At 63.5% G+C, this 53,700-nt stretch carries 57 protein-coding genes, 1 tRNA gene and 3 pseudogenes; 36 read left to right on the forward strand and 25 right to left on the reverse strand.

Going from position 1 to position 53,700, the window contains the following annotated elements:
* The coding region (locus tag AC629_RS04115) for a PepSY-associated transmembrane domain-containing protein (protein ID WP_084803555.1) at positions 1-371 on the reverse strand (371 nt) is incomplete at its 3' end.
* A gap of 300 nt (positions 372-671) precedes the next feature.
* Between AC629_RS04115 and AC629_RS04120 the strand changes: the two genes are divergently transcribed.
* From AC629_RS04120 to AC629_RS44875, 12 genes are all read left to right on the forward strand, one after another.
* Positions 672-1,775 (forward strand): tyrosine-type recombinase/integrase, encoded by a 1,104-nt coding sequence (locus AC629_RS04120; RefSeq protein ID WP_084803506.1) that lies wholly within the window; start codon positions 672-674, stop codon positions 1,773-1,775.
* A gap of 267 nt (positions 1,776-2,042) precedes the next feature.
* The gene (locus tag AC629_RS04125) at positions 2,043-2,273 is read left to right on the forward strand and encodes a hypothetical protein (protein WP_084803507.1); all 231 of its coding nucleotides are present in this window, start codon (positions 2,043-2,045) and stop codon (positions 2,271-2,273) included.
* Positions 2,270-2,563: a hypothetical protein gene (locus AC629_RS04130; protein WP_084803508.1), complete on the forward strand. Its 294-nt coding sequence runs from the start codon at positions 2,270-2,272 to the stop codon at positions 2,561-2,563. Before AC629_RS04125 ends, AC629_RS04130 begins: the two co-directional genes overlap by 4 nt.
* 17 nt (positions 2,564-2,580) lie before the next feature.
* Positions 2,581-4,134 (forward strand): DNA primase family protein, encoded by a 1,554-nt coding sequence (locus AC629_RS04135; protein WP_168195391.1) that lies wholly within the window; start codon positions 2,581-2,583, stop codon positions 4,132-4,134.
* Between the two features lie 811 nt (positions 4,135-4,945).
* Entirely contained in the window at positions 4,946-5,923 is a 978-nt protein-coding gene (locus tag AC629_RS04140; RefSeq protein ID WP_084803510.1) for a hypothetical protein, read from the forward strand.
* Positions 5,920-6,099 (forward strand): ribbon-helix-helix domain-containing protein, encoded by a 180-nt coding sequence (locus AC629_RS04145; RefSeq protein ID WP_084803511.1) that lies wholly within the window; start codon positions 5,920-5,922, stop codon positions 6,097-6,099. The genes AC629_RS04140 and AC629_RS04145 overlap by 4 nt, the downstream gene beginning before the upstream one ends.
* Positions 6,096-6,263, forward strand: a complete 168-nt coding sequence (locus AC629_RS46520) for a hypothetical protein (protein WP_168195392.1) — start codon at positions 6,096-6,098, stop codon at positions 6,261-6,263. Before AC629_RS04145 ends, AC629_RS46520 begins: the two co-directional genes overlap by 4 nt.
* Positions 6,260-6,598 carry a hypothetical protein gene (locus AC629_RS04150; RefSeq protein WP_084803512.1) on the forward strand — a complete coding sequence of 113 codons (339 nt, stop codon included), beginning with the start codon at positions 6,260-6,262 and terminating at the stop codon, positions 6,596-6,598. The genes AC629_RS46520 and AC629_RS04150 overlap by 4 nt, the downstream gene beginning before the upstream one ends.
* 119 nt (positions 6,599-6,717) lie before the next feature.
* Entirely contained in the window at positions 6,718-6,882 is a 165-nt protein-coding gene (locus tag AC629_RS46525) for a hypothetical protein (protein WP_168195393.1), read from the forward strand.
* Positions 6,873-7,361: a terminase small subunit gene (locus tag AC629_RS04155; RefSeq protein WP_143198895.1), complete on the forward strand. Its 489-nt coding sequence runs from the start codon at positions 6,873-6,875 to the stop codon at positions 7,359-7,361. The genes AC629_RS46525 and AC629_RS04155 overlap by 10 nt, the downstream gene beginning before the upstream one ends.
* Positions 7,354-7,557 (forward strand): hypothetical protein, encoded by a 204-nt coding sequence (locus AC629_RS04160; RefSeq protein WP_143198896.1) that lies wholly within the window; start codon positions 7,354-7,356, stop codon positions 7,555-7,557. The genes AC629_RS04155 and AC629_RS04160 overlap by 8 nt, the downstream gene beginning before the upstream one ends.
* Positions 7,554-7,778, forward strand: coding sequence for a hypothetical protein (locus AC629_RS44875; protein WP_143198897.1), 225 nt, complete (start codon positions 7,554-7,556; stop codon positions 7,776-7,778). The genes AC629_RS04160 and AC629_RS44875 overlap by 4 nt, the downstream gene beginning before the upstream one ends.
* Here the strand turns inward: AC629_RS44875 and AC629_RS04165 are convergent.
* The 9 genes from AC629_RS04165 to AC629_RS04210 all read right to left on the reverse strand — a co-directional run bounded on the left by AC629_RS04165 (position 7,767) and on the right by AC629_RS04210 (position 16,134).
* Entirely contained in the window at positions 7,767-8,276 is a 510-nt protein-coding gene (locus AC629_RS04165; protein ID WP_084803515.1) for a HEPN domain-containing protein, read from the reverse strand. The genes AC629_RS44875 and AC629_RS04165 overlap by 12 nt on opposite strands.
* 23 nt (positions 8,277-8,299) lie before the next feature.
* On the reverse strand, positions 8,300-8,683 hold the full coding sequence (locus AC629_RS04170) for a hypothetical protein (RefSeq protein WP_084803516.1): 384 nt from the start codon (positions 8,681-8,683) through the stop codon (positions 8,300-8,302).
* An 8-nt stretch (positions 8,684-8,691) separates the two neighbouring features.
* On the reverse strand, positions 8,692-9,537 hold the full coding sequence (locus AC629_RS04175; RefSeq protein WP_084803517.1) for a TIGR02391 family protein: 846 nt from the start codon (positions 9,535-9,537) through the stop codon (positions 8,692-8,694).
* Between the two features lie 9 nt (positions 9,538-9,546).
* Positions 9,547-9,915 carry a helix-turn-helix domain-containing protein gene (locus AC629_RS04180; protein ID WP_168195394.1) on the reverse strand — a complete coding sequence of 123 codons (369 nt, stop codon included), beginning with the start codon at positions 9,913-9,915 and terminating at the stop codon, positions 9,547-9,549.
* Positions 9,916-9,930: 15 nt separating this feature from the next.
* Positions 9,931-10,016, reverse strand: a tRNA-Leu gene (locus tag AC629_RS04185).
* Between the two features lie 293 nt (positions 10,017-10,309).
* Entirely contained in the window at positions 10,310-11,839 is a 1,530-nt protein-coding gene (locus tag AC629_RS04190; protein ID WP_084803519.1) for a glycosyltransferase family protein, read from the reverse strand.
* Positions 11,836-13,353, reverse strand: coding sequence for a hypothetical protein (locus AC629_RS04195; RefSeq protein WP_084803520.1), 1,518 nt, complete (start codon positions 13,351-13,353; stop codon positions 11,836-11,838). The genes AC629_RS04190 and AC629_RS04195 overlap by 4 nt, the downstream gene beginning before the upstream one ends.
* A gap of 477 nt (positions 13,354-13,830) precedes the next feature.
* Positions 13,831-15,165, reverse strand: a complete 1,335-nt coding sequence (locus AC629_RS04205; RefSeq protein ID WP_245331710.1) for a hypothetical protein — start codon at positions 15,163-15,165, stop codon at positions 13,831-13,833.
* A 189-nt stretch (positions 15,166-15,354) separates the two neighbouring features.
* Positions 15,355-16,134 carry a crotonase/enoyl-CoA hydratase family protein gene (locus tag AC629_RS04210; protein WP_084803522.1) on the reverse strand — a complete coding sequence of 260 codons (780 nt, stop codon included), beginning with the start codon at positions 16,132-16,134 and terminating at the stop codon, positions 15,355-15,357.
* A gap of 86 nt (positions 16,135-16,220) precedes the next feature.
* Here AC629_RS04210 and AC629_RS04215 point away from each other — a divergent pair, with 86 nt between their 5' ends.
* The 3 genes from AC629_RS04215 (at position 16,221) to AC629_RS46530 (ending at position 18,396) form a co-directional block, all read left to right on the forward strand.
* A complete protein-coding gene (locus tag AC629_RS04215; protein WP_084803523.1) occupies positions 16,221-16,802 on the forward strand; it encodes a TetR/AcrR family transcriptional regulator in 582 nt (193 codons plus the stop codon).
* Positions 16,803-16,945: 143 nt separating this feature from the next.
* The gene (locus AC629_RS04220) at positions 16,946-18,196 is read left to right on the forward strand and encodes a multidrug effflux MFS transporter (RefSeq protein WP_084803524.1); all 1,251 of its coding nucleotides are present in this window, start codon (positions 16,946-16,948) and stop codon (positions 18,194-18,196) included.
* A gap of 59 nt (positions 18,197-18,255) precedes the next feature.
* Positions 18,256-18,396, forward strand: coding sequence for a hypothetical protein (locus tag AC629_RS46530; protein WP_168195395.1), 141 nt, complete (start codon positions 18,256-18,258; stop codon positions 18,394-18,396).
* A gap of 58 nt (positions 18,397-18,454) precedes the next feature.
* Here the strand turns inward: AC629_RS46530 and AC629_RS04225 are convergent, their stop codons facing one another.
* The 6 genes and pseudogenes from AC629_RS04225 to AC629_RS04250 form a co-directional block, all read right to left on the reverse strand.
* Entirely contained in the window at positions 18,455-19,114 is a 660-nt protein-coding gene (locus AC629_RS04225) for a glutathione S-transferase family protein (RefSeq protein ID WP_084803525.1), read from the reverse strand.
* 79 nt (positions 19,115-19,193) lie between these two features.
* On the reverse strand, positions 19,194-19,679 hold the full coding sequence (locus AC629_RS04230; RefSeq protein WP_084803526.1) for an SRPBCC family protein: 486 nt from the start codon (positions 19,677-19,679) through the stop codon (positions 19,194-19,196).
* The gene (locus tag AC629_RS04235) at positions 19,676-19,999 is read right to left on the reverse strand and encodes an ArsR/SmtB family transcription factor (protein ID WP_084803527.1); all 324 of its coding nucleotides are present in this window, start codon (positions 19,997-19,999) and stop codon (positions 19,676-19,678) included. Before AC629_RS04235 ends, AC629_RS04230 begins: the two co-directional genes overlap by 4 nt.
* Before the next feature lie 117 nt (positions 20,000-20,116).
* Positions 20,117-20,652, reverse strand: a pseudogene (locus AC629_RS04240) (ABC transporter substrate-binding protein); the annotation flags it as partial.
* Between the two features lie 35 nt (positions 20,653-20,687).
* Positions 20,688-22,283, reverse strand: a complete 1,596-nt coding sequence (locus AC629_RS04245; protein WP_084803556.1) for a glycosyltransferase family 39 protein — start codon at positions 22,281-22,283, stop codon at positions 20,688-20,690.
* 247 nt (positions 22,284-22,530) lie between these two features.
* Positions 22,531-24,139 (reverse strand): annotated as a pseudogene (locus AC629_RS04250) (ABC transporter substrate-binding protein).
* A gap of 267 nt (positions 24,140-24,406) precedes the next feature.
* Here AC629_RS04250 and AC629_RS04255 point away from each other — a divergent pair.
* The 10 genes from AC629_RS04255 (at position 24,407) to AC629_RS04290 (ending at position 35,200) form a co-directional block, all read left to right on the forward strand.
* Positions 24,407-25,537, forward strand: coding sequence for a M20/M25/M40 family metallo-hydrolase (locus AC629_RS04255; protein WP_084803529.1), 1,131 nt, complete (start codon positions 24,407-24,409; stop codon positions 25,535-25,537).
* Positions 25,538-25,775: 238 nt separating this feature from the next.
* Positions 25,776-25,904 carry a hypothetical protein gene (locus AC629_RS49730; protein ID WP_283845491.1) on the forward strand — a complete coding sequence of 43 codons (129 nt, stop codon included), beginning with the start codon at positions 25,776-25,778 and terminating at the stop codon, positions 25,902-25,904.
* Positions 25,905-26,087: 183 nt separating this feature from the next.
* Positions 26,088-27,029 carry an ABC transporter permease gene (locus tag AC629_RS04260; protein ID WP_084803530.1) on the forward strand — a complete coding sequence of 314 codons (942 nt, stop codon included), beginning with the start codon at positions 26,088-26,090 and terminating at the stop codon, positions 27,027-27,029.
* Positions 27,030-27,048: 19 nt separating this feature from the next.
* The gene (locus tag AC629_RS04265; RefSeq protein WP_084803531.1) at positions 27,049-27,936 is read left to right on the forward strand and encodes an ABC transporter permease; all 888 of its coding nucleotides are present in this window, start codon (positions 27,049-27,051) and stop codon (positions 27,934-27,936) included.
* Complete coding sequence (locus AC629_RS46535) at positions 27,933-28,073, forward strand: hypothetical protein (protein WP_168195396.1); 141 nt, start codon at positions 27,933-27,935, stop codon at positions 28,071-28,073. The genes AC629_RS04265 and AC629_RS46535 overlap by 4 nt, the downstream gene beginning before the upstream one ends.
* Before the next feature lie 13 nt (positions 28,074-28,086).
* Positions 28,087-29,736, forward strand: a complete 1,650-nt coding sequence (locus tag AC629_RS04270) for an ABC transporter ATP-binding protein (protein ID WP_084803532.1) — start codon at positions 28,087-28,089, stop codon at positions 29,734-29,736.
* 308 nt (positions 29,737-30,044) lie between these two features.
* Positions 30,045-31,550: a M81 family metallopeptidase gene (locus tag AC629_RS04275; protein ID WP_084803533.1), complete on the forward strand. Its 1,506-nt coding sequence runs from the start codon at positions 30,045-30,047 to the stop codon at positions 31,548-31,550.
* Between the two features lie 13 nt (positions 31,551-31,563).
* Positions 31,564-32,736: a M20 aminoacylase family protein gene (locus AC629_RS04280; RefSeq protein ID WP_084803534.1), complete on the forward strand. Its 1,173-nt coding sequence runs from the start codon at positions 31,564-31,566 to the stop codon at positions 32,734-32,736.
* Positions 32,729-34,150 (forward strand): amidase, encoded by a 1,422-nt coding sequence (locus tag AC629_RS04285; protein ID WP_084803535.1) that lies wholly within the window; start codon positions 32,729-32,731, stop codon positions 34,148-34,150. The genes AC629_RS04280 and AC629_RS04285 overlap by 8 nt, the downstream gene beginning before the upstream one ends.
* Positions 34,151-34,309: 159 nt before the next feature.
* The gene (locus AC629_RS04290; RefSeq protein WP_084803536.1) at positions 34,310-35,200 is read left to right on the forward strand and encodes a crotonase/enoyl-CoA hydratase family protein; all 891 of its coding nucleotides are present in this window, start codon (positions 34,310-34,312) and stop codon (positions 35,198-35,200) included.
* Positions 35,201-35,313: 113 nt separating this feature from the next.
* Here AC629_RS04290 and AC629_RS04295 read toward each other — a convergent pair whose 3' ends face one another.
* The 3 genes from AC629_RS04295 to AC629_RS04305 form a co-directional block, all read right to left on the reverse strand.
* The gene (locus tag AC629_RS04295) at positions 35,314-36,291 is read right to left on the reverse strand and encodes an NADPH:quinone oxidoreductase family protein (protein WP_084803537.1); all 978 of its coding nucleotides are present in this window, start codon (positions 36,289-36,291) and stop codon (positions 35,314-35,316) included.
* Positions 36,291-36,899, reverse strand: coding sequence for a 2-hydroxychromene-2-carboxylate isomerase (locus tag AC629_RS04300; RefSeq protein WP_084803538.1), 609 nt, complete (start codon positions 36,897-36,899; stop codon positions 36,291-36,293). Before AC629_RS04300 ends, AC629_RS04295 begins: the two co-directional genes overlap by 1 nt.
* 139 nt (positions 36,900-37,038) lie before the next feature.
* A complete protein-coding gene (locus AC629_RS04305; RefSeq protein ID WP_084803539.1) occupies positions 37,039-37,740 on the reverse strand; it encodes a glutathione S-transferase N-terminal domain-containing protein in 702 nt (233 codons plus the stop codon).
* 108 nt (positions 37,741-37,848) lie between these two features.
* Between AC629_RS04305 and AC629_RS04310 the strand changes: the two genes are divergently transcribed.
* Complete coding sequence (locus AC629_RS04310) at positions 37,849-38,871, forward strand: methionine synthase (protein WP_084803540.1); 1,023 nt, start codon at positions 37,849-37,851, stop codon at positions 38,869-38,871.
* Positions 38,871-39,104 (forward strand): hypothetical protein, encoded by a 234-nt coding sequence (locus AC629_RS04315; RefSeq protein WP_084803541.1) that lies wholly within the window; start codon positions 38,871-38,873, stop codon positions 39,102-39,104. Before AC629_RS04310 ends, AC629_RS04315 begins: the two co-directional genes overlap by 1 nt.
* Positions 39,105-39,127: 23 nt before the next feature.
* Here AC629_RS04315 and AC629_RS04320 read toward each other — a convergent pair whose 3' ends face one another.
* The 3 genes from AC629_RS04320 to AC629_RS04330 form a co-directional block, all read right to left on the reverse strand.
* Positions 39,128-39,784, reverse strand: a complete 657-nt coding sequence (locus AC629_RS04320) for a hypothetical protein (RefSeq protein WP_084803542.1) — start codon at positions 39,782-39,784, stop codon at positions 39,128-39,130.
* A gap of 155 nt (positions 39,785-39,939) precedes the next feature.
* On the reverse strand, positions 39,940-40,467 hold the full coding sequence (gene gpt / locus AC629_RS04325) for a xanthine phosphoribosyltransferase (RefSeq protein ID WP_084803543.1): 528 nt from the start codon (positions 40,465-40,467) through the stop codon (positions 39,940-39,942).
* A gap of 36 nt (positions 40,468-40,503) precedes the next feature.
* Positions 40,504-41,241 (reverse strand): competence/damage-inducible protein A, encoded by a 738-nt coding sequence (locus AC629_RS04330; protein WP_084803544.1) that lies wholly within the window; start codon positions 41,239-41,241, stop codon positions 40,504-40,506.
* 224 nt (positions 41,242-41,465) lie between these two features.
* On the opposite strand from AC629_RS04330, the gene AC629_RS04335 reads away from it, so the two are divergent.
* The 6 genes from AC629_RS04335 (at position 41,466) to AC629_RS04360 (ending at position 47,059) form a co-directional block, all read left to right on the forward strand.
* A complete protein-coding gene (locus tag AC629_RS04335) occupies positions 41,466-42,884 on the forward strand; it encodes a circularly permuted type 2 ATP-grasp protein (protein ID WP_084803545.1) in 1,419 nt (472 codons plus the stop codon).
* A 4-nt stretch (positions 42,885-42,888) separates the two neighbouring features.
* Positions 42,889-43,833: an alpha-E domain-containing protein gene (locus AC629_RS04340; RefSeq protein ID WP_084803546.1), complete on the forward strand. Its 945-nt coding sequence runs from the start codon at positions 42,889-42,891 to the stop codon at positions 43,831-43,833.
* Positions 43,834-43,933: 100 nt separating this feature from the next.
* A complete protein-coding gene (locus tag AC629_RS04345; protein ID WP_084803547.1) occupies positions 43,934-44,776 on the forward strand; it encodes a transglutaminase family protein in 843 nt (280 codons plus the stop codon).
* An 86-nt stretch (positions 44,777-44,862) separates the two neighbouring features.
* A complete protein-coding gene (locus AC629_RS04350; protein ID WP_084803548.1) occupies positions 44,863-45,270 on the forward strand; it encodes a carboxymuconolactone decarboxylase family protein in 408 nt (135 codons plus the stop codon).
* Positions 45,271-45,517: 247 nt separating this feature from the next.
* The gene (locus AC629_RS04355; protein ID WP_084803549.1) at positions 45,518-46,276 is read left to right on the forward strand and encodes a proteasome-type protease; all 759 of its coding nucleotides are present in this window, start codon (positions 45,518-45,520) and stop codon (positions 46,274-46,276) included.
* A gap of 24 nt (positions 46,277-46,300) precedes the next feature.
* A complete protein-coding gene (locus tag AC629_RS04360) occupies positions 46,301-47,059 on the forward strand; it encodes an SDR family oxidoreductase (protein ID WP_084803550.1) in 759 nt (252 codons plus the stop codon).
* Between the two features lie 314 nt (positions 47,060-47,373).
* Here the strand turns inward: AC629_RS04360 and AC629_RS04365 are convergent, their stop codons facing one another.
* On the reverse strand, positions 47,374-48,663 hold the full coding sequence (locus AC629_RS04365) for an MFS transporter (RefSeq protein WP_084803551.1): 1,290 nt from the start codon (positions 48,661-48,663) through the stop codon (positions 47,374-47,376).
* A gap of 133 nt (positions 48,664-48,796) precedes the next feature.
* Between AC629_RS04365 and AC629_RS04370 the strand changes: the two are divergent.
* Positions 48,797-50,035 (forward strand): annotated as a pseudogene (locus AC629_RS04370) (NupC/NupG family nucleoside CNT transporter); the annotation flags it as partial.
* Positions 50,036-50,199: 164 nt separating this feature from the next.
* Here the strand turns inward: AC629_RS04370 and AC629_RS04375 are convergent.
* Complete coding sequence (locus AC629_RS04375) at positions 50,200-50,739, reverse strand: cupin domain-containing protein (RefSeq protein ID WP_084803552.1); 540 nt, start codon at positions 50,737-50,739, stop codon at positions 50,200-50,202.
* Between the two features lie 152 nt (positions 50,740-50,891).
* On the reverse strand, positions 50,892-51,179 hold the full coding sequence (locus AC629_RS04380) for an usg protein (protein WP_084803553.1): 288 nt from the start codon (positions 51,177-51,179) through the stop codon (positions 50,892-50,894).
* A gap of 374 nt (positions 51,180-51,553) precedes the next feature.
* Between AC629_RS04380 and AC629_RS04385 the strand changes: the two genes are divergently transcribed.
* Positions 51,554-51,868 carry a co-chaperone GroES gene (locus AC629_RS04385; RefSeq protein ID WP_014494241.1) on the forward strand — a complete coding sequence of 105 codons (315 nt, stop codon included), beginning with the start codon at positions 51,554-51,556 and terminating at the stop codon, positions 51,866-51,868.
* A gap of 45 nt (positions 51,869-51,913) precedes the next feature.
* Positions 51,914-53,554, forward strand: coding sequence for a chaperonin GroEL (gene groL, locus AC629_RS04390; RefSeq protein ID WP_084803554.1), 1,641 nt, complete (start codon positions 51,914-51,916; stop codon positions 53,552-53,554).
* Positions 53,555-53,700 lie beyond the last annotated feature (146 nt).

A 53,700-nucleotide genomic window follows, 5' to 3' on the forward strand; every position in this document is an offset into this window, starting at 1 on the left:
GGCGCGGCGGGCGGTGCCGCCTCCGGCGGCGTTTCCCGACACCTGTTGCGGCGCCAGGCGTCGTCGACGAGCTGCGACTGCCCGCGCACCGCGATGTAGTCATTGCGATAGGCGAGCTCGGCCACGACAGCGCCCCCCGCCCCGGTCTCCGCCTTGTCCATCAGCCTCTGCAAATCCGCAGTGCGGGCGGTGAGCGCCTTGCGCTCGGCCTCGAGCTGCTTGCAGTCGTACAGTTCGTATTTGCCGGGATCGGCGAAGGCCGGAGCGATCGTTTCGCTCATGCCGGCGCAGCCGGACAGCGCGACTCCAGCCGCAAACGGCGCGAGCAGCGCGCCAAAGACGCGCAGGCGGTGGGAAAGCGAAGCAGCCATGCCGGATGAATAGTCCCCGTGGATTGAGAATGCCTAAAGCAACAACAGATGTCCGGATTGAGGCTTTGCCTTATGCGGCCGGCTCACTTAAGGAAGAACCACCCATCCGGCCCGCGAGGCCCCCAGCCCAGACGGTCGGACAGGGACTTAAGTGTTTGATCTCGTTGGATCAAGCGGGCATGGCGGAATTGGTAGACGCAAGGGACTTAAAATCTCCTGTGGGTGTAGTATTTGCAACGGGTTACAAGGCACAGTGTGTAAATGTGCGTAACCCGGCCAAACTGCACACCTGGGGGCACCATGGGTTCGATCACGACGCGCAAAACACCTGAAGGCAAGACGACATACCGCGCCTTCATCCGCCGGAAAATCAATGGCAAGTCGGTAGGTCAGTCGAAGGTGTTTGCCACCAAGACGGCGGCCAGAGATTGGATACGCAACAACGAATCCGAGGCGGCGCTGGCGGCGATGGGCGCGGCCACCGGCCCCACGTTTTCGGCCCTGCTTGACACGTTCGTCCTTGCACCACCGATCAAGGGCACCAGGTACTGGACCCCTGCCCATATCGACTTTTGGCGGGCTGAGCTTGGCGCCATGAAAACGGGCGAGGTTACGCGCGGCGCCATTAACGCATGCAAGGCCAAGCTAGTGACACAGCAGGCTCGGCGTCACGCATTTGGCGGCGCGAAGGAAACCGGCAAGACGCTGACCCCTGCGGCGGTGAACAGGTATCTCGCCAGCCTGTCCAGCGTGATGAACTTCGCCGTCGCGCGAGGCATCATCGACCACCACCCGATGAAGGCCGGCCAGGTTCGCAAAGAGAAGGAATCGAAGGGCCGTCGCCGCATCCTTACGGCAGACGAAGAACAGCGCCTGTACGCCGCCGCCGAGGCTTCATCCTGGCGGATGATGCGGCTGTTCCTGCGTATGTGCCTGACCACGGGCGCGCGGAAAAGCGAGGTGTTGGGCTTGCGCTGGCAGGACATTGACCTGGCGCGCTCCGTGGGTTGGCTCCACGACACCAAGAACGACGAATCGCGTGCGCTGCCACTGGTGAGCGACGTGAAGGCAGCGCTGGCTGATGCGAGCAAGGTTCGCCAGCTTGCGAGCAGTTACGTGTTCTATGACCCTCTACACCCGGAGAAGCCGAAGAACATCGCCAGCCTGTGGAAGGCCGTCCGCCAGCGCGCGGGGCTCTGGCAGGATCGCGAAGACCCGCTCGACCAGGTTGTGCTTCACACCACGCGCCACACCACCGCGACGCGCCTAATCCGCGCGGAGAAGAACATCGCGAAGGTTCGCAACGTCACCGGCCACAAGACGCTGGCAGCATTGCAGAAGTATGTGCACCTGGACACCGACGACGCCGTTGACCTGGCCGAGCGAACGCTTGGAAAAGGGTGAAGCGTAGTTGACCCATCACGCCATAGATAACGCAGCGCCGCCCGTCAGGCGGCGTTTTTGTTTGTCTCGGCGCGATAAGTTTGGACGTCTATTTATAAAACGTTCAGCCGGCTGACATAACCGACATTCACGATGATTCATCGCCGCGAACGTTCGCTCAATCGCGCTCATGTACGCGCGTAACCCATTCACATAAGCGGTACTGGGCAGCGGAAATTGCATTCGCATAATTCGATCCATCACAACAAACCTTGATGGATTCGAGACGTGGACACTAATCAAATCGAACTGTCGGACCTGTTCACCGTTGAGCAAATGGCAGCGCGGTGGCCCAAGATTCTTTCCCAGATGACGTTGCGGTATCAACTCCGCAACCGTGACAGCAACGGGCTTTCGATGGCCGTTGTTCGGATCGGCAAGCGGGTGCTCATCAGCGAAAAGCGTTATCAGCAGTGGCTCGCTGAAAATGCCGGTGCCGCTGCGGAGATTGTGCGATGAGCCGCCGCCTTCTTACGGCCAGGGACTTCCTCGCATGGGAGCGCGCTAACGTGGACTTTCTCCATGACGTGCTGGAAGAAAATCAAAAGCGCGTCGACCACGAAGTGCTCAGCATGCTTCAGCGCATGATGGATTCCCGCGTCACCAAAGAACAGGCCGGCGACATGGTCCTGAAAACCATGCTTGGGACGCGCGAGGGTATCGTTTTCACGCGCGAAGGCATCACCCAAACGCTGCTGTCTATCGGCTGGGTTCCACCGTCCAAGCGTAAGGCCGGCGCAACCGAATGACGCGACGGCTGCTTACCATGGATGAGGTCTGGGCGCTTCAGGCTGCGGAGCGTGCCATTGGCGGCAAGCCGCTGCCAGTCGCGCGTGTTGAGCGCCAGGCAGCACAGCCTGTCGAGGCTATGGCGAAGCCGAAGCCGCTCCGCCAAAATCCTGATCCGAAGCCTGCTGACGAACATGCGCGCGACGAAGACGCGGCGCTTGACGATGAAACCGTTGATTCCGACGTTCGCATTTCGATGCTGCTGGCGGATCGCATGGCTGGCTCATTCTTGCACGAGCACGGCGGCAAGGGCTGGCGCGTCTACATCGACGGTAGGTGGGAAGCATGCGCCACTGGCGAGGAAACCGAAATCGCGAAAGTAATCGGGCCTGCAATCCTTAGGGATGCGCTTGGCAGCGCCGCGAGCGACGCAGACGCAGCCGGACGTATGATCCGGCTGGCGAAACGTGCCATGTCAGCCGCTGGCGTTAGCGCTGCTCTTCAGTTGGCACGCTCGGACCGGAGGCTGGCAGCTAGGCCGTCCGAATTCGATCAGGACCCTGACCTGCTGAATGTGGCTAATGGCGTCATCCACTTGCCTAGCGGCGAGCTGCGCCCGCATAACCCTGACCTGCGGATGGTTAGGCAGTCACCCGTTGAGTACAAGCCCGACGCGCAGGCTCCGCAGTGGCTTAGGTTCCTGGACGAAATCAGTTGTCACGACGCCGATTGGGTTGACTACCTGCGCCGCGCGCTCGCGTACACGCTTAGCGGGCGCGTAAACGAAGAAAAGATTTTCTTCATGCTGGGACGCGGCGCGAACGGCAAGAGCGTGCTGGTGAACGTGCTGCGTTCCGTGCTGGGGCCGTTCGTTGGCAGTGTGCCTACCAGCTTTCTGGCTACGTCGAAGAACGACGACAAGGAAGGCGCATCCCCGGTAAAAGCCAGCCTCCAGGGTTTGCGGATGGCGCTGGCTAACGAGGTTGAGGCAGGATCGAAACTCAGTGCACAGACGGTGAAGGAAGTGACCTCCACCGAAGCGATTGCGGCGCGCCACCTGTACAAAGACCTGTTCAATTTCACGCCAACGCACAAGCTATGGGTTCGCGGCAATCACAAACCCATCATCACAGACAACGACGAAGGCATCTGGCGCCGTATCGCGTTGATACCGTTCGAACGCAATTTCTCACCTGACGAGCAAGACAAGCGACTGGAAGAACGTCTTCTTTCAGAGCGCGAAGGAATTTTGGCGTGGTTGGTGGCCGGTTACGCGGAGTACCAGCGGAACGGGCTGCGTCCCGCCAGGCGCGTTGAGGCTGCCAGCGCAGCGTACCGTGCTGAGTCCGACCTTGTCGGCCAGTGGCTGGACGAGGAAGCGGAAATCGCCCCAGGTACAACGTGCACAAAGGACGCCGCCTATGCGTCCTATGTCGATTGGTGCCGTCGCGACGGTCTGGACCCGAAGACAAAGACCACGCTAACGCGAATGCTGGATGAGCGTGGGATAACGTCTGGACAGGCAAACACTGCTGGCCGCCCGCGCATTTACAAAGGCATGCGCCTCAAAAGCGATAGCTGCCCATTCTAATCAGTATGCCAGGCTTACGCAGACCAGTCACCAGGTGGCAAGCACTGCGACCACGGTTGAATTGTCCTGTTCGCTGCAAGTGCTGTTGAAGCAAAACAGCACCGGCAGCTTTAACACCACCCGATGCACGTTCGACACCTTTGCTCAAGGCCAGCAGTAAACTGCTGAGCTGCGAGCAACAAGAAACCCGCCATCGAGGCGGGTTTTTTGTGGGCAAGTAGGTCTGCACGACTTGCACGGGTTTGAAGCCGTTTTTGGCAAAGTTTCTTCAAATTCATTTCATGGGAAGACTTCCCGTAAAACGGCTCTGAAGTCGTGCAAGTCGTGCAGACCGGTTTTGCTCGTGTATTGATGCCACGCCATGCTTCTACCTGGGGCGCTCTCGCTCTAACCACCACGACCATGACCGACCACCCACGCGGCAGTGGTGGCTTGGCGGGGCGATGATCGTGGGTCCTTCCTGATGGGGTAGGTGCCTGCGGCCGGGCACGACCCCGAGCTTTCAAATGTGGATGCGCCGAAATTTTCACTTCCACGCTGCCAGGCGCGGCCACACGGCGCTCGCGCTGTGCATTCGATCAACGCATAGCCGAAAGCGCGGAGGCGCTTGTAGCGCGTTCTGCGCGGCCTTGCGGTGCTTCACACGCGTGATGCGGGGCGCGGACATCCAGCACGAGGAACTTTCTCCGTGGCTTGCCGAAACTTCAGCAAGGCGAGCGGAAAAGCAGCACGAGGAAATTGCGCCGCGAGCCAAGGACAATTCCTCACAAAGACGCGCATACCGCGCGAATCCGCAAAGACCACTGAGCACATGACCAAGCCCCGCATCCCGCAGCAGAACCCTCTCGCCGTCGTCGACGAACAGGCCCGTAACGCCTCGCCCTTCCAAGAGAAGTGGACGCCTGGCTTCGACGAACCGCGCCTCATCCCCCAGAACGCCGCTGCATCGACCATGCTCGACTTGGGGCGCTCTCTCGTGATCGACAGCGAGACGGCCTACCTGCTTGGCCTGGTCACCCCCGAGGTTGACCACGGCCATACGTTCGATGTCCCGCACGTAACCGTTCCGGCTGCCGACACGGTAGAGCTGGACCCGATGGCAATCCTGCGCGCCAATTCGTCCGTCGTTCGCGCTGGCGCTCGCATCCTGGTCGCGCAGGTGGCACCGGCAGAAGTCCGCGACGGCATCCAGGTGATGTTCCACCAGGACGCGCTGCTGCGCAGTGTCGATCCGGCCCCGTTCGCCCTGGTGGCCGATGGCGCTGATGCGACCACTTCGCCGCACCCGACGCATGACGCCCTGTTCAACTGGACGAACTGCCCAAGCTACGCATTCAGGACGAAAATCACCCGTGCCGACCGACGCTCCATCGGTGGCGACGGCCTGCGCGCCGCGATCATGATCGGCGTGCTGAAGGGCCTGGGCGAGCTGGCCGATAACCTGGTGCTCCAGGCCATCCTGGCGGCAACCCCCGCTGCGTTTTCTCTCGGCGCCGCCTCGGCACGATTCGCGAAATTCGACGAACTGCGCGCCCTGGTCGGCGCCGCCGGCACTGGCGCCGTAGTCGGCCAGGACGGCGTTCTGCGCGCGAACGGCATCATGGCCGAGCTGACCGCAGCCGCAACCCAGACGGTCATCGGCCGATTCACGCGCACCGCCGTCGCGATCCGCCCCGAGCTGGCCGTGCATGCCCACCGCATCAACAACAACGGCGACACCGAGATTTCCGTTTTCTGCAACGCGCAGGCGGTGGTGTCCACGCCGACTGACTTTTGGGTGGCAGCATGAGCAAGCAACCCCGCGAAAAGGTGAACGGCACGCTGCCCTCCGAGCTGCTGGAGCGTCTTGACAACGCAGTGCTTCAGATGAGCGAACGCGCTGGCTGCCAGCTTAGCCGCTCGCAAGTGATGGAGGCGGCCATTCAGCGCGGCCTCCCCACGCTGGAAGCTGAGGTGAACAAGTGAGCGCGCGCCGGAAAGTGTACGTTTCGCTGCCAGGCCACATCCTTGATCGGATCGAGCGCGAACGCGCCGCCGCTGAAGTGCGCGAGGACACGCCGGTAACCACCAGCGATGTGATCGAGGTGCTGCTAACGCTGGGCCTGGAGTTCGGTGGGGAGGACGCATGATCCGTCGCCTGTTCCAGCGTAAGAAAGCTGTCACGACGCCAGAGGCGGTGCTGCCTGATGAGGTGGCGACCGCGATTGAGATGTGCGGGGTGATTTTCCGAGACGACGCCGAAAAGACGCTCGTCAACCTGTGGGGGTTCACGCCCTTCTACTACTCGAAGCAGGGCAGCATCGACGCCATCCGCGCCGCGTTCCCTGGGCTGACCGATAACCAGTATGCGCGGGCCGCGCGCTACCTGGACAGCACCGTCGCAAAGCGGGCCATGATGCAGGGTAGTGCGCGCGCAGATCGGCCGAAGTGGCGCGACTGGAAGCCGCTTCGAGTGACCGAATAGAACATGAGCCCGGCGCGTGGGGTTAATCACGCGACACGCGGCAGCAACGTGGGTCCACTGCCCGGCGAATCCCCCGCTGAAAATAGGGGCATATCTCCCGAAGGTTCAAACACGACCCCATGAACATCATTCGAAAGCTGCTTTCAAACAAGGCAACCCCCGCCGACGCGCCACCTACAAGCAAAAAGCGCCGCAAGCTTGCCAAGCGCTGCAAGAAACCGCTCGGCGCGGTTCGCCTGGACGCTAACGCGCCCATCATGGATCAGCTCCGCTCGTGCCTGTGACCATCGACAAGGATATGACCGTCAGCGACGCAGTGCTTGCATCGCTGGCCGGCGTGAGTGCGCGTCGCATCCGACAGCTCGCCGAGGACGGTCGCCTGGAGCGCATCGGCCAGAACAAGTATCCGCTCGGCGCATCGATTCGCGCGCTCCTGGAGGATGCCGCTGGCTCTGGCTCCGAACTCCAGCGCCAGCGTACGCGAAAGGTCGCCGCCGATGCCGAGCGTGCCGAGCTGGAGGTGGCAAAGGCGAAGGGCGAGGTAGCACCAATCGCTGAGATAGAGCGCGTGTGGGAGACCAAATTCGCCATGATCCGCCAGGTTATGACCACCATCCCCGCGCGCGTGGCTAACCGGATCGTGGGTGAGAAGGACGAACGCCGCATTAAAGACTTGCTGCGGGATGAGATTTACGACGGCCTGATGCGCGGTGCTGCGGCCGAAATCAACATCGGCGATGAAGACAACGACGACCATGAATAAACAATTGAAAGCCGCCGCCAAGCAATCACTGGTATTCCTCAAGGCTCCGCATGAAACCATGCGCGAGCGCGCCGACAGTCTGGAGAGCGGTGCCGTCCTCGCGCGCCAGGTGATCGAGCTGGCCGTGCGCGGTGGCCGAGACGACCTGGCAATGCGTGCGCTGGAGCTGGCGCAAGACCTGGAGCGCCAGGCGTGATTGATCCTCGCGACAGGAACCGTTCGCTGCACGTGGAGCGATGGATTCCCAATAACGACGCCGAGTCGTGGGCTGGGTGCGTGGACATGCTGCTGCCGCGCGTCGGCATCGAGCATCGCGACCGCGACCTGGTGGAGCGCCGTCGCCATGCGCGCCTGCTCGCCATAGCGGCGTTGCGTGCCGCTGGCGAAGGCGACCTGGCGGATAGCCTAGCGGCCTAGCGGCGCATGCGCGGCATCCAAATGCTGCTGCAAGGCAAATGTGAGCCCGAACAGTTCCTCAGGGTGATATCGATAATCAGCGCTCGCAACTTCTGCGCCGCTTTCGACCCATGCCGCTCCCGCTTGCTCGTATTCGGATCGGGTCATGTGCCCGTACTTTTCGTATGGATACCGCAGCGCGATGAAGTTTGAGCCGAGGTCTTTCAGCACACCGGAAGGATCGGACGTGAGCGCTGAAGGTCCAATTCGCTCGCTGGCAACGCTCAGCAAGCGTTCTTGCACGGTTGAAGGTAGCTGCGCGAAAAGATCGTGATATCTATGATGCGTGCCCGATTTTCCAGTGGCTTTCTCTAAAGCGGCCTTCAACAGCAACTCAAAGGCAAGCAGCCGCAGTAGATAGGCAGAGTCTGACTCGTCCCCGGCCTGTCGAAGCTTGTCGGCGGCTTGGAGGCGTGTGTCGGCCTCCTGGAGCATCAGTTCGTGGCGAAGTGGCGTCATAAAGTCCCCTTGTCTCTGCCAGCCTAGTACTCGCCAGGCTTCCAGTCAGTCACGGTGGCAGGCACGTGCGTGTAACCGAGTGCGGCGAACAAATGGAAGCGGTGGAATCCCTCCCGCAATTCGTAGCGCTGCTCGCCAGCACGCTGGAACAGAAGAACTGGCGGCAGTGGCGTGCCATCGCAAATCGCTGCCAGGATGCTGGCGCTACGTATCACGCCGGGCCTGTCGGGGTCGGGCTTGTCGAAGTTCGGCGTGCCGGGGCTGCGCACTACCGGGTCAATCAGGGCAATCGCTATCGGTTCGCCGCCGGTACTCGAAGGCGCTGCACCGGCTGGCACGAAGTCCGCCATGCCGGCATTGGCTACCAACGCCCGCGCCTCTGCCAAAGTGTTCGGGTCAATGGGCATCGCCAGCCTTAAGGGTTTGCGCTGGCCGCGGCAGTTGGCTTTGGCGAAGCATCATCAATGCGCCGACAGAAAAGCGAAGCCATGCAAAGGTACTCGAACGCTTTTTGTGCTTCCTCTAGCTTGCCGTGAGTATGCGCGAGCGGGTTGCGGACACCCTTTGCGTATGCGGCAAGCATTTCCATGAACCCAAGCTGCTCGTTCCGTTTGGTTTCATCGGACAGGTCGCTGAAGGCCAAAATTGGTGCCTTCAGGCTGAACGCCTGCTGCCCAAGCTTTGCGCCGTCCAACGTCAAGCCAGAGGCTTCTCGGAGATACTGGAAAACTGCTTTCGCTGATTCCTCCACGGCCTGGGCATAGTGCTCGTCCACAAACAGCTTCGTGCAGCCCTTGGCGATGTATGGGTGAAGATGGCTTAAGTACGCCAGCACGATACGGTCAGCCGGCATGCCGGATTTCATCGGCACTGCGCGATCCGCCGGAATAACGTCGTCCTGGTCCAGCGCCTCCAGCCTGCCGGCAACGGCGTTCAGCCTATCCACCACTGCCCGAAGAGATGGCCCCTTGATCTGCGACACTTGGCTAAGCCCAACAGCCGCATCAAGAGCGTCCCAAACACTGCCGGTGGCCTGGTGCCCCATCGTCCATCCAGTTTCGAAACGCTCGATGTAGGGCCTCAATGCTCCGAGCCGCCGCGTTAGCCACTGACTCTGCTTTTCCAACGCGTCAACGTTGCGGACCGGATAGCTTGGGATGGGTTGACTTAGCGAGTCGCCCCACAGCTTACGGTGTGCAATCAGATTTTCACGGAACTCCTCCAGTGCCTGGAGAAATTGCCCTACGCGCATCGAGTCCATTGGGTCCCCCTATAGAGCAGCAGCGGCACGGCGGATTCGCTTCCGTGCCTCGGTCGCCGCACGCATCGCTGGCGCGCTGTTCGCGACGCTTGCTGGCAGCACGTAGCGCCGACCAATCTTCTCCACGACACCACGCTTCGCCAGCCTGTCCAGCTTCCTGACCGCACTGGGGCGCGGCACGCCCGCATGTTCGGCGATCTTGCTCGCTGTCATCGGACGCGCTTCAGCCGTGCCAATGAACACCGCCATGAGCAGCGCGATTTCATCCGCGTGAGTGCCGAATCGTGCCGTGCGAAGGTAGGCCTCCCCTAGCTCGCGGATTACGTCCAGCATGGCGGCGGCGACTATCGCGCGCTCGCGGGCGTGGCGGTTGGACATCAGGCGCGTGATTGATGGTGCCCGGGACGGGGCTCGAACCCGTACGGCTTGTGGCCGAGGCATTTTAAGTGCCTTGCGTCTACCAATTTCGCCACCCAGGCAGCGCCGCGAGTATAGCGGCGTGTGTAATTCGTGCGTAACCCGGATCGCAAACGACCACAAGCCAGCGACACGAGCGTGAACCTGCGTGAAGATAGATTAATGAAATCAACGCGTTGCTATGCGTTACATGTTGATGCTTTGTGCTGGGCCTAGACTTAAAATCCCTCGGTGCGCAAGCGCTGTGCCGGTTCGACCCCGGCTGCCCGCACCACGAGAGCTGACACCGACCCGCTGCGACGGGCTCCAAGACGCAGGCCTGCGCCCACGGCTAGTAGCAGGCCTGCGCCCACGGCTAGTAATTGAGGCGCACGAGTACGGCGTTGATTCCAAAGGGGCTGGCCGCAGCCACATCGCAAACGCCGTGTCGCACGAAGACACAGGCCGTTATTTCATGGCTCGTCAGTGCACAGTTTCGTTGCGAAAAATTGGCCGGCAATTCGCTCGCCAGGCTCAAAGGGCCGATGATGCGGTTGAAGCCGCGTTCGTGCTGTTTCACCAGAGCCGGCAGCTGCCCCTTGGCCAGAGGGTCGGCCGGATAAAAGGAATAGACGGGACGGCCGACGGCAAGTTGCCCGCGCCCGGATAAGAAGGGGTCGTGCATGCCGTACAGGGCCAGGCCGCAGAGGTCCGGATCGGCGTCGAGTTCCGCCGCCAACCGGGCCTCGCCCGTGCCCCGCATCCAATTGTCGCGCATGATGTAGGTTGCGCCTGACAATCCGAGCGACAGCAGCACCCAGCCCGCGCAAACAACAGGAAGCGCCGAGACGCGCCAAGCGCGTTGCCGGCGCATCATCTGGACCCAATCGCCGGAGCCAAGCCCCGCAGCGATGATCAGCAACACGATCGACAGGAAGATGAAGCGGTATTCCTTGTGCACGATCATGCTGTGAAACGCGACATTCACGACCGCCGCGACGATCAGCAGAGGGGCATGCCGCCAGCCACGCCAGAGCGCCAGAAACATCAGCAGCGTCGCGCCCGACCACAGAATTGAAGTCAGAAGGACGTAAGCGAACGCCGGCGCGACACCGAATTCCGATGCGCGGTCATGTAAGAGATTCTGCTGAATGTTTTGGACGAGCCACGCGAACGGCGTCGAGCCGTGCGCAACGTCGATGCCAGCCGCGATCGCCAGAGCGACGCATCCTCCGCCAATCAGCGGAAGCGCGTTTCGCAAATCCCTCCAGCACGCGCCGAGCACGAACACCGCACAGGCCGGCGCATATTGAAAGCGCCAGACAAAAGCGAGCGCGAGCAGTGCGCCGCCGATGAATAGGCGGTTTCGCGAGAGTTCCCCCGTCAGCAGCAATGCCGCTGGCAAAATGATCGCCGTCGCCAGCGGTTCGCTCAGCGTGTGAGGCGCGAAATAGACCAGCTCGAACCAGACAGCGGCAGCCAGCGCTGTGACGATAGCGTGCGCCCGCGAGATTCGTGCGCCGAAATGCCAGGCCGTCACCACGATCGACAGCGAGGCAAGTCCGACTAACAGGCGCGGCACGACGAAGGCGCCCCACCCGCCCGGCGCAAGCCAGTCTCCCAGCGCGACCGGCCCCGCGAACAGGGTCGGCAAAAACCAGCTCCGGATGCCGTCGCGCCATTCCCAGGTGACGACTCCCTCATGGCCGAGCAGGCGCCAGGCGGGCTCCAGATACTGATAGATCTCGTCGGCATGGTTGATGTTCGGCCAGAAGGCGAGCGGCAGCCGCACGGCCGCAGCCAGCAACAGCACTCCACAGAGGATGCCGTACCGCGCCGCAAAGCTCTTGGCCTTGACGGCTGGGGCGGTGACGGCGGCGGACAGAACTGCGGCGCTGGCTGTCATGGTTTTTTGGCTTCGCCGGCAAAATCGGGCCTGACGTAAACAGTCTCGTAAGCGCCGGTGTACTGCTCGCGCCAGCCGCGCTGCTCGACGAGAAAGTGCCGCAGCTGGTCGTGCGCCTTGACCCACAGCACGGCGTCGATCCGGTACTTGTCGAGCACCGTGTCCCACGCCGCCTCGTCGACCTCCCAGCTAACCAGCGTGAAATAATCGCGCAGCAGATCGTCTGGATAAGACGTCGCGGCGCGGCCGTCGACGAACAGGGGGACCGTGCCGTGAGTGCGGAAAATCAGGTATCCGCCGACATTCCAGTTGTTCAGGACCCGCGCGCCGGCAAAATGCTTTTGCAGGTAGCCGGCGTCTTCGCTCGACAGCATCTCCGGAAGCGCGAGATCAGGCGCAACGCGCAGGTAACCCATCGGCAGGGTGCACAGACCGACGATGCCGGCGGCGAGCAGCGGTCCACGAACATCGCGATTGGTGAACCGCGCAGGCAGCAACCGGTCGATGTGAAGCGCCAACGGTCCGGTCGAGAATATGAAGAAGAACGCGATGTACCTGAACTGATAGAGCCCCACGACCAGGAACAGCCAGGACATCAAGCGTGGTTCGAGCGGGATGGGCTTCGAGTTTCGAAAGTGCAGCTCGAGCGCGACGAAGGCGAGCATGTACAGAATGCCGGGAAGGCTGCCCGGCATTTCCATGTTGTGGTAGTAGGACAGCCACTCGCCAATATTGCCCTGGACGAAGTGCCCCATCGTCGCGGCTGCACCGGTGTAGATGTTCCAGCCGAGCGGATTGACGAATGTCGCAGCGAGACATCCGATTCCGGCGAGCGCATAGATCCTGAGATCGGCCCAGGCGCCTCGGAGCAAGGCTGCGCAGAAGAACACGCCGATCACGAAAAACCCGAGCAGGAAGCCGCCGTGCAGATTGGCCCAAAGCACCATCAGTAGAGGAAGCACGAACCACCGCGTTCGCCTCAGGCATTCACGGTAGAAGACGACGCAGAACAACATTGTGCATGTGTTCGGCGACACCGCGAGATAGGTATTCGGCGACGCTTCGTAAGCGGGATAGAGCAGGCACGCCAGGAAAACGGTGATGCAAACCGCGATCGGCGACGCGCCGAAGCCGAGACAGATGGACGTGAGGGTGCCGACGATCGCCGCGCCACATACTACCGCAAACAAGACGAGGCCGCCAAAGCCCGCATATTGAAACGTTGCACTGGCGAGCGCGTCCCAGAGCCAGGACAGATTGAACCATGTCTTGTCGCCGTGGGTGAATGACCAGGGGTCGTGGAGAGGGATACTGTTCCGTTCACGGATGAGATCGCCGGCGCCGAGGTGCCAACCCAGGTCGTAGTGACCAAGCAGAACCGGCGCGTTCAAAACGTAGAACAGGCCAATGAACGAGATCAGGAACAGATAGATTGCCGAGCTGAGGAAGAACGGGCCGATTGCGTTCGCAACCTTGTCGAATGTCGGCTCGTGCCAGACCTGGTGCTGATCCATCGCTTCCCTCACGACAAAGCGAGCCTGACGGCTCTGCGCGCCCGCTGGTCGCCGGATGCGAGCTTTGTCGCTGACTTAGGGGCAAGTTATCTAAAGTAGAGTAAATTAGGACGATGCAATCGGTGGGGGTTGGCCGGAGGAGACCGTCCCTAATGCGGCTTAACCGGGCCGGCAAGGCTAGGACGGAGGTGTTCGAACGCACACAAGCTTTTGTTTACACTTGAAAAATTGTCGCCCAATGTTTGTTGGAGATCTGGCAGTGAGTGCTGATGATGCACCGCCAGCCGCAGCATTGATCGAGGGGATTACCCGCCGAGATCGTTATGGCCGATACGGCCTACGACGCCGATCATTTACGTCAAAGCCATTGCCGACGTGCGCTCAAATATCCGCTCGACAAGCATCTTTATGCCCAGCGCCATCTCGTCGAATGCTGCCTCTCAACCCAAAGCGCCACCTCGAAAAAGGCGACACGCGTCATGGATTCAGGCCTTCCGGCTCGAGGCGCGTCGGCGCGGCACGAAAATCGAGCAGCAGGATCCAGAAGCATGTCATCGCGACAATGAGGAGGCCAAAACCGCCCTCGAAAGTACGCCCCGTAATCGAGATCAGCGCGGGAACGAGCAGGCCGACGGTGAGGACGGCGGCGAGTGCCAGGGCCGGAAGATCGACGATGAGAATGGCGGCATAGAGCGCGAGCTCGAAGAAGGCATATTCCTTGAGGCGCGGCGAGCTGAGATAAAGCGCGAACATCGCGAGCACCGTGACGCGCGTGGCCGCGAAGGGATGGTTCATCAGCCAGCGATCCAGTCGCACCAGTAGCGATCCCTCTCCCCGCGCCGGTCCGCTCCCGACCGCGCGCAGGACGAACATTGCGAATGGCACGAGCACGAGCGCGGACGCGCCGAGCGCATAGGTCGCGAACACGGCCGGCTTGCTGTCGCCGAGCCCGGCATGATCCATGAGGCTGTGCGCCAGCAGCAGCAGCGACGGATTGATCTCCACGAGATCGACGGAGTGCTGGTTCGGGATCTTCCCCGCAATCGCAAGCAGCCAGCTCGAGAACAGGTCGGCGTAAAATACCCTCGATATCACGATCGGCAATGCGAAGCTGAACATCGCCACCGCGATCAGCACCAGCTTGCGACCGCGCGGCAGCGGCAGGAAGTAGAGCGCGGCAAGGACCGGGAAGAACACCAGCTTGAACGAGGTCACGATGCCGAGCAGCGCAGCGCCCGCGAGGCGAAAGGAGAAGCTCTGGTCCTTCCATGCTCCAGATGTCGCCGGACGAAACAGGAGCTTCAGCGCGATCACGGTCAGCACGCCGCTCAGAATCGCGAAATTCCCCGACGCCAAGACCCATTCGAAGCCGACGAACGCGCCAAGGGCACAGAGCACCCTGAGCCCCACATCGCGCGAGCTCGCTCGCGTTCGGCCGAGACCGGGAAGCAGCAGGCCGCAGAGCACGGCGAGGACGAGATGGACGACTCTGTGGTGGTCGACGAGAAAGCCACCCGCGCATAACGGGCGGAAGACGTCGAGCGTCACCGGCAAGTAGGGATAGGAGAGCTTTGTGCCCTTCAGATTTTTGACGAAGTAGGGATCAAGCCCGTCAGCATGGGCATCGACCGCTGCGCAATTTACGCGAACGTCCCAGCCATAATGATAGGTGTCGAGCGTGGTGTCGTTGGCGAGATTGCCGAGCACCAGCAGCGCCGTCAGCGCGATCAGGCAGGCAAGCCAGATGTTCCGCCTCGCGGTCATGTCGACCGAGGGTCCCTGCCATCGTGCTGTACCGGTCACGTCGGACACCGCGAAATACCTGTCCCTCTGTGTTCCCTCGGCGCCTTGCGCGGCGCCTCATCAGGCCACAATGGACAGGATGAGTTGCGGATTCATCTCTCCGGTGCGCTGTCCCCCATCTTATGGTGAACAGCCGGTTGCCGCTTCGCCGCGCGCACGGGCAGCGGAACCGGCCGCCCAAACAGCCAGCCGGCTGCTCTACCGCGACGAGCGGGCGGCCAACCATGCGTCGAGTGCTTCGCGCGTGTCCTGTGTCGCCGCCATACGCGCGAACTGCTCGCTCTCGATAGCGAGCCCTTCCGAGATCGAGACGTTGAGGCCCCGCGTGGCGGCCGTGATGACCCGGGCAACCGCCAGGTGCGAATGCCGCGTGATGCGATCGGCCAGCGCGAAGGCGGCGTCCAAAAGCTGTTCGTGCGGCACGACGCGGTTGACCAATCCCATCTCATGAGCTCGCTGTGGTGAAAAGGAATCTCCCGTCAGGAGGTATTCCAGCGCCCGCTTCCGGCCTGCGAGCCGCGGCAGGCGCTGCGTGCCGCCAAAGGTCGGCGTGATGCCAATCGCAATCTCCGGCTTGGCAAAACTCGCCCGCTCGCTCGCGACGGCGAGATGCACGGCTTCCGTGATCTCGCAACCACCGCCGAAAGCGATGCCGTTGACCGCAGCGATGATCGGCTTCGGAAACGCCTCCATGCGCGCCGTCATCGCCTGCCCGCGCCGCACGAAGTCCTTCACCGCAACATCCGGCCCGGCCTTCACGCTCTCCGAGAACTCGGCGATGTCGGCGCCGGCCGAGAACGCTCGATCGCCCGCCCCGGTCAGGACGACGGCACGAATATTCGCTTCGTCCTCGATGCGGTCGAGGATCGCCATCAGGCGGTCGATCAGGGCGTAGCTCAGGGCGTTGAGCTTGTTCGGGCGATTGAGTGTGAGCAGCGCGACATCGCCGCGCGTTTCCGAGAGTACGAGATCGGACAAGTGCAGGTTCCTTCCAGATCGAACAGGCCGGGAAGTCAGCACAGCGATCTTGTCGTGTATACTCACTAGGCGGTATACATTGATCGATGTCCAGGAATGGCGACAACACACGCGAGCAGATCGTCGTCGCGGCGACGCGTCTCTTCTATGGTGAGGGCATCCGGGCGGTGAGCATGGATGCGGTCGCCGAGAAGGCGGGCGTCACCAAGAAGACGCTCTACTACCACTTCACCAGCAAGGACGAGCTCATCGCCGCGACCATCGCGGCCAGGGATCAGCCGACGCTCGAGCTCTACATGCGCTGGTTCGCGGAAACCGAGGGCACGGTGGCCGAAAAGGTCCGCGGCCTCTTCACAAAACTGGGACAGTCGGTGGATACGCCACGGTGGCGAGGCTGCGGATTCCTGCGCACGATCGCCGAGCTCGCAAACACGCCGGCACATCCTGCGGTCAAGGCCGGCGCGGCGCACAAGAAGCGTTTCGAAGCGTGGCTCGAAACGGAATTGCGCGGCCATGGCATTGCCGACGCATCCGCGCTCGCACGCCAGCTCGTGATCCTGCTCGACGGCGCAACGACCGTGATGCTGATCCATCGCGATATCGACTATGTCGACACCGCGGGACAATTGGCGCTCGGCCTGGTCGAGCAGGCCCGGCGCGCCGGTTGACGGACGCCAATAGCCGTTCCAGGGGGCGGCAGCCTCACCAATTCTTGTCCGCCCCCGTCCTGCCTGACAGCCATCCCGAAACATGGGTTGTGCGACGCAGCATAAGAGATAGAAAAGTCTCTGAATTTCAGAGGTGAATTTCCTTGTCCGACGTGAATGCCGACGGCTGGGTGTCCTCGGGACACCGGCCCATGGGTTTCCCCGAATTCGTCATCGTGATCGCGTCCATCATGGCGCTGAATCCGCTTGCGATGGACATGATGCTGCCGGCGCTGCCCAAGATCGGGGCCGCCTTCAATATCCCTGTCGCCAACCATCTTCAGCTGGTGCTGTCGACCTTCCTGATCGGCTTCGGCGCGGGCCAGTTCGTCATGGGCCCGTTGTCGGACCGCTTCGGCCGTCGCCCGGTGCTGCTCGGCGGCATGGCCGTCTATGCGGTGGCGAGCGTGCTGGCGGTCGCGGCGCCCTCGTTCGAGACGCTGCTGCTGGCGCGCGCGCTCCAGGGGCTCGGCACTTCGGCGACGCGCGTGATCGCGACTTCGATCGTGCGCGACTGCTATGTCGGCCGCCGGATGGCGGGCGTGATGTCCCTCGCCATGATGGTGTTCATCGCCGTACCCGTGATCGCGCCTTCGTTCGGGCAGGCGGTGCTGCTGGTGACGCATTGGCGCGGCATCTTCGTCGTACTGATGCTTTACGGACTGCTCGCGCTCGCGTGGTGCGTGCTGCGGCTGCCGGAGACCCTTCCCGACACCGAACGCAGGTCGCTTGCGCCCGCCGACGTGCTCTCGGCCTTCCGGCAGACCGTGACCAACCGCCAGACCATCGGCTATGCGACGGCCGCCGGCTGCGTCATAGGCGCCCTGTTTGCCTATGTGTTCTGCGCCCAGCAGGTGTTCACCGGCATCTATCATCTCGGCCATTATTTCCCGATCGCCTTCGCCGCGATCGCGGCCGGCACCGCTATCGCCGGCTTCGTCAATGCCAGGCTGGTCGGACGCCTCGGCATGCGCGTGATCTCGCACGGAGCGCTGGCGCTCTACGCCGTGGTGGCGGGCGTGATGCTGCTGACGGAAATCCTCGGCATTCTGCCGCTCGCCTTGTTCATGGCGCTCTCCGCGCTGATGATGTTCTCGTTCGGCATGATGGTCGCCAACTTCACCGCGCTTGCGATGGAACCGCAGGGCCATATCGCCGGCACCGCCTCCTCGCTCTACGGCTCTATCACGACGTTGATCGGCATCGTGGTCGGCATGGCGATCGGCCAGAGCTTCGACGGCACGCTGCTGCCGTTCTCAGCCGGCTTTTTCCTGTCGACACTGGCCGCGCTTGCGATCGTGCTGGTGGTGGAAAAGGGACGGCTGTTCAAGCCGCATCATCACCCTATCGCGTAAGGCGCACAGGAACTTCGCGCAGCTCTCGATGTTGGCCTGCAGCAATCGAGAGATCAACCATGGAACGCGAGAGCAACAAGGACGAGCGCGGGCAGCACGTCGAGGAACGCGAGCACGAGCCCGCCTCGCCCGAACACGGCGAGTTTCATCCGCCCTTCGCAAGCGAAGGACTGCAGCTGGTGCGCGACAGTCCCTGTTAGAAAGAGAGACGGGGTGGGCAAAGGGCAGACAAGCCGCTTCGCCCATCCTGCGCAGCAGTCACGCCGCCCGCGCCAGCTCGGCGACGCGCTCCCAGGTCGTCGCCTTCATGCTTGAGCGAGCCTGTATGCGGCCAAGCCAGGCCACGAGATTGGCATGCGGTGCGCCGAGCACCGACCATTCCGGAATGCTGGCGAAGAATTCCACGCCGGGTGCAACCAGCAAGTCCGCCAGCGAGACGTCGTCGCCGGCGAGATAGCGCTGGTCGCCCAAAAGCCGCGCGAGCTCGGCGAACACGGTGATGGCCTTCGGCATCGCCTCCTTGATAGCCTCCTCATTCGGTTGAAGTCCCATCAGCCGCGGCCCGACCACGCGATGGAAGATAATCACGCTGCCGACACCCTGGAAGAGATACCAGTCGTTGATGTTCATGACCTGGTCCATCCGCGCTGCACGCCTGGGATCGGACGGCGTGAGTTTTGGCTCGGGCAGGATGCGATCCAGGTAACGCAGGATGGCCTGCGTCTCATAGAGACTGAAGTCGCCGTGATCGAGCACGGGCACGCGACCGAACGGATGCTTGGCTAGATACTCCGGGGTCTTCAGCGTGCCCGGAACGACAGGTGCGACGCGATAAGGTGCGCCCTTCTCTTCCAGGGTCGCGAGCACACTTCGGGCGAACGGGCTGCCCGGGACGCCGTGAACGATGAATTCCGACATGATCAGTCTCCCTTGGTTACAAAATTCTTTCGCGCGCAGTGCGATCAACGCCTCGTCCGAAGAAGACGAACGAGCCGATTCAGCCTCCTGTTCGCGTCTGCGCGGCTTCCTTCGCGAAGCGATCCAACAGGCCGGGCCAGCCGCCGTCGACATCCTTGCGCAGGGAGGCGCCTGCTTCCGCGCCCATGGTCTCGAACTTGTGGTGCAACAGCTCGACGATGGTGACCTCCGCGCCTTCGGCGACGAAGCGCACGTCCACCTCGGACTTCATCGCCGCATCGGGCTTCCACTGGGCATTGACCTGCCACAGCATCGCCAGGCGATGCGGCGGCTCCCAGACGATGATGGTGGCGACCGTGGTCTCGGCACAGTCGTCGGCGATTTCGAGCCAGCGGCCGCCGAGCCGCGGCTCCATCAACACCTTTTCGATCGGCTTCTTGCCTACGCCGAAATTGTAGGGCCACCAGCGCGTCAGCCCCGCCGTGAATACATCGAACGCATGGTCGATCGGCGCCTCGACACGAATGGTCTTGCGTACCGGCGCCAGGGCAATCTGCTCGTTCATCGTTTCCCCTTCTTCGCCTTGTAAGACTTCTCGGCTTCGAGCTTGAACGCATCCAACGCATCAATCCAGAAGCTGTCGAGCCAGACGCGCAGTTCGAGCAGGCCTTCGCGCCGCACTGAGTAGATCCGCCGCACGCCTTCGCTACGCTCCTCGACGAGGCCCGCCTCCTTCAGAACTTTCAGATGCTGCGACACCGCCGGACGCGAGACCGGTAACCCCGCGGCGATTGCATTGACCGGCCGCGGCCCGGCGCGCAGGCGCTCCAGCACCTCACGGCGGGTCGGGTCGGCCAGCACGGCCAATGTGCTTCCGTAAGCCATAGCTTACGGTAAGCCAAAACTTACGTATTTGTCAATCAGGATGGCGCAAACAAAAAAAGTGGCGCCGCTGTTGGCAGCGGCGCCACTTCGCTGGATCGGGTTCGCGTCGAGCGCGACCTACTCCGACTTGTCGTCGTTCCACCACACCGGGGTCGCGGGAGGATGCCGGTGAGCGACTTGCGCCATGAGCTCGGCGCCAGATACTGGCCGAGCGGGACGTAGATCACCTGCTCATAGGCTTCCTTCTGGATGTCGGCGGCGATCTTCTTCTGCTCGTCGAGCGAGGCCGCGCGGACGAAGGAGTCCTTGAGCTGCTCGATCTTGGCGTCTTCCGCCCAGCCGAACCAGCCGCCCTTCTTGCCCTGGCCGCCGATCGAGAGATTGGCGATCGGGTTGGAGACGTCGGCGCTGACCCAGTTGGTGAAGAACATGTTCCTGCCGCCCTCCTTCGGAGGCTTCTGGCTGGCGCGCCGGCTCACCACCGTCCGCCGGTCGGTCGCCTGCAGGTCGACCTTGAAGCCGGCCTCGCGGAGCTGCTGCGCCGCCACGATCGGCTGCGCCTTAAGCGTGATCACGTCGCCCGGCGACATGATCACGACCGGCGTGCCGTCATAGCCGGACTCGGCGAGCAGCTTCTTGGCTTCCGCCATGCCGCCGCTAACGCGGCCCTTCGGGTCCGGATCATGCTCTAGTCCGCCGTACGCTGGCTGGCACTGACATCATCCGCAGCACTCTCTGGCGCCGCGCCCTGTCCGCGCGGCGGCACCATCAGCACAATCACGTCCCGCGTGAGACCCGGCCGGCCCCACAGAGTTGCCTGCACGGTGAACTCGCGCCTGACGAAGTGTCCGGCGCGCCCGGACACCCATTCCATCCAGCGGTTGCAATAGTCCTGGCCGCGGAAACAAAGCGCGGCCCAACCGCGGTCCAGCGTGGTCTTGCGCGGCAAGCCCCAGGTGTATTGATACTCGAACGGTCGCGCGTAATTCGGATGATCGGGACTGTAGAACGCCGTCGCGAAGGCCAGCGAGTCGTCGCCGCTCACGGCGCTTAGCCGCTCGCCGGTCAGTTCGTGCCACTCGCGAGTCAATTCGCTTGCCGCCTGCACGTAGAAATTCCGGCCCTCTTCGTAGCCGTAATTGTTGCGATAAACGGCATGGATCGGCGCGGCGACCAGGACGGCGGCGAGCGCGACGCCGGCCGCGATCACTGTGAGGTTGACGGTGTAGAAGCGCTCGATCGGGTAGCGCGTGCCGCAGACCACGGGAACGGCGAACAGGAACAGCCCCTGCAACGCCCACAGCGACGGCAAATCCGTCCCCATCGCGAGCGAGGTCAGGACCGGCAGCACGATCGTGCCGACCGCAACGTAGAAGAGAAGTCGCAGGCCCGGACTCATTGCAGCGAAGTCGGCCGCAAACTGTTTCATGCGCGTCCCTGCGATGAACACCCAGATCACGGCCGATACGCTCATCGCCGCCACCAGCCCCAGCAGGAAGTTCCTGACATCACCGAGCTTGCTCACGGCGTCGCCGTTGGCGTGCGCCATCGCATAGGTGAAAGTCGAGGCCCCCGTTGTCGCCAGCCAGTAGATGTGCGGCGACAACACCGCAAGCCCGGTGACGGCTGATATCCAGGGCGACGCGGAGGTGAAATAGGCCCGCCGCGCCGGATGCGCGAGCGCGGCAAACGCGAAGCTCGCGACGAGGAAGATCGAATAATATTTGCCGACCATCGCCAGCGCCGCCGTACATCCAGCGGCAATCGCCCAGGATGCACGACGGGTCTCGAACGCGCGCAGAAAGCACCAGGTTGCCAGCGGCCAGGTCGCGAGCAGCACCGCATTGGCATTGAAGCGCTGGGCATGGAATTGATAGGCCGGCGTCAGCATCAACAGCAGCAGCACCAGGATACGCTTGTGCCCGGTCACGAACTGCCGCGCGATCAGGTCGACGAAGAACAGCGCAAGCCCCGCATTGACCATCGCCATCAGTTGCAGCGACCACTCGCTCACCGGAAAGACGGAAGTCCAGGCGGCGGCAACCCAGCCCATCAGCGGCGGATGCTTGTGATAGCCCCAGGCGAAACGCCGCCCCAGCGTCCACGCCTCGAGCGTATCAGGATGCAGGCCGCCGCCGGCATAGGCGATGGCCAGATAAAGCGTCCAAATCGCAACGAAGCAGGCGATGAGAAGTGGGACGGCCCAGCCAGCCTCGACACCATCGAGCCAACGCAGGAAGGGCCGGCGCCATCGCGCCGGCGCGCGATCGGACCGCTCGGCCATCGCCTGGAATGCAAAATCGATCGGCACGGGAATCAAAGCGAGGGAATCAAATCGAGCAAGGAAAGTGATGTGCGAGCTATGCACATCTATTTCAGGTTAGAAACAAATAGCAATAATTGGAAACTGGAAGGGTTAAAAGCCCACGGCCTTCTCAAGCTTGGAGCAGGCTGACAAACGACAACGGCGCCGCTGGTGACAGCGGCGCCGCATGTTGATCGGGACGAAGGGCGCGAGAGGCGCCCTCGCCTTACTCGGACTTGTCGATATTCCAGAACACCGGGGTGGCCGGACCGTCGAGCACGCCGGTGAGCGACTTCCGCCACGCGCTCGGCGCCAGATACTGGCCGAGCGGCACGTAGATCACCTGGTCATAGGCTTCTTTCTGGATCTCGGTCGCGATCTTCTTCTGGTCGTCGAGCGAGGCAGCGCGGACGAAGTCTTCCTTGAGCTTCTCGATCTTGGGATCTTCCGCCCAGCCGAACCAGCCCTTCTTGCCCTGGCCGCCGATCGAGAGATTGGCGATCGGGTTGGAGACGTCGGCGCTGACCCAGTTGGTGAAGAACATGTTCCAGCCGCCCTCCTTCGGGGGCTTCTGGCTGGCGCGACGGCTCACCACCGTCTGCCAGTCGGTCGCCTGAGCATCGACCTTGAAGCCGGCTTCACGGAGCAACTGCACGGCCACCGTCGGCTGCGCCTTCAGTGTCACGACGTCGCCGGGCACCATGACCACGACGGGCGTGCCGTCATAGCCGGACTCGGCGAGCAGCTTCTTGGCTTCCGCCATACCGTTGCCCTTGACCAGCGATTCCGAGCCGACGTCGGAAGCGAACGGCGTGTCGCAGATGAAGAACGCGCCGCAGATCTTGTAGTACTTGGGATTGCCGACGAGCGCGTCGAGCACATCCTTCTGATTCATCGCGAGCAAGGCCGCTCGGCGAATCTTCAGATTGTCGAAGGGCGGATAGAGGAAATTCATGCGACCAAGGGTCTGATAGCCGAACTTGTTCAGGACCTCGACCTTGAGGTCAGCATTGCCTTCGAGCACAGGCAGCAGGTCCCACGGCGGCACTTCCATGAAGTCGATGTCGCCCGACTGCAGCGCGTTCACCGCGGTCTGCGAGTCCGGCATGGTGATCCACTCGACGCGATCAACCTTGACTACCTTGCCACCGGCGGTCCAGCTTGCCGGCTCCTTGCGCGGTACATAGTCGGTGTTCTTGACATAGACCGCCTTCACGCCGGGCTGGAATTCGCCCTGCACGAACTTGAACGGGCCGGATCCGATCTGCTCGGGGATCTGCTTGTCCGGCGGCGTCTCGGCGAGTCGCTTCGGCATCATGAAAGCCACGCGCGAGGACGGCTTGCCGATCGAATCGAGCACGAGACCGTAGGGCTCCTTGAGCTTCAGCGTGATGGTCTTGGCATCGGTCGCCTCGAGGCTCGCGGTGAAATCCCACAGCTTCTGGCCCATGCCGTCAACGGCGGCCCAGCGCTTCAACGAGGCGACGCAGTCTTCCGCCGTCACCGGCGCGCCGTCATGCCATTTCAGGCCGTCGCGCAGCGTGAAGGTATAGGTGAGCTTGTCGTCGGAGATCTTCCAGTCCGCCATCTGCGGCTGGATCTTGAAGTTCGCGTCCGTCGTGATCAGCGTGTCGTAAACCATGTAGCCATGGTCACGCGTGATGTAGGCGGTCGTGAAGATCGGATCGATGATCCGCAGATCCGAATGCATCACCGCCGTGATGGTCTTGCCGGCCGCAAACACCGGCGAGGCCATTGCCGTCGAAAGCGCGACGACCGACAGCGCAAGTTTGGAGGCGAACGCGCGACGCCCCCCGGCGCATCAAGCTCAACATAGAAAGTTTCTCCTGACGTGAAACTGTTCAAAGGCAGGTTATTGGTTGAGCATCCGGTTCGTTCTTTAGGCGAACCAACCTTATGCAATGCCTTTATCTTTCGAGACTTGCAGACAGTGTTGAGCGCGTCAATCCGGTTTCGTTGCAGCCCGTCGCGGCGTGCACACGGGCTCCACAAAGATCAGTTTAGCTCTACAACGCTATCCGCTAACCCGCCTTCGGGGATGCAATGCGTGTTCCACCTTTCAAAGCCCGAGAGACACCCAGATGAATCCAGCCAATCTCCCTTTTGATTCCGAGGCCATGCTCCAGGGTCTGCGCAACTGGGTCGAATGCGAGAGCCCGACCTGGGACGCAGGGGCAGTGAACCGCATGCTCGATATTGCAGCGCGGGATATGGCGATCATGGGTGCGACCATCGAACGCATCGCCGGCCGGCAAGGCTTTGGCGGCGTCATCCGCGCGCGCTTTCCGCATCCGAAGCAGGGCGAGCCGGGCATCCTGATCGCCGGACACATGGATACCGTCCACCCCGTCGGCACCATCGAGAAGCTGAAATGGCGGCGCGAAGGCAACAAGTGCTACGGCCCCGGCATCTTCGACATGAAGGGCGGCAACTACCTCTCGCTGGAGGCAATCCGGCAGCTGGCGCGGGCCTCCTTCACCACGCCCTTGCCGATCACCGTGCTGTTCACGCCGGACGAGGAGGTCGGCACCCCCTCGACACGCGACATCATCGAGGCCGAAGCCGCGCGCAATAAATACGTGCTGGTGCCCGAGCCGGGTCGTGCTGATAACGGCGTGACCACGGGACGCTACGCCATCGCGCGCTTCAATCTGGAGGCAACGGGCCGGCCGAGCCACGCCGGGGCGACATTGTCCGCGGGACGCTCGGCGATCCGCGAGATGGCGCGGCAGATCCTCGCGATCGACGCGATGACGACCGAGGACTGCACATTCTCGGTCGGCGTCGTGCATGGCGGCCAATGGGTCAACTGCGTGGCCACGACCGCGACCGGCGAAGCGCTCTCCATGGCCAAGCGTCAGGCCGACCTCGATCGCGGTGTCGAGAAGATGCTGGCGCTATCAGGCACAGCCAATGACGTCGCCTTCAAGGTGACGCGTGGCGTCACCCGTCCGGTGTGGGAGCCGGACGCGGGCACGATGGCGCTGTATGAAAAGGCGCGCGGCATCGCCAAGTCGCTCGGCGCCGAACTGCCGCATGCGAGTTCCGGCGGCGGCTCCGACGGCAACTTCACCGGCGCGATGGGCATCCCGACTCTCGACGGCCTCGGAGTTCGCGGCGCTAACGCCCACACGCTCGAGGAGTTCATCGAGGTCGACAGCCTGGTCGAGCGCGGGCGCTTGATGGCCGGACTGCTTGCGACGCTCGAATAATTGAATCAACGTCGCACTGCACAATGCCTCAGCAGGTGCGATTGAAATTTGACCTTGTTCAGAATTGAGCCGCATCGTACCGCCCGATTGTCCACGCAACGATGCGGGAGAGATCGCAACGAAGGTTTCAGCTTTCGTTGCTGCGCCGACGGAGCACCTCGTGACAGATGGGGCGCCGCCAACGGCCTTTGACCGGCGGTTTGCCGTCTCTAACTCAACGGGAGCCCCGGAACCTGCCATGACAAATATCGCCATCATCGGCGCCGGCATCACCCGCTTAACGATCGCCCATGCCCTGCTCGAAGGCGGCAGCCAAGGCCACCTCGCTACACTTGGGGTTGAGCGCGAGTTTCGTCATGCATCCTGAGTGGTCAATGCCGGAGCCCGGGGCGGCCCCTTGATACGGCCCTGCCCTTGGCACACAATTTGCCCCGCAAGGACGACTTCTCCGGCCGACCCTTCCAGTCCGAATGACAGGCGCGCATGATAGACACGACAGACTCGACGGGCGCCTTACGGCCCCACAAATTCCGCAGCCGGAGATAGGTGCATGCTAGGTTATCTCATTCGCCGCGTTCTGGCCGCGGTGCCCGTGATGGGCGTCGTCGCACTGTTCGTGTTCCTGCTGCTAAGGCTGACGCCAGGCGATCCCGCAGCGATTCTCGCCGGCGACAACGCGACGCCGGAGCGGCTGGAGCGCATCCGCACCTCGCTCGGCCTCAACGAGCCCCTGATCGTGCAGTTCATCACATGGGTGAACAAGCTGCTGCACGGCGATCTCGGCACCTCGCTCATCTCTAACCTGCCGGTGATGAAGATGATCGGCCAGCGCGTCGAGCCGTCGATCTCGATCGCGCTGTCGACCATCATCCTCGCCGTCATCGTCGCCGTTCCCTTGGGTGTGATCGCGGCCTGGAAGCACGGCACCTGGATCGACCGCTTCGTGATGGGTCTCTCCGTGCTCGGCTTCTCCGTGCCTGTGTTCGTCGTCGGCTACATCCTGATCGAGATCTTCGCCATCGACCTGCGCTGGGTGCCAGTGCAGGGCTTCAAGAGCATCTCGAACGGTTTCGGACCGTTCTTCGAGCGCATCATCTTGCCGACCTGCGCGCTGTCCTTCATCTACATCGCGCTGATCGCGCGCATGACGCGCGCGGCGATGCTCGACGTGCTCGGCGAGGACTATGTGCGCACCGCGCGGGCCAAGGGCATCAACGAGGTCGCCGTGATGATGCGGCATGCGCTGCGCAATGCCGCCGTGCCTGTTATCACCGTGATCGGCACCGGCTTTGCACTTCTGATCTCCGGCGTCGTTGTGACCGAGAGCGTGTTCAACATCCCCGGCATCGGCCGCCTCACGGTGGATGCGGTGCTGGCGCGCGACTATCCGGTGATCCAGGCAATGATCCTGCTGACGTCGCTGATCTACGTCGTCGTCAATCTGCTGATCGACGTCGCCTACACACTGCTCGATCCCCGGATCCGGTACTGAGGCAAGGATAAGAACAAAGATGTCGGTCGATACCCTTCCCCAGTCGTCCATCCCGATCACGTCGCCGCTGCGGCCACGCTTCGGATTCCTCACCTCGACGCCGATCATCGCGGCGGCAACCGCTTGCCTCACGCTGATCGTGCTGGTCTCGATCCTGGCACCACTGATCGCGCCGCACGATCCGATTCAGCTTGCGCCCTCGCAGCGACTGAAGCCGGCATCGGCGCAGTTCCTGCTCGGCACCGACGCCTATGGTCGTGACCTCCTGTCGCGCGTCATTTATGGCGGCCGCATCTCGCTTCTGATCGGGATCGGCTCGGCGATCCTGTCGATCGTCATCGGGCTTGCGATCGGCCTCGTCTCCGGCTTCTTCAAGCTGGTCGATTCCGTCCTGATGCGCGTCATGGATGGCCTGATGGCGATGCCGAGCATCCTGCTCGCCATCGCCGTGGTGTCGCTGTCCGGCGCCAGCATCTGGACCGTGCTGGTCGCGATCACCATCCCCGAAATCCCGCGCGTGGCGCGCCTCGTGCGCTCGGTCGTGCTGTCGGCGCGCGAAGAGCCGTACGTCGAGGCTGCGATCTCGGTCGGCTCGTCCCTGCCCAAGATCATGTGGCGGCATCTGATGCCGAACACGATCGCGCCTCTGATCGTCCAGGGCACCTACGTCTGCGCGTCCGCGATCCTCACCGAGGCCATCCTCTCCTTCCTCGGCGCCGGCATCTCGCCGGAGACGCCGACCTGGGGCAACATCATGGCCGAGGGCCGCCAGTACTTCCAGCTCAAGCCGACGCTGATCTTCTGGCCGGGCCTGCTGCTCTCGATCGCCATCCTCAGCATCAACCTGATCGGCGACGCCGCCCGCGACGCACTCGATCCCCGCATGAAGCAGCGGGAGGGGAAGTGATGACCATCAATTCTGTCATTCCGGGGCGCGACGAAGTCGCGAGCCCGGAATCCATTTCACCGCTTGTAGTGACGCCCGATGGATTCTCTGATGCGCAATTGCGCATCATAGTTCGCGCTGCGCGCGCCCCGGAATGACGAGAGAGTTTGCATGACCAACACCGTTCTCGACATCAACAATCTTGTCGTTTCCATCGGCAAGAAGCCGAAGGGTGCGAACATCATCGACGGCATCTCGATCCAGGTGCGCGAGCGCGAGACGCTGTGCCTGGTCGGTGAGAGCGGCTCGGGCAAGTCGGTGACCTCGCTCACCACGATGGGCCTGCTGCCCAAGGGCACGCTGGTTCCGACCGGCGGCAGCATCAAGCTGGTCGGCGAAGAGCTGCTCACCGCGACCGACCGCCGCCTGCGGCAGCTGCGTGCCACGCAAATGGCGATGATCTTCCAGGAGCCGATGACCGCGCTCAATCCGGTGGTGCCGGTCGGCCGCCAGATCGACGAAGTGCTCCGCGCCCATACCGATCTCGACGCCAAGGCGCGAAAGAAGCGCATCCTCGACATGATGGAGCAGGTCCGCCTGCCCCAGGTCGAGCGCATCTTCGCCTCCTACCCGCACCGCCTCTCCGGCGGTCAGCGCCAGCGCATCATGATCGCGATGGCGCTGGTGCTGGAGCCGAAGCTTCTGATTGCGGACGAGCCGACCACCGCGCTCGACGTCACCACGCAGAAGCAGATCCTGACCCTGATCCGCGACCTCCAGCGCGATCACGGCACCGCCGTGCTGTTCATCACCCACGACATGGGCGTGGTGGCCGAGATCGCCGACCGCGTTGCCGTGATGCGACAGGGCCGGCTGGTCGAGACCGGCCCGCTCGAGGCCGTGCTGCGCAATCCGACCATGGAATACACCCGCAACCTGCTGGCCTCCGTGCCGAGCCTGGTGCCGCGGTCGCCGCGCGAGGAGAGCCGCGAGCCCGTGGTGCTGGAGACCAACGACCTCAGCAAGGTCTATCGCGAGCGCGCGTTCTTCGGCAAAGGCCGCGAGGTCGTCGCCGCCGACAAGGTCACACTCACGCTGCGCAAGGGCCGCACGCTTGGCATCGTCGGCGAAAGCGGCTCCGGCAAGTCGACGGTGGCGCGCTGCATCGTGCGCCTGATCGACCCGACCTCCGGCGGCGTGCGTCTTTCGGGCCGAGAGATCTCGGACATCTCGCGCCGCCTGCTGCAGCCGCACCGGCAGAAGATCCAGATCGTGTTTCAGGATCCCTACCGCTCGCTCAACCCGCGCGTCACCGTCGGCGAAAGCATCGCGGAAGGCCCGATCAACTACGGCGTCGCGCACGCCGATGCGATGAAGCGCGCCCGCGAGCTGCTCGAACTGGTCGGCCTGCCGGCCGATGCGGCGTCGCGCTATCCGCACCAGTTCTCCGGCGGCCAGCGCCAGCGTATCGCCATTGCCCGCGCGCTTGCGCTCGATCCCGACGTCCTGGTCGCGGACGAAGCGGTCTCAGCGCTCGACGTCTCCGTGCAGGCGCAGGTGCTGGAACTGCTCGACGAGATCCAGAAGCGGCTCGGCATCGCCATCCTCTTCATCACCCACGACTTACGCGTCGCCGCCCAGATCTGCGACGAGGTCGTGGTGATGCAGCACGGCCGCGTCGTCGAACAGGGCCCGGCGGCGGAGGTGCTGACGCATCCGAAGGAGGCCTACACCAAGGCGCTGCTGGACGCCGCCCCCGGCCGCAACTGGGACTTTGCGAACTTCCAGCCGGTGTCCGAGGGCGTGGCGGCCAGCATGTAGCAACATTCTCCGGTGTCGTCCCGGCGAACGCCGGGACCCATACCGCGGAATCTATCGACCGCGTGTGATACACGTCCCGAACTTCTAGTCTTCGCCAAACTCCTCCCTGGGGTTATGGGTCCCCGCGTTCGCGGGGACGACAGTGAGAATGTGGAGACGCCTTCTCAGACAACACCCACCGCATCCGCAGCATTCCCAAAATGATCTGACCCTATGCATGGCGGGATTGCTTCCCACCTTGCTCTAGCTGCAGGGCCAAGGCTAACGTCGAAGCCTAACGTCGCGCTCAAACGCCTGGACTTGAATTGATGACACGTATCGCCGTCGGCGGCTTCCTGCACGAGACCAACACCTTCGCTCCGACGAAGGCCACTTTCGCAGACTTCCAGCACGGCGGCGGCTGGCCGGCGATGACTGAGGGCGCCGACGTGCTGAGGGTGATGCGGCGCATCAATGTCGGTCTTGCCGGCTTCGCCGACAGCGCTGAAGCGAACGGCTGGGAACTCGTTCCGACGATCGCCTGCGCCGCGAGCCCGTCGGCCCATGTCACCAAGGATGCGTTCGAGCGCATCGTGAAGGTGATGGTCGACGGCATCAGAGCGGCCGGGCCGATCGACGCCGTCTATCTCGATCTTCACGGCGCCATGGTGACCGAGCATCTCGACGACGGCGAAGGCGAAATCCTGGCGCGCGTGCGCCGCGTCATCGGGAAGGATATTCCGCTGGTCGCGAGCCTCGACCTCCACGCCAACGTCACGCCTGAAATGATGGAACATGCGGACGCGCTGATCGCCTACCGCACCTATCCCCATGTCGACATGGCCGAGACCGGCCGTGCCTCGGCCAAGCACCTCGCTTTGCTTCTGAAGACCAAGCAGCGCTTTGCAAAGTCGTTCCGCCAATTGCCGTTCCTGATCGCGATCAGCTGGCAATGCACCAACGACTTTCCGACCAAGGGCATCTACGAAAAGCTCGCCGCGCTGGAGAGCGATGCGGTTCCGACCCTGTCTTTCGCGCCCGGTTTCCCCGCCGCCGATTTCCGCGATTGCGGACCGAGCGTGTTCGCCTATGGCAAGACGCAGGCGGACGCCGACCGCGCAGCGGATGCCATCGTCAAACTCGTCGAAAGCCACGAGGACGATTTCGACGGCAAGATCTGGTCCCCCGATGATGGCGTGCGCCATGCGATGGAGCTTGCCAAGGGCGCGAGCAAGCCGATCATCATCGCCGATACCCAGGACAATCCCGGCGCCGGCGGCGATTCCGACACCACCGGCATGCTGCGCGCGCTGGTGCGCAACAAGGCCAGCGCCGCGACAGGCGCGATCTACGATCCGGAGTCGGCGAAAGCTGCGCACGCGGCCGGCGTCGGCGCGACCGTGACGCTCGCGCTCGGCGGCAAGTCCGGCATCCCCGGCGATGAGCCCTATCGCGAGACCTTCGTCGTCGAAAAGCTGTCCGACGGCCGCTTCATTGCGCCCGGCCCCTATTACGGCGGCCGCGAGATGGAGATGGGTCCGTCCGCGTGCCTGCGCATCGGCGACGTCCGAGTGGTCGTGAGTTCGCACAAGGCGCAGCTCGCCGACCAGGCGATGTACCGCTATGTCGGCATCGAGCCGACCGCGCAGAAGATTTTGGTCAACAAGAGCTCGGTGCATTTCCGCGCCGATTTCGAGCCGATCGCAGAGAAGCTGATGATCTGCGCCGCGCCCGGCGCAATGCCGGCCGACACTGCGACGCTGCCATGGACACGCCTGCGGCCAGGTATCCGCATCAAGCCGAACGGCCCCGTTTTCACTCCCCCGTCACGCTAACTGGACAGGACACATGCCCACGATCGACCGCATCGACGGCTATGCCGACGAACTCACCGCCATTCGCCGCGACCTCCATGCCCATCCAGAGATCGGCTTCGAGGAAGTCCGCACCTCCGGCATCGTCGCCGACAAGCTGAAGAGCTGGGGTATCGAGGTGCATCGCGGTCTCGGCGGTACCGGCGTGATCGGCGTTATCAAGGGCAAGGGCTCAAGCGGCAAGCGTATCGGCCTTCGCGCCGACATGGACGCGCTGCCGATGGAAGAGAATACCAATTTGAAATGGCGCTCGACCATTCCCGGCCGCTTCCACGGCTGCGGCCATGACGGCCACACCACCATGCTGCTCGGCACCGCGCGCTACCTCGCCGAGACCAGGAATTTTGACGGCACCGTACACCTGATCTTCCAGCCGGCCGAGGAAGGTCTCGGCGGTGCCCGCGCGATGATCAAGGACGGCCTGTTCGAGAAGTTTCCGTGCGACGAGCTCTACGGCCTGCACAACGCGCCCGACCTCAACCACGGCGAGATCGCGATCCTGCCGGGCCCCGCAATGGCCGGCGCCGACTTCTTCGACCTCCGTATTACCGGCTATGGCGCGCACGGCGCCATGCCCGAGCGTTCCAAGGATGCGGTGATCATCGCGACCACGCTGGCGCAGGCGATCCAGACCATCGTCAGCCGCAACATCGAGCCGCTCCAGTCCGCCGTCATCTCGATCACCCAGATCCATGCCGGTTCCGCCTACAACGTCATTCCCGGCGAGGCACATCTCTGCGGCACCATCCGCGCCTTCTCGGATGAAGTCCGCGCGCTGATCCGCGAGCGCATCCGCACGATCTGCGCCGGTATCGCCGCCGCGTTCCAGTGCGAGATCGAAGCCGACGTCCGCGACACGTTTGGCGTGCTGATCAACCAGGTCGAGCAGTCCAAGGTGGTCGAGGAAGTCGCGCGCACCGTCGTAGATCCCGCCAAGGTGATCACCCGGACGGAACCGAAGATGGGCAGCGAGGATTTTGCCGACATGCTGCAAACCATTCCCGGCGCCTATTTCTGGGTCGGCCATGACGGCTCGGTGCCCGTGCACAATCCCGGCTATGTGCTCGACGACAAGATCCTACCGATCGGCGCCAGCATGTTTGCCCGGATCATCGAAACGCGCATGCCGGTAGGTAGCAATGCATAAAATGAGTGCTGAAGAGGCGGTTACCTCGCTGCACGATCTCTCCGCGGTCGATCTGATCGCGGGCTATCGCGCCAAACAGTTCTCGCCGAGCGAGGTGCTGGAGGACGTGCTTGCGCACGTCGCTGCGTGGGAACCGCACCTCAAGGCGCTCTATGCGTTCGATCCCGACAGCGCGCGCGAGGCCGCCAAGGCCTCGACCGCGCGCTGGAGCGGGGGCGAACCCTCCGGCGCGCTCGACGGCGTGCCGGTGACGGTGAAGGACAACATCGCGACCAAGGGCGTGCCGGTGCCGCTGGGCGCGGCCAGCGTCAAGCTCGTGCCGGCCGAGAAGGACGCACCGCCCGCCGCGCGCCTGCGCGAGGCCGGCGCGGTCATCTTCGCCAAGACCACCATGCCCGATTACGGCATGCTGTCCTCGGGACTGTCCAGCTTCCATGCGCTCGCGCGCAATCCCTGGGACCTCTCCAAGAATCCCGGCGGCTCGAGCGCTGGCGCCGGCGCCGCCGCGGCGGCCGGCTATGGTCCGTTGCATCTCGGCACCGATATCGGCGGCTCGGTCCGCCTCCCCGCAGGCTGGTGCGGCCTTGTCGGCTTGAAGCCGAGCCTCGGCCGCGTGCCGATCGATCCGCCCTATGTGGGCCGCGTCGCCGGTCCCATGACCCGCACGGTCGACGATTGTGCGCTGATGATGAGCGTACTCTCAAAACCCGACCGGCGCGACGGCATGAGCCTGCCCGCCGACCCCCTCAACTGGAAGGGGCTGGAAAAGTCCCCGCGAAAATTGCGCATCGGCTTGATGCTCGATCTCGGCGTCGGCCAGAAGCTGGAGAAGCCGGTGCGCGATGTCGCGGTGAAGGCGGCAAAAGCGTTCGAATCCGCCGGCGCCGTTGTCACCGAAGTGGATGGCATCCTCACGCGCGAGATGCTCGACGGCCTCGACAATTTCTGGCGCGCCCGGATGTGGGACGATCTGTCCAAGCTGACGCCGGACGAGCAGGCAAAGGTGCTGCCCTATATCTTCAAATGGGGCGAGTCCGGCGCAAAACTGTCGGGCGTCGACGTCATCCGCGGCTTCAACCAGACCATGGGAATCCGCACTGCTGCCGCAAAGCTGTTCTGCGAGCTCGACTACGTGATCTCGCCGACCGCGCCGAACGTGAACTTCCCGGCGGAGTGGGCCTCGCCGCTGAACGACCCCATGAAGCCGTTCGAGCACATCTGCTATACCGTGCCGTGGAATATGTCGGAGAACCCCGCGATCTCTATCAATGGCGGCTTCGACGCCAAGGGCTTTCCCATCGGCGTGCAGATCGTCGGCCGCCGCTTCGACGATATCGGCGTACTCGGCATGGCCAAGGCGTTCGAAGGCCTGCGCGGCCCGCAACGGCCCTGGCCCAGCCCGCCGACGCACTGATGCCTTCGAAATCGTGAGGCTGCGACATGGCCGGGCTTGCCCCGGCCATTGTCGTATGAGTACTCAGGAGAGAAGACATGCCCAGTCCGCGCAAGACGGATGGTGGTGTGCATGCATGACGTCTTCACGAGACTGCGTTCAAGAAGGAAGGAAACCACCATGGCGTATGAGACAATCAAGTACGAGGTCGCCGAGCAGATCCTCACCATCACGCTGAACCGGCCCGACAAGCTCAACGCCTTCAATGCGCAGATGCAGGCCGAGTTGATCGACGCGTTCGACGCCGCCGACAAGGACGACAACGTCCGCGCCATCATCGTCACCGGCGCCGGCCGCGGTTTTTGCGCGGGCGCCGATCTTTCATCGGGCGCCGACACCTTCGACCGCGACGCTCGGCGCGGGCCGGTGAGGCGGCTCGCCGATGGCAAGGTGGACTACAGCGATCCGCAGGTGCGCGATGGCGGCGGCCAGGTGACTCTGCGTATCTTCAAATGCCTGAAGCCGGTGATCGCGGCGGTGAACGGGCCTGCGGTCGGCATCGGCGTCACCATGCAGCTCGCGATGGACATCCGCATTGCGTCGGATGCGGCACGCTTCGGCTTCGTGTTCTCCCAGCGCGGCATCGTGCCCGAGGCCGCCTCGAGCTGGTTCCTGCCGCGCATCGTCGGCATCTCGCAGGCGCTGGAATGGTGCTATTCGGGCCGCGTCTTCCCGGCCCAGGAGGCGCTCGCCGGCCGTCTCGTCAGCAAGGTCGTGCCGCCGGACGATCTGTTGCCGACCGCCCGCGCGCTCGCCAAGGAGTTCGCAGCGAAGACTGCGCCGGTCTCGGTCGCGCTGATCCGCCAGATGATGTGGCGCATGATGGGCGCGGACGATCCGATGGAAGCCCACAAGGTCGACAGCCGCGGCATCTACGCCCGCGGCCGCTCCGAAGACGTCAAAGAAGGCGTGGTGTCGTTCCTGGAGAAGCGCCCCGCGCAGTTCAAGAACAAGGTGTCCAGCGACATGCCGGACTATTTCCCGTGGTGGACGGAGCGGGAGTACAAATGACGCGAAGCTCGTAGCCCGTAGGGTGGGCAAAGCGAAGCGTGCCCACCACTCCGGTTTCGATCGCCAAAAGACGGTGGGCACGGCGCAAGAGCGCCTTTGCCCACCCTACGTCCTCAATCCATCACCAGCGCCACGCGCCCGATCGCCTTGCGGTCGAGCAATAGCCGCATCGCCGTCGCATAATCCGCCAGCGGCAGGCGGTGCGAGACGTTCGGGCGCAGCTTGCCCTCCTCCGCCCATTGCAGCAGCGCCTTCAGGCGCACCTCGCCAAGCGCCGGATTTTTCCGCACGGCTTCGCCCGCGCGCACGCCGAGCACGCTGGCGCCCTTGATCAGCAGCAGATTGGTCTTGGCCGAGCCGATGCCACCGGTGAAGCCGATCACGAGGAGCCGGGCGCCCCAGGCGATGCAGCGCATCGAATTCTCAAACACCTCTCCGCCGACGGGATCGAAGACGACATCCGCGCCGCGGCCGTCGGTGATGCGCTTGACGGCATCGCGGAAGGGCTCGCGGTCGTAGCGCACGAGGTGATCCGCACCGCGCGATTTCGCGATGGCGAGTTTCTCGTCGCTGGAGGCGGTCGCGATCACGGTCGCGCCCAGCATCTTGCCGAGCTCGACAGCGGCAAGGCCGACGCCGCCGCCGGCGCCGTGCACCAGCAGCACCTCGCCCGGCTCGACCTTGCCGCGATCAATCAGCGCATGATAGGCGGTGCCGTGGCCGGCGAGATAGGTCGCAGCTTCCGCATAATCGAACGTCGACGGCATCGGCGTGAGCTGCGACGGCGTGACGACCGCTTCGTCGGTGAACGCGCCGTGCCGCATCTTGACGATGACCCTGTCGCCGACGGCGACGCCCCTCGCCTCCGCACCAACCTCGGTGACGTCGCCTGCAGCTTCCATGCCGGGCGTGAACGGCAGCTCGGGCTTGAGCTGATACTCGCCGGCCGCCATCAGCACATCAGGAAAATTCAGCCCGGCGGCGCGGATCGCGACGCGGACCTCGCCAGGCTTGAGGGAACGCGATGGAAATTCTTCCAGCCGCAACGTTTCGGGCGCGCCGAGTGCGCGGCAGACGACTGCCCGCACCATCAGGCCGCGCTCGCTTTGCTGCGCAACAGCGCCTCGCGGATCAGCGGCAGGCGGTCGTTGCCAAAGTACATGTCGGTCTTGTTGACAAAGATCGTCGGCGAGCCGAAGCCGCCGCGCGCGACGACCTCTTCCGTATTGGCCTTGAGCTGGTCCTTGATCCCCTGCTCCGCGATGCCGGCGAAAAATTTCTTCTCGTCGATGCCGACCCTCCTGCAGATGTCGGCAAGCACCGCGTCCTGCGAGATGTCCTGGTCGCTGCCCCAATAGGCCTCGAACACGGCGGTGGCGAAAGGCACCATGTCCTTGCCCAGCAAAGTGCAGCCACGCATCGCCTTCACGCTGTTCACCGGAAACACTGACGGCGGCATCTTGATCGACAGGCCTGCCGAGCGCGCCCAGTCCTGAAGGTCCTTTTTCATGTAGCGCGCCTTGAGCGGCACCGGCTTCTCCCGCTGCGCGTAGACGCTCGGGTTGACCGTGTTGAAGATGCCGCCGACCAGGATCGGCCGCCAGATGATCTCCGCGCCGAGCTCCCTGGCCAGCGGCTGAATGTTGTGGAAGGCGAGATAGGTCCATGGACTGGAACAGTCGAAGAAGAATTCGATCATAGCGTTTCCTTGTATCTTGTTCGTTTCGCACCCTCCTCCGTCATTGCGAGGAGCGGAGCGACAAAGCAATCCAGAGTCTTTCCGCGGAACCAGTCTGGATTGCTTCGCTTCGCTCGCAATGACGAGGAGAGAACAGTGCCTACTTCTTTCCCAACAGCTCCTTGGCACGCTGGCCAAACATGATCTTGCGTGATTCCTCGTCGAACGGCTCTTTCACGAATTTCCCGATCGCAAGCCCCGCCTGTACCTGCGGCCTTGCGCGGACCTCGGCGTACCAGCGTTTCACATTCGGATAGTCGTCGAGCGCAAAGCCCTGCGCCTTGTGGGTCATGGTCCAAGGGAAGCAGGCGATGTCGGCGATGGAATAGTCGCCGGCGACATAGGCGCCGGTTTTGCCGATCTGCCGGTCGAGCACGCCATAGAGCCGCGCGGCCTCGTCGCGGTAGCGCTGGATCGCGTAAGGAATCTTCTCCGCGGCATAGAGTGCGAAATGGCCGTGTTGGCCGAGCATCGGGCCCAGCCCCGCCATCTGCCACATCACCCACTGAATGGTGGTGGATCGGCCGCGCAGGTCACTCGGCAGGAAGCGACCGGTTTTCTCCGCCAGATAGATCAGGATTGCGCCGGTCTCAAAGGCCGAGAACGGTTCGCCGCCATCGGCAGGTGCATGATCGACGATCGCGGGAATCCGGTTGTTCGGGGAAATCGCGAGAAATTCGGGGCTGAACTGCTCGCCGGCGCGGATGTTGACGGACTTCACGTCATAGGGAAGCCCGAGTTCCTCCAGCATGATCGAGATCTTCCAGCCGTTCGGCGTCGGCGCGTAATAGAGGTCGATCATCGCCTTCCCTATGCACGTCGCCAGCTGAAATGACGACTTTTGTTGTGCTGTACCTCGACGTTAAGACATGGCAGGAATGGGCGCAACACAACCTGCCGGGAGGCCGCCATGCTGTTTCCAACCACGATCGCAGGCTCCTTGCCGAAGCCGGAATGGCTCGCCGAACCCAACATGCTCTGGGCACCCTGGAAGTCGCAAGGCGACGAGCTTGCACGGGCCAAGCGCGACGCCACGATGCTTGCGGTGAAGATCCAGGAGGACGCCGGCATCGACATTGTCACCGAGGGCGAGCAGGCCCGCCAGCATTTCGTCCACGGTTTTCTGGAGAAGATCGACGGCATCGACTTCGCCCACAAGGTCGAGATGGGCATCCGCAAGGACCGCTACAAGGCGATGGTGCCGCAGGTGGTCGCGCCGCTCCAGCTCAAGGGCCGCGTCCATGCCGACGAGGCGCGGGTTGCGCGCGCGCACACGAAGAGGAAGCTGAAGTTCACCCTGCCCGGCCCGATGACCATCATCGACACGATTGCCGATCGCTACTATGGCGACCGCGTGAAGATGGCCTTCGCCTTCGCCGATCTCCTGAACGAAGAAGCCAAGGCGCTGCAGGCCGACGGCGTCGATATGGTGCAGTTCGACGAGCCCGCCTTCAACGTCTACATGGACGAGGTCAACGACTGGGGCATCAAGGCGCTCGAGCGCGCCGCGCAAGGGCTGACCTGCGCCACCGCCGTGCACATCTGCTACGGCTACGGCATCAAGGCCAACACCGACTGGAAACAGACGCTCGGCGCGCAATGGCGGCAGTATGAGCAGATCTTTCCGGCGATCGACGCCAGCCCGATCCAGCAGATCGCGATCGAGTGTCGCAACTCCAAAGTGCCGCTCGACCTGCTCGCGCTGCTCAAGAACAAGATCGTGCAGGCCGGCGTGATCGACGTCGCCAGCGACACGGTCGAGACCGCGGAGGACGTCGTAGAGGTGATTGATGCGGTGTCGAAATTCGTGCCCAAGAGCAACATCATCGCGACCACCAATTGCGGCATGGCGCCGATGCGGCGGGAGATCGCTGAGGCCAAACTGATGGCGCTCGGCGCCGGTGCCGCGCTGGCGCGCGAGAAGCACGGCTGATGGCGTTCGTCCGGCCAATACTCGTCCTCGTGGCATTCGCGGCGATTGCATCACCCGCGGGCGCCGAAGATCGCTCCGTGCTTCTCAATTGCAAGGCGATGGTCGAGCGAGCGGAGAAGGACGCCAGCAGCGCCAGCGAGGCAGAACTCACCCGCTGCCGCCAGGTCATTCGCGAATGGGCCCTGCGCGATGCACGGACGACGGTGGACGAACAAAGTCGGCCGCTGAAGTAACGAAACTCCCCTCTCGTTTGGGGTTACCCCCCTCCCTGGCCCTCCCCCACAAGGGGGGAGGGAACGCATCGTGCGCTGGGATGGAGCGCAACTTGGTAACCGGCACTCATGGCGCGGAGCGTCGACGGCGGCGTCAGCAGCGTTGCTTCGCTAAGGCGAGGCTCGACCGCGGTATAACCCGACGGCGACCACAGCAGCGCGCTTCCCTGCGTCACCAGAAAACTCTCCTCGCCGAGCTGCACCATCGCACCGTCAGGAAGCTGGTCGAGCGGCACCAGCAGCGCGTGGAGCCGCTTATTGCCGTGATCGAGCCGCTCGTGGTGTAGCACTGTGTCGATGTCATGCATGCGAACGTCATGCACGCGATTGCCTTTCTCCCATGCGGCCCGGAAGCGATTGGCATCGTCGCGGCGACAGTAGAAGCAGGGGCGATGGCCGGCGGCGAGCGCAGTGGCCTCATCGAGGAAGAACAGCTCGGTCCAGCTTTGCGTCGCCATCACCTCGCGGCGGCGGCCGCGGAATTCGCAGGTACAAGTGAGCCAGGCCGGCGTCGACCAGCGCTTTTTGAGGAGCGTCTTGGTGGCGGGATCGTGGATGATGCCGCGATTGCCGGTGAACATCCCGCGATGAGGCGTCGCGATGATGTCGCCTGTGGGGGTGACGCGGTTTTGGAGGGGCATGGTGCGGCTCTTCTCCTTCTCCCCGCTTGCGGGGAGAAGGTCGGGATGAGGGGGGAGCCTCCGCAAGGTCGGTGAGAGTTTGACTCGCGGAGAGTCCCCCTCACCCGCGCCTTCGGCGCGGCCTCTCCCCGCACGCGGGGAGAGGCGAAGAATCACTACGCCGCGCCGTCGCGGAGTGGCGGGTGGTAGGAGAGCGCGGTGTCCCAAGGGAAGAAAATCCAGGTGTCCTGCGAGACTTCCGTGATGAAGGTATCAACCAGCGGACGGCCCATCGGCTTGGCGTAGACGGTGGCGAAATGTGCATCGGGCAGCATCTCGCGCACCAACTTGCCGGTCTTGCCGGTGTCGACGAGATCGTCGACGATCAAAAGCCCCTTGCCGGTGCCGCCGCCGAGCTTCATCGCCGATTCGGAAATGCCCTTGAGGACCTGCAGCTGGCCCTGCTTGTTGTGGTCGTAGCTGGCGATGCAGACCGTATCGATCACACGAACCCCGAGCTCGCGCGCCACGATCGCCGCCGGCACCAGGCCACCACGGGTGATCGCGATCACGGCGTGGAACGGGCCGACCTCGTTGAGCCGCCAGGTCAGCGCCCGGCAGTCCCGGTGGAACTGATCCCACGAGACCGGAAAGGCCTTGCCCGCCCGCTCCTGCGCACTCAGTTCCGGTGCTTCACCAGCCATTGTCGTCTCCTGCTTCGTCTGCCGGCAAAGTCTCTGCTAGCGGCTGATGTTCAATCCCGCCAGCATTTCCTTCACCGCCGTCATCGCGGCCGCCAGCTTGTCGGCGTCGCGCGAGCGCACCACCAGATTGGTGTTCGGCTTCGAGTCCTCGTCCATGAAGGGATAGCTGCCGATGATAGTGTCGGGATGCGTCGCTGCGATCGCCCGCAGCGGGCCGCCGATGTCGCCTTCCCGCGCATTGGCGCGGACCGATTCGGACAGCATGCGCACGCCCGATTTCAGCTTCGGCGAGACGATGTCCATCATGGCCTGCATGATCGAGGGCACGCCGGCCATCACGATGACATTGCCGATCTTGAAGCCGGGGGCGAGGATCGTCGCGCTCTGGATCAGTTCGGCGCCGTCGGGGATGCGGGCCATGCGCAGCCGGGCCTCGTTGAGGTCCTGCTCGCTCCAGCGCTCGCGGAAACGGGCGACCACCTCCGGGTGATGATCGATGCCGACGCCGAACGCCTTGGCGACGCTGTCGGCCGTGATGTCGTCATGGGTTGGCCCGATGCCGCCGGTGGTGAAGACATAAGTGTAGCGTTGCCGCAGTGCATTCAGGGCTGCGATGATGTCGTCCTCGTCGTCGGAGACGACCCGGACTTCCTTCAGGTCGATGCCGATATTGGTCAGGTATTCGGCGATGAAGCCGATATTCTTGTCCTTGGTCCGGCCGGACAGGATTTCATCCCCGATGACCAGAATGCCCGCCGTGACGATCTCGCTCATACCTTAAGTCCCTCACCTGTCGGCCCGACTTTGCCGAGGTAACGCGTTGAAGTCACGCGGTTTTGCCGCCGAAATAAGCAGTCCTCAGCCATTTTTTCAGGCACCTTCCCGGCTGTCCCCGGCAATTGCCCTTCCTCCATCCTTATCGTGCTGGCCCGGCCCTTGCTACCACCCGGGTGAGTCATGCACTCTCGCCGCATGGCCACGGAGACAAATCGGGATCTATGGCAGTCGCGTTTGACGAAATGAATATTCCCGGCGGGGACCTTCGCCCTGCCTATCAGGAGCTGGCACGCTGGCTCGAGGAGACGCCTCCCGAGGCGCTCGAATATCGCCGCCAGGAGGCCGAGCTCCTTTTCCGCCGCATCGGCATCACCTTCGCGGTCTATGGGGACTCCGAGTCCACCGAGCGTCTGATTCCCTTCGACGTGATCCCGCGGATCATGTCCGGCAAGGAATGGGCGCTCCTGGAGAAGGGCCTGAAGCAGCGCGTGCGCGCGCTCAACATGTTTCTGCGCGACATCTATCATGGCCGCGACATCCTGCGCGCAGAGATCGTGCCCGACGATCTGATCTTCCAGAACCCGGTCTTCCGCCCCGAGATGAACGGCCAGCAGGTGCCACACGACGTCTACGTGCACATCGCCGGCATCGACATCGTCCGGGTCGACGCCGAGGACTTCATCGTGCTGGAGGACAATGCACGCACGCCCTCCGGCGTGTCCTACATGCTGGAAAACCGCGAGATCATGATGCGGCTGTTTCCGGACCTGTTCGCCCGCCACAAGGTGGCGCCGGTCGAGCGCTATCCGGATGAGCTGCTCGCGGCCCTGCGCTCGGTCGCGCCACACGGCGCATCGAGCGAGCCGACGGTCGCCCTGCTCACGCCCGGCGTCTACAACTCTGCTTATTACGAGCACTCTTTCCTCGCCGACAAGCTCGGCATCGAGCTCGTGGAGGGGCGCGACCTCATCGTCAAGAACAACGAAGTGTTCATGCGCACGACCGAGGGAATGAAGCGGGTCGACGTGATCTACCGCCGTGTCGACGACGACTTCCTCGATCCCCTCACCTTCCGCCCCGACTCCGTACTCGGCGTGCCCGGGCTGATGTCGGCCTACGCGGCCGGCAACATCACGCTCGCCAACGCCGTCGGCACCGGCATCGCCGACGACAAGGCGATCTACTCCTACATGCCGGATATCGTGAAGTTCTATCTCGGCGAGGAGCCGATCCTGAAGAACGTCCCGACCTGGCGCTGCCGCGAGCCGAAGGATCTCGCCTATGTGCTGGACAACTTAAGCGATCTCGTTGTCAAGGAAGTGCACGGCTCCGGCGGCTACGGCATGCTGATCGGACCCGCCGCCACGAAGGCAACCATCGAAGCGTTCCGCGAAAAGCTCAAGCGCGAGCCGGAAGGCTTTATCGCGCAGCCGACGCTGGCACTCTCGACCTGCCCGACCTGCACGGCCTCGGGCCTCGCCCCGCGCCACGTGGACTTGCGGCCCTTCGTGCTCACCGGCAGCAAGAGCACGACCATCGTGCCGGGCGGGCTCACGCGCGTCGCGCTGAAGGAAGGCTCCCTGGTCGTGAATTCGAGCCAGGGCGGCGGCACCAAAGACACCTGGATCCTGGACGAGTAGACAGATGCTTTCGCGTACCGCCGAAAACCTCTACTGGCTCGCCCGCTATGTCGAACGGGCCGAATATCTCGCGCGCACCATCGATGCGACGCTGCGCGTCACCGCGCTACCCGCCGCCTATGTCGGAAAGACCAATGAATGGGACTCGGCGCTGCTCACCGCCGGCGTCGCCGCAAGCTTCTATCAGACCTACGAGGAAGCCAACGAGCACAACGTCGTCGACTTCCTCTCATTCTCGGCGGACAACCCGTCCTCGATCAGGAACTGCATCGAGGCGGCGCGGCTGAACTCGCGCTCGGTCCGCACTGCACTGACCAGCGAGATGTGGGACACCATCAACTCGGCCTGGATCGAGCTCCAGGCGGTGTGGAGCAAGGGCACCTCCACGCGCGAGGATCTCGCAAAATTCCTGCGCTTCGTGCAGGAGACCTCGCTGCGCTTCGACGGCTCGGCCTACCGGACCATGCTGCGCAACGACGCCTACTGGTTCTCTCGGATGGGCGTGCATCTGGAGCGCGCCGACAACACCGCGCGCATTCTCGACGTGAAGTACCACGTCCTATTGCCCGAGGAAGAGCAAGTCGGCGGCCCGCTCGACTTCTATCAGTGGAGCTCGATCCTGCGCTCGGTCTCGGCGCTGACGGCCTATCACTGGGTCTATCGCGAGACGCTGAAACCCTGGCTGATCGCCGATCTCCTGATCCTCAACGACACGCTGCCGCGCTCGCTGGCGAGCTGCTACGGCAACCTCGTGCGCAACCTCGACCAGATCGGCGTCGCCTATGGCCGCCAGGGTCCGGCCCAGCGCCACGCCCGCGGCATCCGCAACCGGCTCGAACACAGCAATATGAACGACATCTTCCAGCATGGCGTGCATGAATTCATTCAGGAATTCATCGCGGACAATTCCAGGCTGGGCGAAATCATCACGAGGCAGTATTTGATCTGATACACGCAGTCATTCCGGGGCGCCCGAAGGGCGAACCCGGAATCTCGAGATTCCGGGTTCGGTCCTGCGGACCGCCCCGGAATGACGGAATCAAAACACCATGCGCCTGCGAATCCAGCACACCACGACCTATCGCTACGAGCCGCCGGCCACCAGTGTGATCCAGGTCCTGCGCATGACGCCGTGCAGCCATGACGGGCAGTACGTGGCGGAATGGCAGATTGACGTCTCCACCGACACCAAGCTCGACACCCATGAGGACGCGTTCGGCAACGTCACCCACGTGCTGTCCTGCGGGCCCGTCGGCGACATCCAGATCACCGCCGAAGGCCTGATCGAGACCCACGACACCGGCGGCGTGCTGCGCGGGGCCGACGAGCGCTTTCCGGCCGGAATGTTTTTGCGCTCCACCGACCTCACCTCCGTCAATCCGGCGATGACAGCGGTTGCGCGCCAGCTGCGCAGCGGGGCCGAGAGCGACACGCTCGGCTTCCTGCATACGCTGATGACTGAGATCAGCGAGCACATGACGTTCGACGAGGACCCGACCAACAGTGGCACGTCGGCAGCGGAAGCCTTCACGCTCAAGCGCGGTGTCTGCCAGGACTATGCGCATATCTTCATTGCCTGTGCCCGCACCGGCGGCGTGCCGGCGCGCTTCGTCTCCGGCCACTTTTTGCGCTCGGACGGTGCGGTGCATCAGGACGCTGGCCACGCCTGGGCGGAAGCCTACGTGCCCGATCTCGGCTGGGTCGGCTTCGATCCCGCCAACAGCATCTGCACCACCGACGCCCATGTCCGCGTCGCGATCGGGCTCGACTATCTCGGCGCTGCCCCCGTGCGCGGCACCCGCTATGGCGGCGGCGCGGAGACGCTGACGGTCGCGGTCAAGGTCGAGCAGGCCGGCCGCGGCGGGCAATCGCAGTCGCAGCGGCAGAGCTAGGCGCAGCCGCATTCGCGAGGCGCTGCCGGCCGAATGCATGAGGCGTGCTATGATCGCGGAGTCAGATCAGACACGCGAGGTACCCCATGTCGACTGTAAAGTTGCTTTCGGACGATGAGCTCTCCGGCGAGGCGCGCGCCATTTTCGACGATATCCGCAAGGTGCGGCAGTCGGATTTCGTCAACAATTTCTGGCGCGCGCTGGCGCATGATCCGAAGACACTGCGGCGGACCTGGGAGAGCGTCAAGGAGGTGATGGCTCCGGGGGCGCTCGATCCCAAGATCAAGGAGATGCTCTATGTCGCGGTTTCGGTGGCACATGGCTGCAGCTACTGCATCCATTCGCACACCGCCAGCGCACGGGCCAAGGGCATGACCGAGGCCGAATATGGCGAGATGCTCGCCATCATCGGCATGGCCGCGGAGACGAACCGGTTGGTCACAGCGCTCGGTGTTCCCATCGACGAGGCGTTTCTCGTCGATGCCGCTGAATGAGGTCGGCAATCGCAGCAGCAGGCGCAACGGCAGAGCGAACCTGCCATTCGGGGGGCGCGCGTAGCGCGAACTATGATGCGCAATTGCGCATCTGAGAATCCATCGGGCCGCAGCGCAGGTGGTTAAATGGATTCCGGGCTCGCGACTTCGTCGCGCCCCGGAATGACGACCTCATCCCGGGAATCGGGGGTTGGAGCGGCCCCTGAAATTGGCTAGTAATTCCGCGCAAACGCGTTCGGGGACTGAAATGACCTATTGTTGCGGAATCCTGGTTCGGGACGGTCTGGTGATGATCGCCGATACCCGCACCAATGCCGGCCTCGACAACGTCTCGACCTTCCGCAAGCTGCACATCTTTTCCAAGCCCGGCGAGCGCATCATGGCGATCGCCAGCGCCGGCAACCTCGCCATCAGCCAGTCGGTGCTGTCCACCCTGACGGAAGGCCTCGAAGATCCCGACACGGGCGAGGTCGAGACGTTGATGAACGCGCCGACCATGTTCCAGGCCGCCCAGCGCATCGGCCGGGCGATCCGGGCCGTACATGCGACCGAGGGTCCGGCGCTGAAATCCGAGGACGTCTCCTTCGACGTCTCCTTCCTGTTCGGCGGCCAGATCAAGGGCGCACGCATGCGCCTGTTCATGGTCTACTCCGCCGGCAATTTCATCGAGTGCACGACCGACACGCCCTACCTGCAGATCGGCGAGCACAAATACGGCAAGCCGGTGCTCGACCGCGCCATGCATTACGACGTCGAGCTCTACGAGGCGTTGAAGACCGGCCTGATCTCGATGGACTCGACCATGCGTTCCAATCTCGGCGTCGGCCTTCCGATCGACGTGCTGGTGGTGCGCGCCGATGCTTGCGATGCCGATCTCAACCATCGCATCGAGGCGGGCGAGCCCTATTTCCACGACCTGCGCTCGCGCTGGTCGGCGGCCTTGCGCGCGGCACATCAGAACATCCCGCGGCCGCCCTACAAGAACGAAAAAGAATCCAAAACCTGACACTAAGAGAAAAGGCAGGAAACGATGAGTGAAGCGAAAAAGATCGCAGTGGTGACGGGCGCCGGCACCGGTGTCGGGCGCGCCGCCTCGCTGGCGCTGATGAACACCGGCTTCACCGTGGTGCTCGCTGGCCGCCGGCTCGACATGCTCGAGGAGACGGCAAAGCTGGGCCCCGCCGGAAAGAGCCTCTGCGTCTCCGCAGACATGACCGATCCGGCCTCGATCGCCGCCCTGTTCGCCAAGGTTGCACAGACCTACGGCCGGCTCGACGTGCTCTTCAACAATGCCGGCATGGGCGCACCGGCCGTGAACTTCGAGGACCTCAGCCTCGAACAGTGGCAGGCGGTGGTGAACACCAACCTCACCGGCCCGTTCCTGTGCACCCAGCATGCCTTCCGCATCATGAAGGACCAGACCCCGCGCGGCGGCCGCATCATCAACAATGGCTCGATCTCGGCGCATGCACCGCGGCCGTTCTCGGCGGCCTACACCTCGACCAAGCACGCCATCACGGGCCTGACCAAGGCGAGCAATCTTGACGGCCGCATGTACGACATCGCGGTCGGCCAGGTCGACATCGGCAATGCGGCGACACCCATGACCGACCGCATGGTCAACGGCCCCGGCGTGCTGCAGCCCGACGGCACGACCAAGCACGAACCGCGCATGGACGCCAAGGCGGTCGGCGATGCCGTTGCCTACATGGCCGGCCTGCCGCTCGACGCCAACGTGCTGTTCATGACGGTCATGGCGAGCAAGATGCCGTTCGTCGGACGGGGCTAACGACCTCGCCTCCCTCTCCTCGCTTGCGGGGAGAGGGGCTGACTCCATGCACAGTAGGCGTCAAGAGGGTTGTATCTGGTGTCGGCGGGCGGGGTGACGTGAAGTAAGTCCACGCGCCACCTCCACAATGGTCATTGCGGGCGCAGCGAAGCAATTCGGGTCGTCCGTCTCGTGCCCCGGACGCAGCGCGGCATGCAATGACGCGCTGCTGAGCCGGGGCCCATCTCTCTCCGACGTCACTCGCTGCAACGTGGGTCCCGGTTCTGCAGCGCATCGTTATACGCTGCGCTGCGCCCGGGACACGAGACCTTCCCCTACTCCAGCCTCTCCACCTGGCGCAGGCTCGGGAACAGCTTCATCCACAGCAGCGCCACCGCGACCGTGCAGACACCGCCGAGCACAGCGGCGGGCATGGCACCGAACAGCGCGGCTGTGAGCCCGCTCTCGAACTGACCGAGCTGGTTGGAGGCATTGATGAACAGGAAGTTCACCGCACCGACACGGCCGCGCATCTCGTCGGGCGTGGCGAGCTGCACCAGCGAGAAGCGGATCACGACGCTGATCGTGTCGGCCGCGCCGAGAACGGCGAGCGAGAGTACCGACAGCCACATCCAGGACGACAGCGCGAACACGATCGTTGCGACACCGAAAACGATCACGGCCTGGAACATGCGCAGGCCGACATGCCGCGAGATGGCGTGGCGCGCCAGCACCATGGTCATCAACAATGCGCCGGCCGCCGGCGCGGCGCGCAGCACGCCGAGCCCGACCGGACCGGTCTGGAGGATGTCGCGGGCATAGATCGGCAGCAGCGCGGTGACGCCGCCGAACAGCACGGCGAACAGATCGAGCGAGATGGTACCGAGGATCGCCGGACTTTCGCGGATGAAGCGGACGCCAGCGAAAATATTGTCCGAGTTCGTCCCCTCCTTGGCCACAGCCTGCGGACGCGGCCGGATGAAGCCAGTCAGGATCATCCCGAGAATCCAGAACAGCACCATCACGGCGTAGGCAAGATGCGGCGCGATCGCATAGGCAAAACCGCCGAGCGCCGGCCCCGTGATGGTCGCGACCTGCGCCGCGCCGCTGGACACGGCCGTGGCGCGCTGCAGCGACCCTTGCGGTGCGACCAGCGGCAGCAGCGCCGCGGTGGTCGGGCTCTCGAAGGCGCCGGCAATGCCGAGCACGAAGGTCGCGACGAAAATCTGGACTTCGCCGACCGCCCCAAGATAGGTGATGACAGCGACATAGAGCGCGGTCGCCGCTGCCACGAGCTGGCAGAGCTGAACCACGCGCTTGCGCTCGTAACGGTCGGCGGCGTGGCCGGCAACGAACACCAGCAGCGCGGTGGGCAGGAACTGCACGAGCCCGACCATGCCGAGGTCGAAGGCCGAACCGGTGAGATCGTAGATCTGCCAGCCGATCGCGACCGCCGCGATCTGGCTGGAAAAGCGCGACAGGCTGCGCGAGAGCAGGAAAAACAGGAAGGCGCGGTGGGTGAGGAGTTCGCGGGCGCTCACCGGCGGATTCGCCCGTAACGGCTGCGCCTCGCTTAGCTCTTGGCTTAGCTCCTGGCTTGGCTTTTGGCTCACCTCTTGGACCATCCGCGCCTGATATTGACGGTGCCCCGCGTGGCTGAGGCGGACCGGCTTGTCAACAGCGGGCGGCTCCGGTGACCTCAAGGCATTGCGTTTGCAATGCACGCGCGGCCATAATCATTGAGGGTTTGGGAACATCATGCTGCGGCTGCAATCGTCACTCGGCATTTTCGCATTGCTGCTGCTCGCCTTCGCGTTGGCAGAGAACCGCCGCGCCGTATCGCTGCGCCAGGCAGCGATCGGCCTCGTCGTGACCTTCGCCACTGCGATTGTCCTTTTAAAGCTGCCCGTCGTCGCGCACGCCTTCGGCGCCATCAATGACGCGGTCGGTGCGATCTCGGCGGCTTCGCGCGCCGGCTCCTCCTTCGTGTTCGGCTATGTCGGCGGCGGTACCCTGCCCTTCGACGTGAAGGTGCCCGGCGCCGATTTCATCCTGGCGTTCCAGGCGCTGCCGATCGTGCTGGTGATGAGCGTGCTGACGACGCTGCTGTTCTATTGGCGCGTGCTGCCGCCGGTCGTGCGCGGCATGGCCTGGCTGCTGGAGCGGACGCTGGGCGTCGGCGGCGCGGTCGGTCTCTCGACCGCCGCGAACATCTTCCTCGGCATGGTCGAGGCGCCGCTGTTCGTGCGGCCGTATCTCGCACAGATGACGCGGAGCGAACTGTTCCTGGTGATGACCGGCGGCATGGCCGGCATCGCCGGCACGGTGCTGGTGCTCTATGCGACGCTGCTGGCGCCGCTCGTTCCGGATGCCGCCGCGCATTTCGTCATTGCCTCCGTGCTGGGCGCGCCGGCCGCGATCCTCGTCAGCCTCATCATGGTGCCGGAGACGTCCGACAAGCGCACCGGCGGCGCGCTGGAAGATCCGGAGATGAACGTCTCCGGCACGATGGATGCCATTGTGAAAGGCACCACCGCGGGCCTCGAGCTATTGCTCAACATTGTCGCGATGCTGCTGGTGCTGGTAGCGCTGGTCTATCTCGTCAACGCCATGCTCGGCCTGTTGCCTGATATCGGCGGCGCCGCGATCTCGTTGCAGCGCCTGCTTGGCCTCGTGATGGCGCCGGTGTGCTGGCTGATGGGGTTGCCCTGGGATCAGGCCGTGACCGCCGGCAGCCTGATGGGCACCAAGACGGTGCTCAACGAACTGATCGCCTATGTCGACCTCTCAAAGCTGCCGCCCGACGCGCTCGATCCGCGCTCGCGCCTGATCATGCTCTACGCGATGTGCGGCTTCGCCAATTTCGCCAGCCTCGGCATCATGATCGGCGGCCTCGGCGTCATGGCCCCGGAGCGGCGCGAGGAGATCAACGCGCTCGGGCTGAAGTCGATCGTGTCGGGGACGCTCACGACGTGTTTGATGGGGGCGATCGTGGGGGGTGTTGAGTTAGCTCTCTCCCCGCCGTCATTCCGGGGCGCGACGAAGTCGCGAGCCCGGAATCCATTTCACCTCGCGTGATGCCGCCCGATGGATTCCGGGCTCGATGCTACGCATCGCCCCGGAATGACGGCGGGGGGGATGTGCGCCCTTCCTGACAGCGCCTACGCCTTCAATTCCACCGTCCTAAACTCCGCCGGCAGAATCACCTCCAGCAGCTCCACGTCATCAGAATAATCCAAAATCATATGCTTGATCTTCGGTGGCTGGGTCCAGGCGCTGCCTTCCTTCATCAAGGTCTCGCCCTGCCCCTCCATGTAGGTCTTCACCCAGCCCTTGAGCACATAGACCATCTGGAATTCGACGTCGTGGAAGTGCAGCTTCGACACCTCGGCCGGATCGCAGGGGCCCTGCAGGCGGATCACGTGGGCTTGCGCGAGGCCGTGGGTGGCGTCGGCAATGCCGAGGTCACGGTATTTCGCGTAGGCGCGCAGGCCGTCGGTTTTGAAATCCTCTTCGCGGTGGTGGCTGACGGCAATGCGCTGCTTGGGCCGCGCGGGCTTCTTGGTCGATGACTTTGCAGTTGTCGCGCGCGCCTTCGCCTTCACAGCTTTGCGCGCCGAAGATCGCGCCGCGGACTTGGTGCCGCTCCGCTTCTTCACCGCCGTTTGCGCTGCGCTGCGCGATTTCACCTTCTTGGCCATGGGCTGCCTCCCGTTGTTGTTGGGAGAGGCTAGCACAGAAACGAGAAATCGTAGACGCGTAGGATGGGTAGAGCCCTTGCGAAACCCATCATTCTTGCAACTTGCGACGGCGATGGGTTTCGCTTCGCTCTACCCATCCTACGTTCTCGCCTTCAATGCAGCCGGAATACACCCTCCACGGCGCGCAGCTCGGCCGGCTTGATCAGCCTGGAATGCGCCACGGTCACCGAGAACAGCGGGCCGTCGAGCTTCTCCTGCCAGAACGCCAGGAAGTCGGTCAGCGCCGGAAATTTCGGAAAGAGATCGTACTCCTGCCAGACGTAGGTCTGAAGCAGCGAGGGATGATCCGGCATCCGGTAGAGAATTTGTGCCGTCGTCAGCCCGTAACCCAGCACCTGTTTCCGGAAGTCGTCGGAAACACCCCCAACCCGCGAGACCATGCCAACCTCCTTTGCAGGAGCGCATATTCAGGGGGTGGCTTCGGTTCCCCGGGAGCCACCCGGAGGAGATGCGCTCACATGAGAGAAATGTGACGCAAACTGACAATTCATCTCAAGCCCAAAAGTTTAACAAGTTGTTGAAATTCAATGCGTTAGCAGCAGATGCGGCTCCCTGCTAATACGGCTCCGAAGGCCGGTTAACGATGGTAAAGAGATTCTGGCAGTCCGCGCTTCCGGGTGCTGATTTTTCTGCTAGAAGCCCTTGCCCCCGCAAAATTCCTGTCCTATTTCAGCCTCGCCTGCGCTAGCACTCGCGGGCATCGATTGCTAACGACTAAAAATCCCCAACTCGTGCAAATGCTTAGGAGGACTGCATGAAATTCCGTCCGCTTCACGACCGCGTCGTGGTCAAGCGTATCGACGCAGAAGAGAAGACCGCTGGCGGCATCATCATTCCCGACACTGCCAAGGAAAAGCCCTCCCAGGGTGAAGTCGTCGCCGTTGGCCCGGGTGGCCGCGACGAAGCCGGCAAGCTGATCCCGATCGACCTGAAGGTCGGCGACCGCGTGCTGTTCGGCAAGTGGTCCGGCACCGAAGTCAAGATCGACGGCGTCGATCTGCTGATCATGAAGGAAAGCGACATCATGGGCGTCCTCGACGTCCCCGCTTCCAAGAAGAAGGCGGCCTAAGAGCCCCCCTCTCCCTCCAGTCAAACACCTCAAGGAAAATTTCAGATGGCAGCCAAAGAAGTCAAATTCTCGGTTGAAGCGCGCGACAAGATGCTGCGCGGCGTCGACGTTCTCGCCAACGCGGTGAAGGTCACGCTCGGTCCGAAGGGCCGCAACGTCGTGCTCGACAAGTCGTTCGGCGCTCCCCGCATCACCAAGGACGGCGTCACCGTCGCCAAGGAGATCGAGCTCGACGACAAGTTCGAGAACATGGGCGCCCAGATGGTGCGCGAAGTCGCCTCCAAGTCCGCTGACGCGGCCGGCGACGGCACCACCACCGCCACCGTGCTGGCCCAGGCGATCGTGAAGGAAGGCGCCAAGTCGGTCGCCGCCGGCATGAACCCGATGGACCTCAAGCGCGGTATCGACCTCGCGGTCGAAGCCGTCGTGGCGGACCTGCAGAAGAACTCCAAGAAGGTCACCTCGAACGACGAGATCGCCCAGGTCGGCACCATCTCGGCCAACGGTGACGCGGAGATCGGCAAGTTCCTCGCCGACGCCATGAAGAAGGTCGGCAACGAGGGTGTCATCACCGTCGAGGAAGCCAAGTCGCTCGAGACCGAACTCGACGTCGTCGAGGGCATGCAGTTCGACCGCGGCTACATCTCGCCCTACTTCGTCACCAACGCCGACAAGATGCGCGTTGAGATGGACGACGCCTACATCCTCATCAACGAGAAGAAGCTCTCCTCGCTGAACGAGCTGCTCCCGCTGCTCGAGGCCGTGGTGCAGACCGGCAAGCCGCTGGTCATCGTCGCCGAGGACGTCGAAGGCGAAGCGCTCGCGACCCTGGTCGTGAACCGTCTCCGCGGCGGCCTGAAGGTCGCGGCCGTCAAGGCTCCGGGCTTCGGCGATCGCCGCAAGGCCATGCTGCAGGACATCGCGATCCTGACCGGCGGCCAGGCGATCTCGGAAGACCTCGGCATCAAGCTCGAGAACGTCACGCTCAACATGCTCGGTCGCGCCAAGAAGGTGATGATCGACAAGGAGAACACCACGATCGTCAACGGCGCCGGCAAGAAGGCCGACATCGAGGCGCGCGTGGCCCAGATCAAGGCGCAGATCGAGGAGACCACCTCGGACTACGACCGTGAGAAGCTCCAGGAGCGTCTTGCCAAGCTCGCGGGCGGCGTCGCGGTGATCCGCGTCGGCGGTGCAACCGAGGTCGAGGTGAAGGAGCGCAAGGATCGCGTTGATGACGCGATGCACGCAACCCGCGCCGCGGTCGAGGAAGGCATCGTCCCGGGCGGCGGCGTCGCCCTGCTCCGTGCCTCCGAGCAGCTCAAGGGCCTGCGCACCAAGAACGACGACCAGAAGACCGGCGTCGAGATCGTGCGCAAGGCGCTGTCGGCTCCCGCTCGCCAGATCGCGATCAACGCCGGTGAAGACGGTTCGGTGATCGTCGGCAAGATCCTGGAGAACAAGACCTACTCCTACGGCTTCGACTCCCAGACCGGCGAGTACGTCAATCTCGTCACCAAGGGCATCATCGACCCGACCAAGGTGGTCCGTACCGCGATCCAGAACGCAGCCTCGGTTGCGGCTCTCCTGATCACCACGGAAGCCATGGTCGCCGAGCTGCCCAAGAAGGGCGGCGCCGGTCCGGCGATGCCCCCGGGCGGCGGCATGGGCGGCATGGACTTCTAAGGTCCGGTCACCTCAAGGACTACGAAACCCCGGCAGCAATGCCGGGGTTTTTGTTGTGTGCCGAGTATGAGCGACAGCTTGGAGGTGGAAGTCCTCTATCCAGCCTGATGGCGGTGAAGGATTAGCGAAGCGCAAGGGCGTCATCG

The organism is Bradyrhizobium sp. NAS80.1, assembly GCF_001908205.1.
Classification (GTDB): domain Bacteria; phylum Pseudomonadota; class Alphaproteobacteria; order Rhizobiales; family Xanthobacteraceae; genus Bradyrhizobium.

Excerpts from the sequence above, each read along its gene's own strand:
- AC629_RS04120 (WP_084803506.1), top strand. The coding sequence starts at position 672 with ATGGGTTCGATCACGACGCGCAAAACACCTGAAGGCAAGACGACATAC.
- AC629_RS04130 (WP_084803508.1), top strand. The coding sequence starts at position 2,270 with ATGAGCCGCCGCCTTCTTACGGCCAGGGACTTCCTCGCATGGGAGCGC.
- AC629_RS04135 (WP_168195391.1), top strand. The coding sequence starts at position 2,581 with ATGGATGAGGTCTGGGCGCTTCAGGCTGCGGAGCGTGCCATTGGCGGC.
- AC629_RS04140 (WP_084803510.1), top strand. The coding sequence starts at position 4,946 with ATGACCAAGCCCCGCATCCCGCAGCAGAACCCTCTCGCCGTCGTCGAC.
- AC629_RS04145 (WP_084803511.1), top strand. The coding sequence starts at position 5,920 with ATGAGCAAGCAACCCCGCGAAAAGGTGAACGGCACGCTGCCCTCCGAG.
- AC629_RS04150 (WP_084803512.1), top strand. The coding sequence starts at position 6,260 with ATGATCCGTCGCCTGTTCCAGCGTAAGAAAGCTGTCACGACGCCAGAG.
- AC629_RS46525 (WP_168195393.1), top strand. The coding sequence starts at position 6,718 with ATGAACATCATTCGAAAGCTGCTTTCAAACAAGGCAACCCCCGCCGAC.
- AC629_RS04160 (WP_143198896.1), top strand. The coding sequence starts at position 7,354 with ATGAATAAACAATTGAAAGCCGCCGCCAAGCAATCACTGGTATTCCTC.
- AC629_RS04165 (WP_084803515.1), bottom strand. The coding sequence starts at position 8,276 with ATGACGCCACTTCGCCACGAACTGATGCTCCAGGAGGCCGACACACGC.
- AC629_RS04170 (WP_084803516.1), bottom strand. The coding sequence starts at position 8,683 with ATGCCCATTGACCCGAACACTTTGGCAGAGGCGCGGGCGTTGGTAGCC.
- AC629_RS04175 (WP_084803517.1), bottom strand. The coding sequence starts at position 9,537 with ATGGACTCGATGCGCGTAGGGCAATTTCTCCAGGCACTGGAGGAGTTC.
- AC629_RS04180 (WP_168195394.1), bottom strand. The coding sequence starts at position 9,915 with ATGTCCAACCGCCACGCCCGCGAGCGCGCGATAGTCGCCGCCGCCATG.
- AC629_RS04190 (WP_084803519.1), bottom strand. The coding sequence starts at position 11,839 with ATGACAGCCAGCGCCGCAGTTCTGTCCGCCGCCGTCACCGCCCCAGCC.
- AC629_RS04195 (WP_084803520.1), bottom strand. The coding sequence starts at position 13,353 with ATGGATCAGCACCAGGTCTGGCACGAGCCGACATTCGACAAGGTTGCG.
- AC629_RS04215 (WP_084803523.1), top strand. The coding sequence starts at position 16,221 with ATGTCCAGGAATGGCGACAACACACGCGAGCAGATCGTCGTCGCGGCG.
- AC629_RS46530 (WP_168195395.1), top strand. The coding sequence starts at position 18,256 with ATGGAACGCGAGAGCAACAAGGACGAGCGCGGGCAGCACGTCGAGGAA.
- AC629_RS04225 (WP_084803525.1), bottom strand. The coding sequence starts at position 19,114 with ATGTCGGAATTCATCGTTCACGGCGTCCCGGGCAGCCCGTTCGCCCGA.
- AC629_RS04230 (WP_084803526.1), bottom strand. The coding sequence starts at position 19,679 with ATGAACGAGCAGATTGCCCTGGCGCCGGTACGCAAGACCATTCGTGTC.
- AC629_RS04235 (WP_084803527.1), bottom strand. The coding sequence starts at position 19,999 with ATGGCTTACGGAAGCACATTGGCCGTGCTGGCCGACCCGACCCGCCGT.
- AC629_RS04245 (WP_084803556.1), bottom strand. The coding sequence starts at position 22,283 with ATGGCCGAGCGGTCCGATCGCGCGCCGGCGCGATGGCGCCGGCCCTTC.
- AC629_RS04255 (WP_084803529.1), top strand. The coding sequence starts at position 24,407 with ATGAATCCAGCCAATCTCCCTTTTGATTCCGAGGCCATGCTCCAGGGT.
- AC629_RS49730 (WP_283845491.1), top strand. The coding sequence starts at position 25,776 with ATGACAAATATCGCCATCATCGGCGCCGGCATCACCCGCTTAACGATC.
- AC629_RS04260 (WP_084803530.1), top strand. The coding sequence starts at position 26,088 with ATGCTAGGTTATCTCATTCGCCGCGTTCTGGCCGCGGTGCCCGTGATG.
- AC629_RS04265 (WP_084803531.1), top strand. The coding sequence starts at position 27,049 with ATGTCGGTCGATACCCTTCCCCAGTCGTCCATCCCGATCACGTCGCCG.
- AC629_RS04270 (WP_084803532.1), top strand. The coding sequence starts at position 28,087 with ATGACCAACACCGTTCTCGACATCAACAATCTTGTCGTTTCCATCGGC.
- AC629_RS04275 (WP_084803533.1), top strand. The coding sequence starts at position 30,045 with ATGACACGTATCGCCGTCGGCGGCTTCCTGCACGAGACCAACACCTTC.
- AC629_RS04280 (WP_084803534.1), top strand. The coding sequence starts at position 31,564 with ATGCCCACGATCGACCGCATCGACGGCTATGCCGACGAACTCACCGCC.
- AC629_RS04285 (WP_084803535.1), top strand. The coding sequence starts at position 32,729 with ATGCATAAAATGAGTGCTGAAGAGGCGGTTACCTCGCTGCACGATCTC.
- AC629_RS04290 (WP_084803536.1), top strand. The coding sequence starts at position 34,310 with ATGGCGTATGAGACAATCAAGTACGAGGTCGCCGAGCAGATCCTCACC.
- AC629_RS04295 (WP_084803537.1), bottom strand. The coding sequence starts at position 36,291 with ATGGTGCGGGCAGTCGTCTGCCGCGCACTCGGCGCGCCCGAAACGTTG.
- AC629_RS04300 (WP_084803538.1), bottom strand. The coding sequence starts at position 36,899 with ATGATCGAATTCTTCTTCGACTGTTCCAGTCCATGGACCTATCTCGCC.
- AC629_RS04305 (WP_084803539.1), bottom strand. The coding sequence starts at position 37,740 with ATGATCGACCTCTATTACGCGCCGACGCCGAACGGCTGGAAGATCTCG.
- AC629_RS04310 (WP_084803540.1), top strand. The coding sequence starts at position 37,849 with ATGCTGTTTCCAACCACGATCGCAGGCTCCTTGCCGAAGCCGGAATGG.
- AC629_RS04315 (WP_084803541.1), top strand. The coding sequence starts at position 38,871 with ATGGCGTTCGTCCGGCCAATACTCGTCCTCGTGGCATTCGCGGCGATT.
- AC629_RS04320 (WP_084803542.1), bottom strand. The coding sequence starts at position 39,784 with ATGCCCCTCCAAAACCGCGTCACCCCCACAGGCGACATCATCGCGACG.
- gpt (WP_084803543.1), bottom strand. The coding sequence starts at position 40,467 with ATGGCTGGTGAAGCACCGGAACTGAGTGCGCAGGAGCGGGCGGGCAAG.
- AC629_RS04330 (WP_084803544.1), bottom strand. The coding sequence starts at position 41,241 with ATGAGCGAGATCGTCACGGCGGGCATTCTGGTCATCGGGGATGAAATC.
- AC629_RS04335 (WP_084803545.1), top strand. The coding sequence starts at position 41,466 with ATGGCAGTCGCGTTTGACGAAATGAATATTCCCGGCGGGGACCTTCGC.
- AC629_RS04340 (WP_084803546.1), top strand. The coding sequence starts at position 42,889 with ATGCTTTCGCGTACCGCCGAAAACCTCTACTGGCTCGCCCGCTATGTC.
- AC629_RS04345 (WP_084803547.1), top strand. The coding sequence starts at position 43,934 with ATGCGCCTGCGAATCCAGCACACCACGACCTATCGCTACGAGCCGCCG.
- AC629_RS04350 (WP_084803548.1), top strand. The coding sequence starts at position 44,863 with ATGTCGACTGTAAAGTTGCTTTCGGACGATGAGCTCTCCGGCGAGGCG.
- AC629_RS04355 (WP_084803549.1), top strand. The coding sequence starts at position 45,518 with ATGACCTATTGTTGCGGAATCCTGGTTCGGGACGGTCTGGTGATGATC.
- AC629_RS04360 (WP_084803550.1), top strand. The coding sequence starts at position 46,301 with ATGAGTGAAGCGAAAAAGATCGCAGTGGTGACGGGCGCCGGCACCGGT.
- AC629_RS04365 (WP_084803551.1), bottom strand. The coding sequence starts at position 48,663 with ATGGTCCAAGAGGTGAGCCAAAAGCCAAGCCAGGAGCTAAGCCAAGAG.
- AC629_RS04375 (WP_084803552.1), bottom strand. The coding sequence starts at position 50,739 with ATGGCCAAGAAGGTGAAATCGCGCAGCGCAGCGCAAACGGCGGTGAAG.
- AC629_RS04380 (WP_084803553.1), bottom strand. The coding sequence starts at position 51,179 with ATGGTCTCGCGGGTTGGGGGTGTTTCCGACGACTTCCGGAAACAGGTG.
- AC629_RS04385 (WP_014494241.1), top strand. The coding sequence starts at position 51,554 with ATGAAATTCCGTCCGCTTCACGACCGCGTCGTGGTCAAGCGTATCGAC.
- groL (WP_084803554.1), top strand. The coding sequence starts at position 51,914 with ATGGCAGCCAAAGAAGTCAAATTCTCGGTTGAAGCGCGCGACAAGATG.